This is a genomic window from Streptomyces sp. NPDC090499 (assembly GCF_044769305.1).
Classification (GTDB): domain Bacteria; phylum Actinomycetota; class Actinomycetes; order Streptomycetales; family Streptomycetaceae; genus Streptomyces.
Genome location: NZ_JBIVXP010000025.1, coordinates 55,580 through 112,885, shown reverse-complemented (window position 1 = coordinate 112,885; position 57,306 = coordinate 55,580). Strand labels below are relative to the sequence as shown.

Here is a 57,306-nt window from a genome sequence, read left to right as displayed (position 1 = left end):
TGTCCACCGTCCGGGCCTTCCCGGTGTAGAAGGGGTGGCTCTCGGACGAGATCTCCACGTCGACCACCGGGTAGGTCTCGCCGTCGTCCCACTCGATGGTCTGGTCGCTGGTCGCGGTGGACCGGGTCAGGAAGGCGTATCCGGCGGCGCGGTCGCGGAAGACCACGGGGTGGTAGTCGGGGTGCTTGTCCTGCTGCATGGCGGCTCCTCGAAGGACGGGGCGGGCGGGCAGGGGCGGGCGGGGTCAGCCGTAGGCGGTGTCCTCGTCGACGATGTGCATCGCGGCCTCCTCCGCGGAGGCCCCGGCGCCGTCGATGCCGATGTCGGTCGCGACGAGGCCGTTCTCGTCGTCCTCGTGCGCCCCCTCGTTCGGGGCCACGAGCCGGCCGGAGCGCAGGTCGCCCACCTCGTTGTCCAGGAGTTCGCCGTCGCTGCCCTGGCAGTCGCCGATGCCGTCGCCGTCGGGGACGGGCGGGTCGGGCAGCTCCTCGGCGAGCCGCTGCTCCAGGGTCTCGCCCCGGTGGCGCTCCGCCGCGGTCACCCCGGTGTGCTCCACCGCCCACGGCCGCTCGGGCGGGGACCAGCCGCGGTCCAGGGGATCGCTGACGCCGTCGGACTCCAGCGTGTCCTCCACGTCGAGCAGCCCCGTGTCCTCACGGATCTCGGATCCGTCGGGCTGGTAGACGTCGTCCCCCCATCCGTCGGCGGTGGTCACGGCTACCTCCAGGGAGTGAGGACGCGGTCCGTACGGCGGGCCGCCGGCATCCCGGTCAGGGGGCGCGTGCGCCGAGAACCGGACGGTTCCCGGCCGGCCCCCGAACCGGTGCCGCTCTCCACCCTTCCACCCCTGCTCGCACCCGCGCAACGGCACGCAGGCACTGCGGGCGCAACCAGCGGATTCGGACCGCTCGTCCAGGGACGGCGCGCAGGCCCGTGCGGGGCGTGCATATGAGCCGTCACACCATGTGATGTGTGTATTAGCGTGCCCGGCAACGGACACGTGATCGGAGCCGCCCCCGTATGACCCCCGAAGAACCCCGGCACCTGCTCGTGCACGCCCGGGGCAAGCCGTCGCCGCTGTACGAGCCGGAGGACTCCCGGGCCGCCCCGGACGACGCCGAGGCCTTCACCCGCGACGTCCCGCTCGACGACGACCGGCTGGCCCTGCCCGCGGAGTTGGCGGACGCCCTGCGCTCCTGGACACTGTCCCGGCCCACAGAGGGCTTCGCCTCCCGTCCCGGCCTGCGCCGGCACGCCGCACAGGGGCTCGCGCTCGCCCGGCGGCTGGCCCGGCACCTGGGCCCGTCGTGGGCGGTCCGGTACCGGGACGAGGCCCGCCGCTCGGCGAAGTGGCTGTGCTGGGGCTGCGACCGCCTCCACTGGGAACGCGACAGCCACGGCACGCCGCCGCACCCGCTCGACATCACGGTCGAGGGGGAGTTCAAGTACGGTCCGCTGCGTTCCGACGGGTTCGGGGACTTCTTCCCCGACGACCCGGCCGCGGCGCTGGACCTGTCCGAGGGCCTCGTCGCCGATCTGTACACGTGGGCGAAGAACATCGACGACACCCTGAACCTGTACCTGCGGGACCGGGAGGACGGCAGGTACGACGGCCGGTGGCAAGAGCTCTTCCACACCGGTGAGGCACTGGCGCAACGCCTCGCCCACGAGCTGGGACCGTCCAGGACGGTGACCTACAAGGGTCTGGCCAACGGCGGCCTGTCCGCCATCACGTGGGTCGGCTGGCGGGGTGACCAGCGGCTGTAGGCGGAGGCCGTCGGGTACCCGACGGCCTCCGCCGGGTACATATCCGCCGGGACCACGAGGGGAAGGGCGGACGCATGAGGCGGGTGCTGCGACCGGGCGCCCGGTGCCCCCGGCTGCGTTTCGACGGCTGGATCGCGGGCCTCGGCACCGCCTCCGGCACCCGTGTCGTGCTCGGCCACTGGCCCCGGTCGCCGTTCGGCCCGTTCAGCGACGTGATGCTGGAACGGGAGGACGGGGAGCGGCTGCTGCTGGCTCCGACCCGGCGGACGGCCGAGTTCGTCAGCGGCACCTACCGCTTTGACGCGGTACACGTCGTAGCGGTCGACGTCGCCGTCCGCGCGGACACCTGGACCGTCACGGCCGGACCGCTCCGGCTGCGCTTCACCACCGGGCGCCGCACGCTCCTCGGCCACCTGCTGCGCGCCGTCCCCGGCCCGCTCGCCGGCCGCCCGGCCTGGTCCGCGATCACCGACGTGGCCGCCCGCGTGCTGCTGCCCGGGGTACGCACCCGCGGCACCGCGGGCAACGGCCGCAGGGAGTGGTACGGCGCGCGGGATCTGCTCGCGATCCGTGCACTGTCGGGCTCCTACGACGGTGCGGACCTGGGCGCGCTCGCCCCCGTCGCACCTCCCGTGCGGTTCGGGTTCGGCTCGGTCCCGTGCCGCCCCGCCCTCACCCGGGTCACCACGACGGTCGAGGTCGAGCGCTCCCTTCCGCGCGCCGGGGCGTCCGGGGCGGCGGCGCTCGGCGGGCCGCCCCGGTCACACGGTGCGGTCCGGGAGGACCTCTCCGGCCCGTCGTAGTGCCTCCTGGTGGCCGAAGAGCCCGGGGAGTCCTCCGGTGTGGACGAAGACGGTGCGGTCACCCGGGCGGATGTCCCCCTCGCGTACGGCCGCGACGAGACCGGCCATGGCCCGCCCGGTGTAGACGGGATCCAGGACGAGCCCCTCGGTCCGGGCGGCGAGCAGGACCGCCTCCGTCACCGGCTCGGTGAGGCGGGAGTAGCCGGCCCCGACCTGGTCGAGCCGCAGCCGTGGCCGCCGAGGGGCGGGGGAGGGCGCGTACAGCTCCGTCAGCAGCAGGTCGAGCGTGTGTCCCGGATCCGCCACGGCCCCGCAGTGCACGCCCAGGACGCGGTCCTCGCCCAGGGCACGCACCAGCCCGGCCATCGTGCCACCGCTGCCCAGCGCGACCACGGCGGTGGCCAGGTCGGGAGCCTGCGCGAGGAGCTCGTGCCCGCCGTCGACGTAACCGAGGGCCCCGACGGGACTCGATCCGCCGAAGGGGATGAGCGCCGGAGCCGCGTTCCGCTCGCGCAGTTCCGCGACGACACGGTCGAGGACGGCGGCGAGTCCGGCCCCGTCCACCGCGCCGGCCCACACGATCCGTGCGCCGAGGAGGGCGTCGAGCGCCAGGTTGCCCGCGGCCGTGCCGGTGGGCTCGCCCGCGAGGACGAGCACCACGTCCATGCCGAGCCGGGCTCCGGCCGCCGCGGTGAGGCGGGCGTGGTTGCTCTGCGGGGCCCCGCTGGTGACCAGGGTCCGCGCACCCTCGGCGAGGGCCTGTCCGCAGGTCCACTCGAGCTTGCGCACCTTGTTTCCGCCGCCGCCGAGCCCGATCAGGTCGTCCCGTTTGATCCACAGGTCGTCCGGCCCCAGTCCCAGCGCCCGTGCCAGCCGGGGTGCGGGTTCGAGCGGTGTCGGCCAGGAGGCCAGGGTGACCTTGCGGTGCTCCTCGCGTGACGTGCCCATGCGACAACCCCTTCGTCTCCGTGCCCGCGTGCCGGTCCCGGTGCACCCCATGATCGCGCCGGGGAGTGCCGCGGCCGGCATCGGCATAGGCACGGGTATCGGCCTTGCGTCACCGTGCCCGGGGCGCCCCGTGGACCCGTCACCCGTGCCACGACCGCCACAGCGCGGCGTAGGCGCCATCGGCAGCCACCAGCGTGTCGTGGCTGCCGAGTTCGCTGATCCGGCCGTTCTCGACCACGGCGATGACGTCCGCGTCGTGGGCGGTGTGCAGCCGGTGCGCGATGGCGACCACCGTGCGGCCGTCCAGGACCCGGGCCAGGGACCGCTCCAGGTGGCGGGCCGCGCGCGGATCCAGGAGCGAGGTCGCCTCGTCCAGGACCAGCGTGTGCGGGTCGGCCAGCACCAGCCGGGCCAGCGCGATCTGCTGCGCCTGCGCCGGGGTCAGGCCGAGCCCGCCGGAGCCGACCTCGGTGTCCAGGCCCTCCTCCAGGGCCCGTGCCCAGCCGTCCGCGTCGACCGCCCCGAGCGCCGCCCACAGCTCGGCGTCCGCCGCGTCGGTCCGGGCGAGCAGCAGGTTGTCGCGCAGCGAGCCCACGAAGACGTGGTGCTCCTGGTTGACGAGGGCGACGTGGGAACGGACCCGCTCGGCCGTCATCCGGGAGAGTTCCGCGCCGCCCAGGGTGATCCGGCCGTCCCGGGGCGCGTAGATCCCGGCGAGCAGCCGGCCGAGCGTCGACTTGCCCGCGCCGGAGGGGCCGACCAGGGCCAGCCGGGTGCCGGGCGCCACCTCCAGGGAGACCTGGTGCAGCACGTCGACGCCCTGGAGGTAGCCGAAGCGGACCTCGTCCGCGTGCACCTCCCGGCCGGCCGGCGCCAGCGCCGCGTCCCCGGCGTCCGGCTCGATGTCCCGGACGCCGACCAGCCGGGCCAGCGACACCTGGGCGACCTGGACCTCGTCGTACCAGCGCAGGATCAGGTTCACCGGATCGACGAGCATCTGGGCGATGAGCGCGCCCGTGGTGAGCTGGCCGACGTCGATCCAGCCCTTCAGGACGAAGACGCCGCCGATCATCAGCACCGAGCCGAGGATCGTGATGTGGGTGGCGTTGACGGCCGGGAACAGCACCGACCGCAGCCACAGGGTGTAGCGCTCCCACGCCGTCCACTCCTTGACCCGGCGCTCGGACAGGGCGATGCGGCGGGCGGCGAGCCGGTGCGCCTCGATGGTGTGCCCGGCGTCCACGGACTCCGCGAGGGCGGCGGCCACGGACGCGTACCCGGCGGCCTCGGAGCGGTAGCCGGAGGGCGCCCGCCGGAAGTACCAGCGGCAGACGACCACCAGGAGCGGCAGGGCGAGCAGCACGGTGGCGGCCAGCGGGGGAGCCGTGACCGTGAGCCCGCCGATCAGCAGCACGACCCAGACCACGCCGATCGACAGCTGCGGCACCGCCTCCCGCATGGCGTTGGCGAGCCGGTCGATGTCCGTGGTGATCCGGGACAGCAGGTCGCCCGTGCCCGCCCGCTCCAGGACGCCCGGCGGCAGCCCGACCGACCGGACCAGGAAGTCCTCGCGCAGATCGGCCAGCATCCGCTCGCCGAGCACGGCACCCCGCAGCCGCACCTCCCGCACGAAGACGGACTGCACGGCGAGCGCGAGCACGAACAGGCCGATGGTCAGGCCCAGATGGAGTTCGCGGGCGCCGTCGGAGACCCGCTCGACGAGCCCGCCCAGCAGGTAGGGGCCGGCCATGGAGGCGACCACGGCCACCGTGTTGACCGCGATCAGGAGGACGAAGGCCCGGCGGTGCCGGCGGAACAGTTCGGCCACGTAGGCCCGTACGGTCGCGGTGGCGCCGACGGGCAGGGTGGTGGCCGTCGTCGGGGCTGCCGGGTCGTACGCCGGCGGTGCGACGCCGATCATGCGCTCTCCTCGATCTCTTCCAGCGCCCTGCGGCCTCGCAGCGCGCCTCCGCTCTCGTCCGCCCTGCCTCGCGGCGCGGCTTCGGCCTCGCCTGTCCTGCCGCGCAGCGCGGATGCGTTCTCCTCGGGTGCCGCGCCCCGCAGCGCGGCCTCCTCGTCCGTCTCACGTGTCACCACCGCCCGGTACCGCCGCTCGGTGCGCACCAGTTCGCGGTGCACGCCGACCGCGGCGACCTCGCCCTCGTGGACGAGGACCACCCGGTCGGCCCGGTCGAGGAGCAGCGGCGACGAGGTGAACACGACGGTCGTGCGGCCGGACCGCAGCGCGCGGACGCCCTCCGCGATCCGGGCCTCGGTGTGCGAGTCGACCGCGGAGGTCGGTTCGTCGAGGACGAGCACCCCGGGGTCGGTGATCAGAGACCGGGCCAGCGCGAGCCGCTGGCGCTGCCCGCCGGACAGCGACCGGCCCCGCTCGGTGATCCGGGTGTCCAGCGGGTCGGCGACGTCCAGCGAGCCCTGGACCAGGGCCTCCAGGACGTCGTCGCACTGGGCGGCGGCCAGCGCGTCACGGGCCCGCACGGCCCCGGAGGCCGGTACGTCGAGCAGCTCGCGCAGCGAACCGGACAGCAGTACCGGGTCCTTGTCCTGGACGAGCACCGCGGTGCGGGCGGCCTCCAGGGACAGTTCGTCGAGCGGTACGCCGCCGAGCAGCACCGAGGTGCCGGCGTCGGCGGGGTGGCCGCCGAGCCGTTCGGCGAGGCGTCCGGCCGCGTCGGGGTCGCCGCAGACCACGGCGGTCAGCCGGCCCGCGGGTGCGAGCAGGCCGGTGGCCGGGTCGTACAGGTCGCCCTCCGGCACCGTGTCCGCATGCGAACCGCCGGTGTCCGTGGCCCGCTCCAGGGAGAGCACCCGGGCCGCCCGTTTCGCCGAGGGGCGGGAGAACGAGTAGGCCATGGCGATCTCGGTGAAGTGCTGCAACGGGTAGTTGAGGATCATGACCGCGCTGTAGACGGTGACCAGTTCGCCGACGGTGACGCGGCCCTGCCGGGCCAGGTGGACGCCGTGCCAGACGACCGCGATCAGCAGCAGTCCGGGCAGCAGCACCTGGATCGCGGAGATCAGCGACCACATCCGGGCGCTGCGCACGGCGGCGTGCCGTACCTCCTGGGAGGCGCGGCGGTAGCGGTCGAGGAAGAGGTCCTCGCCGCCGATGCCGCGCAGCACCCGCAGTCCCGCGACGGTGTCGGAGGCCAGCTCGGTGGCCCGGCCGGCCTTGGCGCGCTGGAGGTCGGCGCGCCGGGTGGCCCGGGGCAGCAGCGGCAGCACGGACAGCGCGACCAGCGGCAGCCCGGCGGCGACGACCCAGCCGAGGGCCGGCTGGTAGAGGACCAGGGAGACGCCGACCACGACGACCGTCAGCGCGGCGGCGGTGAACCGGGAGACCGCCTCGACGAACCAGCCGATCTTCTCGACGTCGCCGGTGGAGACGGCCACCACCTCACCGGCCGCCACCCGCCGGGTCAGCGCGGACCCCAGCAGGGCGGCCTTGCGGGCGAGCAGTTGCTGGACCCGGGCGGCCGCGGTGATCCAGTTGGTGACGGCGGCCCGGTGCAGGAAGGTGTCGCCGACGGCGATCGCCGTGCCGCACAGCACCAGCAGACCACCCGTCAGGGCCAGCCGGGTGCCGGAGCGGTCGACCACGGCCTGGACGGCGAGGCCCACGCAGAATGGGAGCGCGGAGACGGACACGAAGTGCAGCAGCCCCCAGGCCAGTGCCTTGAGCTGACCGCCCAGCTGGTTCCGCCCCAGCCACCACAGGAACCGGGGGCCCGAACGCGCGTCCGGCACGCCTGGATCGGAATACGGAAGATCTTGAATCTGCATGGCGTCCCAGCGGTTCGGGTCGGGGGAGGTGGCGACAAGCCGTGAAAGGTTCGCGTCGGAGCGTCGTCGAAATCAAACGGTTTTCCGCGCCGACGGTCGAAATCCGCTGCCTTCAGGCCAGGGCTTGCCGTCCCGAACGCGCTGAATGACATGAAATTCAATTAATTGACCGGTATGTGATGCCAGGATGACCGGGTGCAGATCAAGAGTGTCCGGCGGACGACCGTCGTGGCGGCGGTGATCGGGGCCTTCCTGGTGACCCTGAGCGCCTGCGAGGTGGCACCGGGCGGTGGTTCGAAGAACGGCCTGCCGGGGCCGCACGCCAGAGCACCGAGAGATCCGAGAGTCCCGAGAGTCCCGAGAGTCCCGAAGGCCTCAGGAGTCCTGCCGGCCCCGCGGGCAGCTGCGGCGGGCCCGGACTGGCGGCAGCCGGACGGGTCCGTGCCCGTCGGGGATCCGGGCCGGCTGCCGGGAGTCGGCGGGTTGCTGCGGGCGGCGATCCCCGCGGACACCCGCCAGGTCGTCGCCGTGTACGGCGAGGGCGCGGACTCGGCCGACTCCACGGTCGTGCTGTACACCCGGGAGGACCGCGGCTGGCAACCGGCCGGCAGCTGGCCCGCCCACAACGGGCGGTCCGGCTGGACCACCGACCACCACGCGGGTGACGGACGCAGCCCGGTCGGCGTGTTCACCGTCACCGACGCCGGCGGTGTGCTCCCCGACCCGGGCACCCGGCTCTCCTACGCCCAGGGCCGGGACCTCTACGCACCCCCGCACTACTGGAGCCCGGCGTACCGGCACGACTTCGACTACGTCATCGCCATCGACTACAACCGCCTGCGGGGCACCCCGCCGCACGACACCACCCGCCCCCTGGGCGCCGCCCGGGGCGGCGCCATCTGGCTGCACCTCGACCACGGCAGCGGCACCTCGGCCTGCATCGGCCTGCCCAGGGAGGCCATGGAGTACCTGCTGCGCACCCTCGACCCGGCCCGTGACCCCGTCGTGGTGATGGGGGACAGGCCGAGTCTGCTGTCCTGAGCGGGGCCGGTGAGGTCCGCGGTCCGGCGGCGGTCACCGGCCGTCCGGGACGGCCTCGCTCCCGGCCGGGCCCGCCGTGCCGTCGGCGTGCGAGTCCAGCACGTCCACGTCGTCCGCCCGGACGTAGGCCAGCCGGTGACCGAACTGGATCTCGTAGTACCGCTCCTGACCCACCACCACGGGCTGGGGCGTGGCGGAGATGGTGGACCGTTCGACGTAGGAGCCGCCCAGGTCGGACTGCGTCACGTACCGCTGGCCCGCCCGCAGGCTGTACGGCAGCGGAGCCTCGTCCTCCTCCTCCATCCCGTCCGGGTAGGCCTCCTCCTCCGGGAGGGCCCGCCCGAACACCGGGATCTCGTCCAGGCCCTCCTTCGGCGTCACCATGCGGCCGCTCGCACCGACGGCCGTCGGGTGCACCGCGGGATTCCTGAACCACGCCTTGTTGCCCTGGTACCAGATCGCCGTCCACTCGCCCCTGCGGTCGGCCACGGCGAAGGTCTGGCCGGTGGAGGCCCGCGATCCCAGGTCGCTCACGTCCTCCGTGGACGGGTCGCCGTCCGGCCTGCGGCCCGGGTCCTGGATCAGCGGAGCGTTCTCGTCCGGCCGGGTGTACAGGCGCACGGCGCTGGAGCCGTGCGGCAGGCACCGCTTGCCGTCGCCCTCGCACCCCGTGTACCGCGGTTTGTGGGTGGCGTAGTCCGGCAGGATCATCACCATGGGGCTGTCCGGTCCGGCGGTGGCCTTCAGCGGTGCGCCGAGGAGGTCGAAGTAGTGCCGCCAGTCCCAGAACGGCCCGGGGTCCTCGTGCATGTCGGGGATGCTGTCACCGGTCGGGGACGGCACGTTGTCGTGGCCGAAGATGTGCTGCCGGTCCATCGGGACGTCGTACTTCTTGGCCAGGTAGCGCACCAGCCGGGCCGAGGACCGGTACATCTGCTCCGTGTACCAGGTCCCGGGGTGGGCGAGGAAACCCTCGTGCTCGATGCCGATCGAGCGGGCGTTCACGAACTGGCTGCCGGAGTGCCAGGCCTCGTCCTTGGTCCTGACGTGCTGGGTGATGTGGCCGTCGCTGGAGCGGATCGAGTAGTGCCAGGACGCCTCGGTCGGGTCCTGCACGGTCTTGAACATGTTCGGCAGCGTCGACTCGGTGTCATGGATGACGATGTACTCGATCCGCTGGTCCCGGGGCCGGTCGGCGAGGTCGTGGTTGCCGTAGTCGCCGTCCTCGTCGATCTCCTCGTAGGGCGCGGCGAGCCAGTCGCACGCCAGGTCGGCCGGGCACTCGACCTCCTTCGGCCGCTTGGGGGCCTGCGGGCCGGGGTGCGGACTGACGCCGGGGGTGGCGGGGAGGGTGACCTCCTGTCCCTCGGCGGTGGTGCGGTGCGCGCCCCGGCGGATCAGACCGAAGACGTCGTTGGCGTACGTCCTCGCCGACGTGATGTCACGGGTACCGGGGAAACGTTCCACCGCCTGCCACCAGTCGTCCGGGTCGGCGCTGAGCGGCTTTCCGAGACGCCGTTGGGCGGCGGCCAGCAGCGCCGCGCCGCCGCGTACGTTGGCGACGGCGTCCGTCCGCAGCTGTTTGGCGGGGACCTTGATCAGCCGCGCGGCGCGTTCCAGGTCGGCGGGGCGCACGGCGTGGCCGCCCGCGGCGGACGCCGTGCCGGTGAGCGGGTCGGCCCGGCCGCCGTCCGCCGCCGGCGCGCCCGGTGCGGGTGACCGGTCCGGGGTGCGGGCAAGGGTGCCGTCCACCAGGTGCATCGGGCCGTAGCCCCCGGCGATGCTCGGGGCGCCGGGGTGGGTGTCCCAGCGCGACTGCATGTAGGACACGCCCATCAGCACGCTGCGCGGTACGTGGAATTCCCTTGCGGCGTCGGTGAAGGCGTGTTGCAGACGCTGGTCCTCCGAGTCGTCGGTGCCGGACACCGGGAGGATCAGCAGCGGTGGCAGCAGCGCGGCCGTCGCGATCAGGCAGGCCGTCAGGGTGCACGTCCGGAGGGCGCTGGGCCCGCGTGGAGCGTCAGTTCTTCTCATACCAGAGGGTCTCCAACCGCTTGCTGAGGGTCTCCAAGCACGCTCGTCGCAACCAGGGCAAGGGGGTTGCCCTTCACGTCACCCCTCGTACGTTTCCGTGCCCGGCGCGACCCGGCGCGCCGAGCGTCGACCGGGTGGCCCAGCGCTCCGGCAGAGGCCACCCGGTCGGCGGGCAACGGCCCGGCGGCCACGGCCGGCCGCGCGGCGCGCGGGGTCAGTCCTCGACGGGGTCCACCCGCCAGTCGGGATGCCCCGGCATCGGCGGCGTGTCGGGCCCGTACAGCCAAGGCGTCAGAAACGGCGTCAGATCCTCGCCCGCGACCCGGGAGGCGAGCGCGACGAAGTCCTTCGTACCTGCCGCGCGCCCCCGGTACCGGGTCACCCAGGTGTGTTCGATCCGGTCGAACGTCGCGTCACCGACCTTCTCCCGCAGGGCATACAGCACCAGCGCCGCGCCGTCGTAACGCATCACCTTGAACAGCGTCGGCTCCGTGGGCTCCGCCGGGGCGCCGTCGTCGTGGCGCCACTGGTCGTAGTGCTCGTACGCCGCCCGCATGGCGTCCTCCATGTCGACGCCGCCGTGCTCGGCGGAGTACAGCCGTTCGTAGAAACGGGCATGACCCTCGCTCAGCCACAGGTCGGACCAGCGTCTGACGGCCACGCTGTCGCCCGTCCAATGGTGTGTCAGCTCGTGCACCAGATTGCGCTCGGCGTCGACCCGGTCGCCCAGCAGGTCGTTCTTCGGTACGAGGGACAGCGACTGCGTCTCCAGCGCCACCGGCAGCTCGGTGTCTCCCACCAGCACGCCGTAGCGGCGGAACGGGTACGGGCCGAGCCGCTGTTCCAGCCAGGCGAGGTGCTCCGGGGTGAGCGAGCGTTCGGCCTCGGTGTCCGCGACCAGGTCGTCCGGCACCACGTCCCGCACGGCCAGCCCGCCCGGCCCCCGGCCGGCGACGAACGTGAACTTCCCGATCGCCAGCTGGACCAGCTGCGCCGCGATGGGATCCTCGGAGTCGTACGTCCACTGCATCCGCCCGTCGGGCTGCCGGACGCGTTCGACGAGCCGGCCGTTGGCCACCGCGCTGACATCCGGCGGGGTGGTGATCCGGAACGTCATGGGGGCCCGCAGGCTGGGATGGTCGTCGACCGGGAAGACCATCTTGGCGCCGTCCGGCTGAGCGCAGATCAGCGTGCCGTCGGGGGTGGGCACCCAGCCGTACTCGCGGATCGCGTCGCTCCGCTGCCGTCGCTGGGTCGGGTCGGCCGTGTAGGCGACGTGGACCGTGAACGTGCTGCCGCGCGGGATCGGCCGCGCGGGCGTGACGACGAGTTCGTCGCCGTCGCGCACGGCGCCGGCCGGCGCGCCGTCGACGGTGACCCGGTGCAGCGTGTTGCCCGCGAAGTCCAGGTCGAAGCGGGACAGGGCCTGGGTGGCGGTGGCGCTGATGGTGGTACCGGCCGGGAACGGCGTCCGGGGGGCCCGCCAGTCGAGGTCGAGCGTGTAACGGCGGACGGTGTAGCCGCCGTTGCCGTCCAGCGGCATGAGCGGGTCGCCGATGCCGGGTGCGCCGGGGGCGGGGGCGGCGCCGGACGAGGCCGCCGAGGCGCCGGGGGCGGCGGAGCCGTGGCCCCGGTGCGGGACGCCGCCCGAACAGCCGGTGCCGGTGAGGGCGACGGCGCCGGTGAGGGCGAGGGCGGCGCGCAGGGCGCGAGCGGTCGTGATCTCCATGGCAGCACTGTGGCAGCCTCATCCGCTTATAGCACTATTTGCGGCAATGGTGTGCACCCGGCCGGGCCGGGTGGCCGAACGGCCCCTGTCCGTCGCCCCCACCGTTGCGGCCGGCCGCCAACTCCCCGTAGAACACCGGCCATGAGAAGACGGATCGTCATGTCCATGCTCGCGGGGGCGACCCTCCTGGCGAGCGCGCTCCTCGGTACCGGAGCGCCCGCCGTCCGTGCCGCCGACGTCCCGGCCGAGTTCGGCACCGACTGGCACGACCCGGTGACCGCGGCTCCGCCGGTCTCCGTGCCCAAGGGCGCCAGGTCCTGCCAAGTCACCCTGGCCGAGGCCCAGTTCCGCGACTTCACGCCGTACCGGGGAACGTACACGCCCCCGCGGGGCTGCGGCGACCGCTGGAGCAGGGTCGTGCTGCGCCTGGACGGGAAGGTGAAGGGCCGTCAGTACGACCGCCTGGGCTACCTGCACGTCGGCGGGATCGAGGTACTGCGCACCTCCACCCCCGAGCCCTCGCCGGACGGCATCGAGTGGCACGTGGAGAAGGACGTCACCCGCTACAGCGACACCTTCCGCTCCACGCAGGACGTCGAGATGCTCATCGGCAACGTTGTCGACGACACCTACACCGGGGTCATCGACGTCAGGGCCACCCTCACCTTCTACGCGGGACGTCCCGAGGCCTCGGTACCCGACAAGGTGCTCACCCTGGCCGACGACGGCACCACCCTCACCACCCCCCGCAACAGCGAACGCGTCGTCGCCGAGGTGTACGCCACCGGATCCGGCGGCGGCTGCGAGGAGTTCTGGTACCTGACCGTGGCCGACCCGGCGCCGTACTCCTGCAAGGCGGACAAGGGGCCCTACCGGGAGGTGCAGATCAAGGTCGACGGCCGGCCGGCCGGGATCGCCGCGCCGTTCCCGAACGTGTGGACGGGCGGCTGGTCCAACCCGTTCCTCTGGTACGTCGTGCCGGGCCCGCGCGCCTTCGACGTCAAGCCCATCGAATACGACCTGACGCCGTTCGCGGGGATCCTCGACGACGGCCGCCCGCACCAGGTCGAGGTCTCCGTCGCCGGCGTGCCCGCGGGCCAGGCCGGCTGGAGCGCCCCCGTGAACGTGCTGGTCTGGCAGGACGCGCACCGGGCCCAGCTCACCGGAGCGCTCACCGGGGCCACGGCCTCCGAGCCCGTCAACTCCTCCGTGTACACGCCCGGTTCGGGGGAGTACCGGGTCGACACCGACGCCGGGCACCGGCTCACCGTCTCCGGATACGTCGACACCTCGCACGGCCGGGTGACCACCACTGTCAGCCGCACACTGGCCAACACCTCCGTGCACCGTTGGAACGACGGCGAGACGACGGACGCGCTCGACGCGACCTGGACGGACGACCAGAGCGTCACGGTCCGGGCGGACGGTGTGCCCCGGACGACCCGCACCGACCGGACGTACACCATGGGCGGCGCCACCGTCATCGGCACCGACGACCGGCTGCGCACCGAACTCACTCTCGGCGACCGGGCGGCGGTCAGCCGGTCCGGCGGCGGCTGGTCACGGCTCGACGACACCTACCGCGGGGACGCGACCTACACCCTGAACGTGCCGCGCGACCAGCGGCACGCGGTCGGCACGTCGAGCGAGCGCTATCGGCTGTACGGCTCGGACGGCTGCTACGACCGCTCGCTGGCCACCGAACAGGGGGTGCTGACGGTCGATCGCAGGCGCTGCTGAGCGGGGCCGTCGAGCCGGGTGGTGCGTGACGCGTCACCCGGCGCGCTTTTTACACGGCTGTGACACGGCGGTCTCGAACGGGATCAAGAACACCTCCAGAGTGATCGGCACGGAAATCGCTTTCCGTATCGCAGAAGTCCCGCTCGGCTTCGGCGAGTCGATCCCCCCACCAGGAGTGCCCGTGCCGCTGTCCCCGCCGTCCCTGTCGCGTCGCGTCGCACGCACACTGCGTACCTCTCTCTTCGCGCAGGTCGCCTGCGCGCTCGTGCTCGGCATCGTCGTCGGGCGGCTGTGGCCCGGGTTCGCCTCGGACCTTCAGCCGCTCGGCGACGGTTTCACCCGGCTCATCAAGACGATCATCTCGCCGCTGGTGTTCTGCGTGGTCGTCACCGGCATCGCCAAGGCCGGTGACCTGAAGGCCTTCGGGCGGATCGGGCTCAAGGCGCTGATCTGGTTCGAGGTGGCCAGTACGCTGGCGCTCGTCATCGGACTCGTGGCCGCCAACGTCGTCCAGCCCGGTGCCGGGATGCACGTCGATCCGGCCACGCTGAGCGCCAAGGCGGTCGACGCGAAGACGGGCGGCGGCTCGCTGCCCACGACGACCGGGTTCGTCCTCGACGCGCTGCCCACCAGTTTCATAGGCGCCTTCGCCGAGAACTCCCTGCTGCAGGTGCTCGTCCTGGCCTGCCTGGTGGGCGCGGCGCTGCTCCACCTCGGGACCACCAAGGTGCCGCAGGTGCTGCCGGCCGTCGAGCAGGCCCAGGAGATCATCTTCGCGATCGTCGGCTTCGTGATGCGCCTCGCCCCGATCGCCGTCTTCGGCGCGATGGCCGTCCTGATCGGCCAGTACGGCCTCGGTGTCATCGAGACCTACGCCAAGCTGATCGTCCTCTGCTACGCGGCCGCCGCGCTCTTCGTCGCCCTGCTCGCACTCGCCCTGAAGGCCCTCACCGGGCTCAGCCTCTGGAGGTTCGTCCGCTACATCCGCGAGGAGCTGCTGCTCGCGCTGGGCACCGCCTCCACGGAGTCCGTGCTGCCGCGCGTGATGCAGAAGCTGCGCAGGGCCGGTGCCCGGGACGACGCGGTGGGCCTGGTGCTGCCCACCGGCTACTCCTTCAACCTGGACGGCGCCTCGCTCTACCTCTCCATCGGCACCCTGTTCATCGCCCAGGCCGTGGGCGTCGACCTGAGCCTCGGTCAGCAGATCACCGTGGTCCTGGTGCTGATGCTCACCAGCAAGGGCATGGCCGGCATCCCCGGTTCGGCCTTCCTCGCCCTGTCCGCGACCGCCTCCTCGCTCGGGGCGATCCCGGCCGGTGCCGTCGCCCTGCTGCTCGGCGTGGACCGCATCATGGACTCGATGCGCGTCGTCACCAACCTGCTCGGCAACTGCGTGGCCGTCTTCGCGGTCTCCCGCTGGGAGGGTGCGCTGGACGTGGAGCGGGCGAAGCGGGTGCTGGGCGGTGAGGCCGCGGTCGTGGCGGAGGAGCCGGCCGAGGAGTTGGTGCCCGAGGGCTGAGACCGTACGGCGAAGCGGCTCCCCTCACCGACCGGGAGCCGCTTCGCCGTGCCTCAGCAGTGCTTCGCCGCCACCGGGCCGTCGACCAGCGTGTCCAGGAGTCCGGCCAGCATCTCGCGCTGCTCCGGCGAGAGCGGGGCCAGGATCTCCGCGGCCGCCGACCGCCGTGCCGCCCGCAGCTCGCGCAGGGTCTCGTGCCCCTCGTCCGTGATCTCGATCCGGGTCACCCGGCGGTTCGTCGGATCGGGCACCCGGCACACCTTCCCGCTCGCCTCCAGGCCGTCGACCAGCGTCGTCACCGCACGCGGCACCACCTCCAGGCGCTCGGCGAGGTCGGCCATGCGCGGGGGCGCCTCGTAGTGCGCGAGCGTGCGCAGCAGTCGAGACTGGGCGGGGGTGACGCCCAGATCGCGCGCCGCGAGATGGCGCTTCTGGATGCGCCACACCCGGCGGGTGAGGCGCAGCAACTGCTCGGCGAGCGGGCCGTCGGGGTCGGGGGTGCTCATGCGGGAATAATAACAGGACTCTGTTCATTGTGAGCATAGGTAACAGTGAGCTATGCTCCGTGAGTCCGTACACAACACACCCATCCGTAGGAGCCATGCCCCGAGACGAGATCAACTGGACCCCTGACGCCACCTCGGCCGGACAGCCCCGCCAGGTGCGCCGCATCCTCAGGCTCTTCCGCCCCTACCGCGGCCGGCTCGCGATCGTCGGCCTGCTGGTCGGCGCCGCCTCGCTGGTCTCGGTCGCCACCCCGTTCCTGCTCAAGGCGACCCTCGACACCGCGATCCCGCAGGGCCGCACCGGACTGCTCAGCCTGCTGACGCTGGGCATGATCCTCAGTGCCGTCCTCACCAGTGTCTTCGGCGTCCTGCAGACGCTGATATCCACCACCGTCGGCCAGCGCGTCATGCACGACCTGCGCACCGCCGTCTACGGCCGGCTGCAGCGCATGTCGCTCGCCTTCTTCACCCGCACCCGTACCGGCGAGGTGCAGTCCCGCATCGCCAACGACATCGGCGGGATGCAGGCCACCGTCACCTCGACGGCCACCTCCCTGGTCTCCAACCTGACCAGCGTCGTCGCCACCGTCGTCGCGATGCTCGCCCTCGACTGGCGGCTCACCATCGTCTCGATGGTCCTGCTCCCGCTCTTCGTGTGGATCAGCCGCCGGGTCGGCAACGAGCGCAAGAAGATCACCACCGAGCGCCAGAAGCAGATGGCCGCGATGGCCGCGACGGTCACCGAGTCCCTCTCGGTCAGCGGCATCCTGCTCGGCCGCACCATGGGCCGCGCCGACTCGCTCACCGCCTCCTTCGCCGACGAGTCCGAGCAACTGGTCGACCTCGAAGTCCGGTCGAACATGGCAGGGCGCTGGCGGATGGCCGTGATCACCATCGTGATGGCCGCGATGCCCGCCGTCATCTACTGGACCGCAGGCATGGCCCTCCAGCTGGGCGGCCCGCAGATCTCGCTCGGCACCATCGTCGCCTTCGTCTCCCTCCAGCAGGGCCTGTTCCGCCCCGCCGTGAGCCTGCTGGCGACCGGCGTCCAGATCCAGACCTCCCTCGCCCTCTTCCAGCGCATCTTCGAGTACCTCGACCTGCCCATCGACATCACCGAGCGCGACGAGCCGGTCCACCTCGACCGCGTGAAGGGCGAGGTCCGCTTCGAGAAGGTCGAGTTCCGGTACGACAGGCACGACGACAAGGCGGCTCCCGTCCTCGACGGCATCGACATCACCGTCCCGGCCGGCACCGGCCTGGCCGTCGTCGGCCCCACCGGCGCCGGCAAGTCCACCCTCGGCTACCTGGTGCCCCGGCTCTACGACGTCACCGGCGGCCGGGTCACCCTGGACGGCGTCGACATCCGCGACCTCGACTTCGACACCCTCGCCCGCGCGGTCGGGGTGGTCTCCCAGGAGACGTACCTCTTCCACGCCTCGGTCGCCGACAACCTGCGCTTCGCCAAGCCGGACGCCACCGACGAGGAGCTGCACGCGGCGGCCCGCGCGGCCCAGATACACGACCACATCGCCGGGCTGCCCGACGGCTACGACACCGTCGTCGGCGAACGCGGGCACCGCTTCTCGGGTGGCGAGAAGCAGCGTCTGGCCATCGCCCGCACCATCCTGCGCGACCCGCCGGTCCTCATCCTGGACGAGGCGACCAGTGCCCTGGACACCCGCACCGAACACGCGGTCCAGGACGCCATCGACGCCCTGTCGGCCAACCGGACGACCATCACCATCGCCCACCGGCTCTCCACGGTCCAGGGCGCCGACCAGATCGTCGTCCTCGACTCCGGGCAGGTGGCCGAACGCGGCACGCACCAGGAGCTGCTGGAACTCGACGGCCGGTACGCGGCACTGGTGCGCCGGGACGCCCGCCTGGAGACGGCGGGGGAGCAGCCGGCACCGGAGCAGCCCGGAACCGGCGAGCCGGCCCAGCGGGAGACGGCCCTGCACCCGGTGCGCGGGCGGGGCACCCGGGGACGCAGGCACGCGACACCGCCGGCAGGCTGAAGCCGAGGGGTGGTGCCGACGGGTGGTGCCGACGAGCGGCGCTGACAGGTGGTGCCGACGGGTGGTGCCGACCGGCCGTGGTCGCCCCCGCCCGGCCGGTCGCCTCATGTCGGCCGGCCCCCTGCGTCGGCCCGCCGGAGCTGACAAACGGCAGCCGACAAATCGCAGCCGACAAGCTGAAGATATGCCGGGTTTGTGGCGTTGTGCGAGCTAACGTGCCCGCATGCAGACGAACACTCCGTCACGGACCCCGGGCCGGCGGACCCGCGCCGGCCGTGGCGCCTCGACGCGCGGCAAGTCGGTCCGGTTGACCCGCCGGGGCAGGCTCGTCCTCGTCGTGACCGGCGCCGTCGTCGCCGGTGCCGCCGTGGCGGTGCCCCTGCTGTCCCTGGCCGGCCTCACGGCCGGACCCGCCACCCTGGTCATTCCGGAGGGCTGGCGCGCGTCCCAGGTCTACGACGCCGTCGACAAGGCCCTCGCCCTCCCGTCCGGAAGCACCAGGAACTCCGTCGGCACCGCGGGCCTGAAGCTCCCCGGCGAGGCAGGCGGCAACCCGGAGGGCTATCTCTTCCCGGCCACCTACCCCCTGGACAAGGACGCGACTCCGCAGTCGGTGCTGCGGTTCATGGTCGACACCGCCAACCAGCGGTTCGGCTGGGCGCCCGTCGCGGCCGGCGCGCAGCGCGACGCGATGAACGTCTACCAGGCGGTGACCATCGCCAGCATCGCCCAGGCCGAGGCCGCCGACAAGGCCGACATGGGAAAGGTGGCGCGCGTCGTCCTCAACCGGCTGCAGCGGGGCATGCCGCTCCAGATGGACTCCACCCTGAACTACGCCCTCAACCGCAGCACCCTCAACACCACGGTGAACGACACCCGTGTCGAGAACCCGTACAACTCCTACCAGCGCATGGGCCTGCCGCCCACCCCGATCGACAACCCGGGCACGGACGCGATGCGTGCCGCGCTCAACCCGCCGCCGGGCAACTGGCTGTACTTCGTCACGGTCAAGCCGGGGGACACGCGGTTCACCGCCGACTTCGCCGAGCACCAGCGCAACGTCGCCGACTTCAACGCCGAGCAGAAGGCCAGGACCCAGCGGTCGCCGCAGGTGTCGCTGCCGCCGCGGTGAGCGGCCGGTGCGTCACGCGGCGACCGGCTCCCCGGCCAGCAGCCGCCTGATGTCCCGCACGGCCTCGCGCCCCGCGCGGTTGGCGCCGATGGTGCTAGCGGACGGGCCGTAGCCGACGAGGTGGACGCGCGGGTCGGCGACCGCGCGGGTCCCCTCGACCCTGATCCCGCCGCCCGGCTCGCGCAGCCGCAGCGGGGTCAGATGGTCCAGGGCCGCCCGGAAACCGGTGGCCCACAGGATGACGTCCGCGTCGACGTGCCGTCCGTCGCGCCACGCCACCCCGTCGGGCGTGACGCGGTCGAACATCGGCTGCCGGTCCAGGACCCCGTCCTTCAGGCCCTGCCGGATCGCGTCGTTCAGCGGGAGCCCGGTGACCGAGACCACGCTCCGCGGCGGCAGCCCCTGCCGTACCCGCTCCTCCACCAGCGCCACCGCGGTCCGGCCCGCGCCCTCGTCGAAAGGGCCCTCGCGGAAGACCGGGGGGCGCCGGGTGACCCAGGTCGTGGCGGCCGCGTACGGGGCGAGTTCCAGCAGGTGCTGGGTGCCGGAGGCGCCGCCGCCGACGACCACGACCCGTTTCCCGGCGAACTCCTCGGGCCCGGCGTACTGCGCGGTGTGCAACTGGCGTCCGCGGAAGGTCTCCTGGCCCGGGTAGTGCGGCCAGAACGGCCGGTCCCAGGTGCCGGTGGCGTTGATCAGCGCACGTGTCGACCAGTCGCCGTGGTCGGTCTCCACGAGCAGCCGCCCGCCCGCGCCCTCGCGCACCGCGCGGACGTCGACCGGCCGCCGCACCCGCAGGCCGAAGGTGCGCTCGTAGTCGGCGAAGTACTCCCCGATGACGTCCGCGGACGGCCGTGCCGGGTCCGCCCCGGTCAGCTCCATGCCCGGGAGCGCGTGCATCCCGTGCACCTTGCCGTAGGTCAGGGACGGCCACCGGAACTGCCAGGCGCCGCCGGGCGCGGGGGAGTGGTCGAGCACCACGAAGTCGCGGTCCGGCTCGAAGCCGGTGCGCCGCAGGTGGTAGGCGCTGGACAGGCCCGCCTGACCGGCGCCGATGACGACTGCCTCGACCTCACGCGTTTCGTTCACGCTTCTACCAACAGCGCGGGTGGCCGTGGATCTTCCCGGCCCGGCTGCCCGTCGTCCCCTCCGGCGCATGGGCCAGGATGGGGGCATGTCGGATGCCTTCACCACACGAGAGCTCGATGTCGCCACCGGTAGCCGGGAGCGGGTCGTCGACCTGACCGGCGACTGCGAGGCCTTCCTCCGCGAGGCCGCCGCCGGCCGCGACGGACTGCTGAACATCTTCGTCCCGCACGCGACGGCCGGAGTCGCGGTCCTGGAGACCGGTGCCGGCAGCGACGACGACCTGCTCGCCGCCCTGCACACCCTGCTCCCCGCCGACGACCGCTGGCAGCACCGGCACGGCAGCCCCGGCCACGGCCGCGACCACGTCCTCCCGGCGATCGTCCCCCCGCACGCCACCCTTCCGGTGATCAACGGCCGCCTGGCCCTGGGTACCTGGCAGTCGGTGTGCCTGGTCGACACGAACCGGGACAATCCGCAGCGAAAGGTTCGTGTCACGTTCCTGGCGGGCTCCTGACTCACCGGCTCGCCGATGAGGTGATGCGGACGGCTCCGGCGCTGAGGGTCCGGGCGACGGACCGGCGGGCCGCCAAGCCGGCCGGCAGTGTCGTCGGACGGTCAGGACGCCGCGTCGAGCAGGTCGACGGCGCTCTGCTGGCGGGCGGCGTCCACCTGGTCAAGTGGTCCGTACCAGCGCAGGCCGTACTGGTCGAGGGCGTTGCGGTCGCTCGCGTGGGCGCGGTCGGCCTGGCGTTTGAGATAGGCGGTGTAAGGGTGGTCGGGCAGCACCGAGTTGAGCTTGCCGAGGCCGCGTACGTCGGCGCCCTTGAAGGACGGGCCGTCGGCTCCGCAGTCGCCGCTCTCGCACGGATCGCGCAGGATGCCGTCCGAGGTGTGGAGCACGGAGGTCGTGGTGGCGGCGTCGGCGATCTGCCGTGCGCTGGTGAGAAGTTGGCCGTCACCCGTGGCCCGGTACAGCTCGGCGAGCGCGCCGAGGAGCACGCCCTGGTTGTACGACCAGACGGCCTGCCCGTTGTTGCCGCAGGTGGACAGGTCGATGCCGTCGTTGACCAGGTGCGAGCCGTTGACCATGCCGGTGCCCTGGAACCAGGTCCAGCCGGCCCGGGCCCGGCCGAGATACGTCGTGTCGCCCGGGACGCGGTTGTGGAGGGCTGCGTTGAGCTGGATGTAGAGGGAGTTGGCGATCGCGTTCTTGTACGTCCGCGCCGTGCTCCACCACACTCCGCCGCCGCAGGTGGAGTCCCAGTAGGCGGCCATGTGGTCGGCGTCCGCGCGGGCCGTTTCCAGGTAGCGGCTGTCGCCGGTCAGGTCGTAGGCGGCGATCCAGGCGAGGCCCCACCAGCCGGTGTCGTCGATGTAGTCGTTGCGGAACTGCCCGCCCTGCGCGTTGACGTTGAGGTCGTAGGTGCGGGCGATCGCGTAGCGGTAGCTGCCCATGCCCGTCACGCGGATGTTGTCGATGACGGCGGTCAGGGCGTTGGCCGAGTTCCACCAGCCGGTGGTGTCGAACAGGCCGGTGCCGTAGTCGTAGAAGGTCATCAGGCCGGTGGCCGCCGCGGTGCGCGGCTCGCCCGCGTTCCAGGTGGTGCGGGCCCAGGGGGTGCACGCGATCTCGGCGCGGTCCCCGGCCTTTCCGCAGGCGCGCAGCGCACCGACGCCGAGGTTGTTCCAGTCGTCGACGTTGTACATGAGGGTGCGCCAGCCGCGCTGCCCGGTGGGCACGGTGGTGTCGCCGAGCTTGCTGCCCGAGCTCCAGGTGCGGCCGCCGTCGAAGGAGCGGTCGAGCCACACCTCGTCGCCCGGGTTGCCGTTGTCGATGGAGGCCCAGCCCATCGCGTCGGAGTCGTCGAAGTGCAGGACGATCGACCGTGCGTAGATGCTCGCCGTGACCGGGGTGCGGTCGCCCGGGGAGAGCGCGGGGTCCCGGGCGTCGCAGTACTTGTTGCAGACGGCCGCCGCCGCGCCGGTGTCGGCCGCGGCTGCCGGGGGTGTGAGGGGGACGAGGGCGGTGAAGAGTGCCGGAGCGAGTGCCGCCGCCAGTCGGCGAAGGGGGCGGCTGCTCGGTCTGCGCACGGAGGGCATGGGGACCTCCCTGCTTCGGGGACGGATGTGAGAGCGCTCTCGGAACGTAGGGAAGGGAAGGGGAGGCGTCAATGTCGTGCACGGGTACGGTTGTTGCGCTCAGGTCCGTACCAATGTGCACTCAGGTCTGCACTAAAGGGCACCCGCCAGCACCTCTGCGGCGGCCACCCCGGAGGCGGCCGTGGCGCCGTGCGTGAAGATCTGGGCGGCGGAGGGGACGACGGTGCCCGGCAGGCCCATCTCCACGACGATCGCGTCGGGCCGGGCGGCGACGAGTTCCGTGAGGGCCTGCGCCATCCACGTGTGCCGGGCGGCGTCGCGCACCACCACGACCAGGGGCCGTCCCGCGGCGGGGGCGAGCGCCCGCGTCTCCAGCGTGCCGGCGCGGGACAGCAGTTCCTCGCGGCCCACCCGGACCGACGTCGTCCCCGGCAGCCGTTCGCCCAGCGGGGCGGCCACGCCCCAGGGGGTCTCCTTGCCGATGGCCAGGTTGGTGGTGGGCACCAGTTCGACCACGTGCGGCGCGTTGACCAGGGGCAGGGTGTGCCGGACGGCTCCGGTCAGCCGGATGGCGCGGCGGGCCGCCGTGAAGCCGATGCCGTCGGCGTCCCAGACGGCGGCGCCGGCCGGGTTCAGCCCCGCCGACCAGGCCGCGAACTCGCGGACGCGAAGGCTCGCCTCGGCGAGCCGCTCCTCCGGCAGGCCGCCCGCCAGGACGGCGTCCGTGAGGGCGTTCACGAGCAGGGCGGCGGTGGCCTCGTCGGCGTTCTCGCCGCCGACGCAGACGGCGTCGGCACCGGCGGCGACGGCTCGGACCGTGGCCCCGCCGATCCCGTACCGGCCGGTCACGGCGCCCATCTCGATGGCGTCGGTGACGATGATGCCGTCGAACCCGAGCTCCTGGCGCAGCAGTTCCTCCAGGATGCGGCGGCTCAGCGTGGCGGGCAGCTCGGGGTCGTAGGCGGGGACCAGCAGATGGCCGCTCATCACCGCACGGACGCCCGCGTCGAGGGCGGCCCGGAACGGCGGCAGGGCCTGCTCGGCGATCCGGTCGCGGTCGGCCTCGTAGACGGGCAGTCCGTGGTGGGAGTCGACGGCCACGTCGCCGTGGCCGGGGAAGTGCTTGGCGCAGGCGGCGACTCCGGCCGACTGGAGTCCGCGGATCCAGGCGCCGGTGTGCCGTGCCACCACCTTGGCGTCGACGCCGAAGGACCTGACCCCGATGATCGGGTTGTCGGGGTTGGAGTTCACGTCCGCACTCGGCGCGTAGTCGAGGCTCACCCCGGCCGTGCGCAGCTGCCGGCCCAGGTCGGCGGCGACGGCCTCGGTGAGTTCGGTGTCGTCGACGGTTCCGAGTGCGAAGTTTCCCGGCCGGGTGGAGCCGGTCGCCGACTCGATCCGGGTGACATCACCGGCCTCCTCGTCGATCGCGATGATCAACTCGGGGTTCTCCGCGCGTAGTTGCCCGGTGAGGCGGGCGACCTGGTCGGGCGTGACGATGTTGCGGGAGAAGAGCACGACCGATGCCAGCCCGTCCCCGATCTCGCGCAGCACCCAGTCGGGGGCCTCGGTGCCCACGAATCCCGGCTGCAGGACGGAGCGCGCCAGTCGTCGCAACTCCTGGCTGTGCTTGCTGGAGACCATGGCGTACGCCCTCCTGTTGGTACAGACCAATGCGTCTCCGTCAGGCTAACGGCACGTGTCAAGGGGGCCCGGGGTGTGCCCTGTTGGCGCAACGCGCCCTCAACTGGGGTGTTTGACAGGATGAGTTGGTCTAGTCCAAGTTGGAGGCACGCGAGTTCGAAGAGGGGCTGGTGTGGCCCGTGGTGCAGTGACCCTGCAGGCACGGTCCCCGCCCCTCACGCCGCGCAGTTGGCGACCCGGACGGGCCGCCGGTACCTGATATCGAGGTGTGGAGCACCGCATGCCCACGACTGACCGTTATCTCCATCGAGCCCCCTCGGACATCCCCTACTTCAGCTCGGACGGCGAGACCTACCTCGCCCAGACACCCCTGCGGGACCTGGCCAAGAGCCGCCCGCTGCGAGTCCTCTCCGAGGAGGACCTCGCCCACTGGCAGACGTACGGCTACGTGGTGGTCAAGCAGGCCATCCCCACCGCCGCGGCCCGCGAACTGCTCGACTTCGCCTGGGAGTTCCAGGGACTGGACCCCGAACGCCCGGACACCTGGTACGAGGAGCGCGAGTACCGCTCCGACCTCGACCGGGACCTGCACATCTACGGCTTCGTCGAGGCCTACCACCACCAGCTCATCTGGGACAGCCGGCAGACCCGCCGGGTCTACGACGCCTTCGTCGACGTCTGGGACTGCGAAGAGCTCTGGGTGACCCTCGACCGGCTCAACCTGAACCCGCCCAACATCAGGAACCGCGACCGGGCCCTGATCCCGGGCACCGCCGAGGGCTTCGACATCGAACTGCACTGGGACGTCGACACCACGCTCGGCGTGCTGCCGCAACGGGTCCAGGGGATCATCGCCCTCACCGACACCAGGCCGGAACTGGGCGGCTTCCAGTGCTGCCCCGAACTGTTCAAACGCTTCGACCAGTGGAAGGCGTTCCAGCCGGCGGACCGCGACCCGATCCGGCCCCGGATCGACCGCACCGAGTTCCCCGTGGTGCGCCCGCAGCTCGAAGCCGGCGACCTGCTGATCTTCAACGGCCTGCTGGCGCACGGCGTGGCCCCCAACACCTCCGAGCAGACGGTGCGCGCGGTCCAGTACCTGTCGATGATGCCGGCGCTGGAGTCCCACGACACGCTCAGGCGCGCCCGGGTCGAGTCCTGGCGCACCCTCGCCACGCCCGACTGGAACCCGACACTGCTGGGCGACGCCGCGCGCCACGAGTCCCTGCGGTACGGCAGGGCCACGCTCGACGACCTCGGGGCCAGGCTGCTGGGCCTCACGTCCTGGACCGGGGCGGACCTCGACGGTGCGGAGCGGCCGGCCGGAGAAGAGACATGCGCCGAATCTGCCTGACCCTGCCGACCAACAGGCCCTGCGCGGCGACGATCACGGCCCTGGCCGAGGAAGCGGCCTACGCCGTCCGGCACTTCGACGCCGAGGTGCACCTCCTGATCCTTGACTCCTGCGCGGCACCGGCCTTCGCCGAACACGCCGAGACCGTGCGCCGGATACCCGACGATCCGCGGATCGTCGTCCACCATCTCGACGAGGCACGGCAGCGGGACTTCCTGCGGACCGTGATCGACCGGTCCGCGGCCACGAAGCCCGACCTGCTGCTGGACCTGATGCTTCCCGACGGCGTCTCCTACGGCGCCTGCACCAACCGCGCCTTCCTCCTGGCCGCCGCACTCGGCTGCGAGTCCGTGCACCGCAGGGACTCCGACAGCCACTACCAGCTCGCGGACGGTGAGCCCGTCTTCCCCGTCCACCACGAACTGCTCTCGCTCGGCAGCCGCGCGGCCGACGCCGCCCGCCACGTCACCCGGACCGCACTCGCCGCCGACCGCATGGACCGGCGGGTGGCGATGGTCGGCAGCTCCTTCGTCGGCGAACTGTCCGTGGACATCGGCGAGATACTCCGGATCGACCCGGACGTCTACCACGACATGGTCGGCCTGTGGGCGCCCCCGCACTGGACGCCCGAGCAGAAGTCGGAACTCGTCGAGGAGTCCTTCCGGGGCGCGGGCACGGACGCCTTCACCACCGACGACTCCACCCTGACCGTGGTCGACCCCATGCGCGTGGACATGTGCAACATCGCCTTCCACGGCGTGCACGAACACGTGCCCCTGCCACCCGCGACCGACACGATCGGCAGCGACTACTTCCTGATCCACCTGGTCCACGACGCCGCGCTGCCCGGCGTCCTGCACAACCGGAACATCGTCAACTTCTACACCGGCGAACGCCGGACCGACTCCGGGTTCGTCGCGTACCAGCTGCGCTTCGTCAAGTTCCTGCTGTCGATGCTCTACTTCAACTCCGTCTACGACCGGATGGGCCGGGCGGGCGAGTCACTGCTCGACGGGCAGGGGCAGGTGCGCGCGTCCGTCGTGGCCCGGCTCGCCAGGGACAGCGCGGGGCTCGACCGGAGCGAGAACGTGCACCGCCTTGACGTCCTCGACACCGCGTACCGGAAACTCGGCGGCCGGTACGCCGGGTTCGCCGACCTGCTGGCCGGGCGACGCGACCGACTCCTGGACGAAGCGCGCGGCGACATCGAGGACTTCGCCCTGCTCACGGAGGCGTGGGAGCCGCTGGTCGGTGCGGCCCGCCGCACTTCCGTGCCCCGGACACCCGGGCCGCAGCGGTGACGGCGGCCACGGCCCGTGCCTCCGCGCCGCTGCTCGCCGCACTGGCGGGCGCCACCGAGGACGGGATCTTCTTCGATCTGGCCGGAATCCGGCGCGGCTACGCCACCCTGCGGCGTGAACTGCCCGGCGTCGACATCCGGTTCGCCCTGAAGTCCTGCCCGGTGGACGAGGTGCTCGGCTGCCTCGCGGCCGAGGGCGCCGGGGTCGACGGGGCGAGCCCGCACGAACTGGAGCAGGCGCTGCGCGCGGGCGTGCCGGCCGGCCGGACCCACTACGGCAACACCGTCAAGTCCGACCGGGACATCGCCGAGGCCCACCGGCTCGGCGTCCGGGACTTCGCCACCGACAGCATCGAGGACCTGGCGGCCGTCGCGGCCCACGCCCCGGGAGCCCGGGTGTTCTGCCGGCTGGCCACCAGCGGCGACGGCGCGCTGTGGGGACTGAGCAACAAGTTCGGCTGCTCGCCCGCCGACGCGGTGCGCATCCTGGCGGCGGCCAGGGGGATGGGCCTGACACCCTCCGGCCTGTCCGTGCACGTCGGCTCCCAGCAGATGACGGCCGACGCCTGGCACAACGCCGTCGAGTGCCTGGCGGACGTCCTGACCGTCCTGGGCCGCCGCGGCATCGTCCTGGACCACGTCAACCTCGGCGGCGGGCTGCCGGCCCTGGGCTACCTCGACCGGCACGGCCTCCCCCTGGAACCGCCGCTGGACAAGATCTTCGCCGTCATCCGGGAGGGGATGCGCCACCTCAGGAAGGTCCACGGCGAGCACCTCTCGTTCGTCATGGAACCGGGCCGCCACCTCGTCGCCGACCACGGGGCCATCCGCGCCCACGTGGCCCGCTTGTCCGAACGGCGCCGGCCGGACGGCGAGCGGCAGCACTGGCTCTACCTGAGCTGCGGCAAGTTCAACGGCCTCTACGAGATGGACGCGCTCCAGTACCCGCTCGTCTTCCCCACCCACCCCGACGCCGGGCCCGGGGACGTCCCCGCCGTCCTGGCCGGGCCCACCTGCGACAGCGACGACGCCTACCCCCGGGGTCACGCCCTCGTGCACGTCCCCCGGGACCTGGCCTCCGGCGACCCGGTGTGGGTGCTCTCCAGCGGCGCCTACGCGATCAGCTACACGACCCAGGGCTTCAACGGCTTCGCCCCGCTCCCGTACACCTGTGTCGGCGGAGGACACCCGTGAGCGGCGACGGAGTACGCATACGGCACATCGCCGACGCCGACTGGGACGCCATCACCGCGATGGAGGCCCGCGCCTACGCGGAACTCGGCCTCTCGGAGGGGCGTGCCGCCCTGCGGTCCAGGGCGGACGCCTCGCCGGAGACCTGTTTCGTCCTCGACGTCGGCTCCGAGCCGGCCGGATACGTGCTGGCACTGCCGTATCCGGTGCTCGGATACCCGGACCTCGAACGGCCGGAGGAACCCGCTGCCGGCCCCCCGCACCCGCCACGCAACCTGCATCTGCACGACATCGTCGTCACGGAGCGGCAGCGCGGCAGGGGACTGGGACAGCGTCTCCTGACCCACCTCACCCGAACCGCCGGTGCCCGCGGGTTCGAACGGATCTCGCTGATCGCCGTCGGCCGCAGCGAGCCCTTCTGGTCGACCCGCGGGTTCACCGCCCACCCGGGGATCGCCCCCGGCGGATACGGCGCGAACGCCGTCTACATGTCCCGCCCGAACACCCCGGGCGCGCACCTCCGGGACGAACACGTCCCGGGCGACGGCCGAGCCGACGAAGCGAGTTGATGCGCGTGTTCCCTGTCCGTGACCCCTTCCAGCGCAGCCAGGTGGCGATCGCCGCACTGTTCTGCGCCCTCGGCTTCCAGTACGCCACCTGGGCGTCCAGGATCCCCGCCATCAAGGCCGACCTCGGGCTGACCGCCGCCGAGGTGGGAGTACTGCTGATGGCGGCCGGTATCGGCGCCGTCGCGTCGTTCCCCCTGGTGCCGCTGCTCATGAAACGGCTCGGCTCGGCACGGCTGGCACTGCTGTCGGCCCTCTGCCTGACCCTGCTGCTCCTGGCCCTCGCGCTCGCCCCGGACTATCCGGTCGCCCTGCTGGTCATGGTCGCCGACGGCGTGTTCGTCGGGTGCCTGAACGTGGCCATGAACGCACAGGGAACGGCCCTGGAGACCCGGTACACCCGCAACACCATGGCCCGACTGCACGCGACGTTCAGCGCCGGCTCCCTGCTCGCCGCGCTGCTCGCCTCCGGCATGAACGCGGCCACCTCCTCCGTCGCGGCGCACTTCGGCGTGGCCGCGGTCGTCCTCGTCCTGCTGGCGGCCCTGGCCCGTACCGGTCTGCTCCAGGACGAGGCACCCGCGGCGGAGCAGGAGACGGAGGGCGCGAAGGAGCGCAGGAGCCGGGCCGGATGGACCCTGCCGTCGCGGGTCACGCTCTGGATGTGCTGTGCCATGGCGTTCGGCACGGTGACCGAGGGCGCCATGAACGACTGGTCCGCCCTCTACCTGAGGGAAGTCGCCAAGGCCACCGCCGAGTTGGCGCCGATGGGCATCGCCGTGTTCTCCGGCATGATGGTCCTGGCCCGCCTCTTCGCGGACGGCTGGCGCAGCCGCTGGGGCGACGGCCGTGTCGTGCTGTTCGGCAGCGCCCTGGCCGCCGCCGGGCTTGCCTTCGCCCTGCTGACCGGGGGAGTGGTGGCGGCGCTCATCGGGTTCGCCTGCGTCGGACTGGGCTGTGCCGCCGTGACCCCGTGCGTCTACGTCGCCGCGGCCAAACAGGGCTCTGAGGCGCTGGCCCTGGTCGCGGCCATGGGCACCACGGGCCTGCTGGCCGGACCGCCGCTCATCGGTTTCGTCGCGGGTTCGAGCAGCCTGGTGTGGGGCCTCGCACTCGTCGCCGCGGCGGCCGTCGTGGTGTCCCTGTGCAGTACGCGCATCCAGTGGACACCGGTGAGCGGCTGACCGCGCGGCGGGCGGCCGGGCCGGTCACTCCGGTTTGCGCCACACCGAGATGTGCTTGCTGGCCTCCTGGGTGAACGGCGAACCGTCCCAGTCGGCCACCCGGCGCTCCAGCGCGAGGCCCGCGATCCGGGCCATCAGGTCCAGTTCCGCAGGCCACGCGTACCGGTGCCGGGAGGCGTCCCTGCGGTAGCGGCCGTCCGCGCCGTCGCGGGTGAGGTGGTGCGAGACGAGGATCTGCTCGACCAGGTCGAAGGTGTCGAAGCCGAGGTGCCCCACGGAGACGTCGAACGGCACCGCGGCCTGGCCCGGCGGCAGCATCCGCAGCGGCGGCACCCCCAGTTCGATCACGAACCGGCCACCGGGCCGCAGATGCCGGGCCGCGTTGCGGAAGCACTCGACCTGCTCGTCCTGGGTGAGCAGGTTCGAGATCGTGTTGTAGACGAGATAGACCAGCGCGAACTCACCGGGCACGGTGGCCGTGGCCATGTCCCCGACCACGACCGGCAGGGTCTCCTCGTCGGCCTTCCGCCGCAGGACCGCCACCATGTGCTCGGAGAACTCGATGCCCGCCACCGGCACCCCGCGCGCCCGCAGCGGGACACCGACCCGTCCGGTGCCGACGGCGAACTCCAGCGCCCGCCCGCCTGCGGCGAGTTCGGCCAGGAAGTCGACGGTCGGGCCGAGCACCGCGGCCGAGGACATCGCGGTCTCCTCGCCGTCGTAGCGGTCGGCTTCGGCCCTGCCCCACAGCTCACTGGTCGTCACGGGCGGCCACTGTGCCGGGCGGCCGACGGCGCTGTCCACCGGATTTCCCGGCCGTCGGCCGCCTTCCGGACCGGGCCGGACCGGGCGCCGGAACCAGCCCCAGCCGCTGCGCGTGCAGGACGGTGCCGAGGCGGTCGCGGGTGCCGAGCTTGCGGTAGATGTTCTCGACGTGCTTGTGCACCGTGCGCACCGAGATACCCAGCCGACGGCCGATCGCGTCGGCGGTCAGGGCGTCGGTGAGCAGGAGGAGGACGGCGAGCTCGCGGGGCGTCAGCGCGCACTCCGCCGCACTCTCCTCAGCCGCACCGGCCGGCGCCGAGGACCGCCGCCACTGCTCCAGGAGCTTGCGCTGCTGCTCGACGGCGGCCAGCACCGGCTGTGCGCGCTCGGCGATCCGCAGGTGGTCGTCGGTGAAGTCCGCACCGGAGCGGTAGACCAGGCAGCCCGTGATCGGAGCGACGGTGCCGGGCAGCGGGAGCGCCAGTACCTGGTTGAGGTCCAGGCCGTCGCCGAGCACCCGCGCGGTCTCGCTCACCGGCCAGGCCCGGCCGGCCAGCCGACGGGCCGTCACCGGCGCACGGCCGATGCCGGCCGCGTAGTGGTGGGCGAAGGGGTAGCCGGAGCGCAGCAACCCCAGCGCCTCGTCGCCGAGCCGGCCCAACGCGTCGGCGGCGGCGGGCGACAGGCCGAGCGTGCCCTCGCCCTCGCTCCAGTCGTCCAGCTTGTAGATCAGCGTCTCCCCGCCGCACAGGCCGGTCACGGCGTCGGCCAGCAGTGGCCAGAGCCGCTCGGGCTCGCGTTCGTTGAGCGCGGCCACGGCCAGTTCGGTGAGGCGTTCATAGGCCCTGTCCAGCCCGTGTACCACTTGTTCCTCTCCACTCGTGCCCCTACGCAGTTCTACGCATACCCAGGCGACGGCCGGGTGCCGCATGCTTCAACCGGGCACCGCCACCGGATGGGACGACTCCGGTCACGCGGGCCGCCGGCACGGGGGAGCGGCGGCCCGCTTCCGGTCGTCGCCGTGCCCGGTCAGCCGCCCCAGGCGGCCGTACAGAGCACCCGGTCGACCTCGTCCGTGTAGCGCGCCGCGGTCAGCCAGGCCCGCGCGAAGCGGCCGGTGTCCGCCGGAAGGAGACGGCCGAAGGCGTCGCGCGAGCGTTCCGCGGCCGCGGCGAGCAACTCGTCGAGGATATCGCCGGCCGTGCCCAGACCGTGCCGGTGCAGCCGGCGCGCGTCGGCCGCGGAGCCACCCGGGAAGGCCAGCATGCGCCGCCCGCCCGAAGCCGCCTGCCCGATCCGACGGCCCAGCAGGTGCAGGGGCGCCTCGTCGGGCGTGCCCGCCCCGTGGACCGGCGCGGCCGGTGCGGCGGACGGCGACGCCGAAGCCGGCAGGTCCGCGTGCTGAAGCCGGTCCAGCCCCACGTCGACCCGGCTCCCGGGACGCATGGGGTGCTCCGTCGCGAGGAGTTGGGCACGGGCGTGCGGGGCCGCGGCGAGGCGTGCGATCACCCGCAGCCGGCTGCCCCGCGCGGCGGCCAGCAGCCGCAGGTTGTCCCGGTGCGGCAGCGCCGGATGGTCGTGCGCCGCCGTCAGCCGCAGCGGCACCCCGCCGCAGTCGGCCAGCAGGCAGTCGCCCGCCGCCTCGCGCACCGCGCCGACCGACGTCACCTCCAGGAAGAGCAGATCGTGGCCGCCGCCCAGGGCCCGCCCGACCTGCTCGGCCACCGGCACCGCCCACAACCGGTCCAGCGGCTCGGCTCGCCACCCGACCCCGGACGCGCGCACCGCCCGCACCCCCGCGCCGGCGCCCAGCCGCCCGGTCGGCGACACGGTCGCCCCCGACACCGCGAGCCCCGCCCGCGCCAGCTCGCGGTGGGTGAGCGCCGTGTCCCCGATGCGTACGGCCCGGTCGGCGGCGCCCACCGCCCGGCCGGTGCCGCCCGGCGCCACGTCCGAGACCGTGTACAGCCGCCCCTCGGCGTCGGCGGTCCAGGTGACGGCCCCCGCGTAGCCGCTCGCGGTGAGCACCGGCTCCGAGAACAGGCCGTACAGCCGCAGCGAACCGTCCGGTGCGTACGGCTGCCGTACCGTGCCGCGCAGCCCGGCCAGCTCGGCCCCGGCGGCATGCGGCACCCGGTGGGCCACGAACAGGGCCTCCGACACGGCGCCGACGAGTTCGGCGAGCCGGAACGCCGGGTCGGCCGCGCGGGCCGCGCGCACCGCCGTGACCACGGAGACCGCGGCCGCGGCCGCCCGGGGCAGACCCGCGAGGCGCGCGGTGTGCGCGGCCCGCAGCAACTCGGCCTGGAGCACGGCACCGGAGCCGTCCGTACCGGCGTCGAGCACGGCGGCCACCGCGTCGAAAACGGCGTGGGAGGCGACGAGTTGCGGGGGCGTCGCCGACTCGTCGGGGGCCGGGATCTCCCGGGCACCCGCGAGGGGCGCCGGCTGCCCGGCGGCCCCAGTGGCCCCCGTGCCCGCGGTACCGTGCGAGCCTTCTGCGCTCCCCGTGGCCCCCGTGCTCCCCGTGTTCGCGGAGGCGTCCGCCACCGGTGCCGCCGAAGCCGCCGCCGCGCGGTGCAGGCAGTCCGGGGCCAGCAGGCAGCCGCAGCGGACGTCGGTGACGTCGGCCACGACGCCCCCGGGGGCGTGCAGTTCGAGCTCGGAGCCCTCGTCGTCGACGGTGACGCGCACGGTGTCGCCGTCGCGCACGACCGGCCGGTCCGCCAGCTTGGCGATGCCCGCGTCCAGCCGCTTGCGCAACCGGGGTGAGAGGGCCGCGACCAGCTCGGCCGTCACGGCCGGGGCGACGGCGGGCAGCTCCCGTTCCGTACTCATGCGATCTTCTCCCCTACCCAGCGGGCGAGTTCGAGCGGACTGAGGGCGGCGACCGGCATCCCGGCGCCGACCAGCTGCCCCGCGATGCCGGTGGAGTAGCGGGGCCGCCCCGAGTCGTCCAGGCTCGCGCAGCCCAGGACCTGACAGCCCGCCCCGACCAGCGCCCTGACCTCGGCGAGCAGTCCGCCGACCGGATAGCCCTCCTCGAAGTCGCTCACCACCACCACGAGCGTGCGGGACGGCACGGTGACCAGCTCGCGGGCGTGCCGCAGCCCGGCCGCGATATGGGTGCCGCCGCCGACGCTCACCTCCAGGAGCAGCGACAACGGGTCGTCGACGTGCCCGGTGAGGTCGACGACCTCGGTGGAGAACGCGAGGAAGTGCGTGGACAGGGTCGGCACCCCGGCCAGCACCGAGGCGGTCAGCGCCGCCCAGATCGTCGACGCCTCCATGGACCCGGACACGTCCGTGACCAGGATCAGCCGCCAGTCGGCGGCGCGCCGGGCCCGGGTCCGGAAGACCGGGCGCTCCGGGATCACCCGGACCGTGCCGTCGGCCGCCCGGCGGGCGGTCGCCAGGTTGGCCCGCAGGGTGCGCGGCAGGTCGAGGCCGCCGCCCGGCCGCCGGCTCGGCCGCGGCAGGACGCTTCCGTGCAGCGCGGGGCGCAGCCGGGTCGCCAGCTCCCGGGTCAGCGCGTCCACCAGACGCCGGACCAGCGGGCGCAGCGCGGCGAGCCGCGCCTCGGGCAGTCCTCCCGCGTGCCGCAGCACCGACCGCAGCAGGTCCACCGAGGGCCGCACGCTGTCCGGGTCCAGCTCGGCCAGCACGTCCTGCCGTCCCGATGCGGCCGCCGCCAGCACCTCCTCCCGGACGCCCGGACCGAACAGCACCGTCAGCTCCTCCGACCACTCCCGCACCCCGGGGTACGACGCCTCGCGCCCGCCGCCCGTGCCGCCGAAGCCGCCCCGGCTGCCCTCGCCGTGTCCGCAGCCGTACAGCTCGTCGAGGGCGGTCGCCAAGGCACGGGCCGGCTTCGGGAGCCGGTCGGCGCGGCGGCCGAGCAGCAGACGCCAGCGGTCGGCGGCGGCCAGCCGACGCTCCGGCGGGACCGCCGCGGCCGGGGCCGGTTCGGCCTCGCGATCCGTCCGTGGCGGCGGCAGCAGGCCGAGCACGCGGAGGGTCTCGCGAGCGACGAGGTCCGCGCGGGTCCAGGTGGCCAGCGCGGCCGGGTCGACCGTTCCGGTGTCGGCCACCCGGCCGACGCCCAGCCGTTCCTCGACCACGGACAGCAGACGCTCCCGGTCGGCCGGGCTCAGGGTGTCGAAACCGCCGCGCAGGGCCGGCAGCCGGTCCAGGAAGTCCTGGTCGGACAGCTCCGACACCCGCTCGGCCAGAGGTTCCAGCACCGGAACGGCCGCCGCGGGCAACCGTCCGGCCGCCGTCAGCAACCCCGTCAGCCGCACGGTGAGCGCGGACCGCGACCCTGCGTCGACCGCCCCGTCCACCCAGGAGGCCACCCGGTCGCCGAACGCGCCCGGATCCTCCTGGCCGAGCAGTACGCGGACGGCTCCGGCGGCGCCCCGCATCAACGGGGAGCCGTCGGTGGCCAGCCGGGCCAGGGCGTCGGCGAGCCGGATGCCGCCCGACAGGTCGGCGCGGTGCGCGAGTTCGAGCAGGGCGCGGGCGTCGGCCGGGTCCTCGGAACCGGTCAGGCCGTCGACCTGGCGGACCGCGGCCGCCGTCAGCAGCTCCGTCACCGCGACGGACCTGGCCGTACGGTCCCCGTCCCCGTCCGCGTTCGCGTCCCCGTTCGCATCCGCATCCGCGTCCCCGTCTGCGTCACCGTCACCGTCACGGTCCGCCTCCCCGTCCCCGTCTGCGTCACCGTCACGGTCCGCGTCCCTGTCCCCGTCTGCGTCCGGACCGGCGATGTGTCCGGTCCGCAGCCGGTCCAACAGGGCCAGACCCGACAGGAGTTCGGGCAGCGTACCGGCCTCCGGGAGCACCTCGGCGGTGTCGTCGAGCCGCTCCTCGACGAGACCGGGCAGGCCGCAGAGCGCCGCCTGCTCCAGGCCGTCGAGCACCTGCGCCGCCGTCGGCCCACCCGCGTCCCGCTCCCGGCGGCTCCGCTCGCGCAGCAGGCCCTCGGCCGCCTGGCCGAGGGTGACCCCGCGGACCCCGGCCGCCGTCAGCATCGCGGCGGTCGCCGGGGTCCAGCGCACCTCCCAGCGCGAGGTGAGCGGGTCGGCCCCGCCGGTCCCGGTCACCGCCCTGGCTTCGGCGTACGGCACGGAGCACAACGCCAGGCGGCGCAGCAGCAGTTCGCGGCGCCGGTCGAGGTCCGAGCGGAGGGGATCGAGCCGCAGGTCCCGGGCGGCGGACCCGGTCTCCGCCGGACCGGGCAGGCCGAGCGCGGCGAGTTCGGCCTCGACGGCGGGGCCGAGACCGCTGCGGGGTGCCTTCGGCGCGGGACGGCCGACGCGGGTGCCGACCAGGACGTTCTCCATCGCCCTGGCGACGGCTCGGCCCCGGCCGTACGGCTCGCCCTGCGCCAGTACGGTCTGGACGGCCTCGACCAACTCGCCGCGGCCCGCGGCGGGGAGGTTGCGGAGGCGGGCGAGGTCTCCGGCGAGGCGGGTGATCTCGCGGGCGTCGGCGGGGCCCGAGGGGTGGCCGAGACCACGGAGTTCGGCGCAGATGCGGACGGCCGCGCTGGTCAGGGCATGCTCCAGAGCGAGGGGGTCTCCTGCTGCCGCCAGGACCATGTGCTGCCACTCGGGGTCGCGGATGCCGGCCGGGTAGCCGGAGCGCTCGTCCAGGAGGGCGTAGGTGTAGGGGATGAGGGAGGTGGTCCATTCGGGTGCGGGCCGGTGGGGGCCGGTCGCGCCCACGCGGCGGTAGCCGCACATCACATACGGTGCCGCGCCCCTGACGGGGCGTACCAGTGCCGGCGTGTGGAAGGCGCCGACCACCACGGCAGCCCGTTCGCCGTTCGCCGTCGCCTCGGCCAGCCGGGACCGCATCCACTCCTCCCGCCGCAGATCCACCTCCGACACGGCCGACTCCGCCCGCAGCGCCCACCCCGTCAGCAGTGCGGCCCGCCGGAGAGCCTCCGGTGTCGAACCGGGCGCGACCGCCTCGACCAGCCGGTCCCAGAGGTCGTCGCCAGGCCGGCCGGAGAGCTGGGAACGCAGGGTGTCCGACAGCCGGCCCGGCCCCTGGGCGGCGCGCTCTCCGCCCCGCCACCCCCGATCCGCGAGCGGCAGATCGCAGGCGACCACCGGCACCCCGCTCCGCCCGGCCCACCGCACCGCCGCCAGTTCGGGGGAGAAGTCGGCGAACGGGTAGAACGCCGGGCCCCCGCTGCCGTCGGCCGGTGCCGCGGCGAGGGCGACCGGGGCCCGGGTCTCCTCGTGGGCCAGCCACGGCAGCCACTCCTGCAGCTCCGCGGGCAGTTCGACGAGCAGTACGTCGGGGTTCGCCGCGTCCAGCAGGGCCGGGACGGCGGCGGCCAGGGACGGCGCGTGGTGCCGTACCCCGATCAGGTACGGCCCCGCCGGGTCGGTGAGCGCGGCGAGGGCCGCCTCGGGGGAGTCGGGCACCGGGTCACGCCTCCAGGACCGCGCGCAGGTCCCACAGCGTGCGCCAGGTCGCCGAGCCCTGTTCCGCCCGCCGCCGCACCGGACCGTCCCAGTAGCCGCGCAGCCGGGCCGCGTCGGCGGGGTCGTCCTTGCGTACGACGCCGAGCAGATGGCCCGGGAGCAGGCCGAGGACGTCGCGGTCACCGGGGAAGTAGGCCGCCGCCAGGGCCAGCGCGCCGGCCACCGACACCGCCTCCGCGGTGCTCATCACGGTGGACGGGCGCTCCACCTCCCAGCCCTCCGCCGACCGTCCCTCACGCAGGTCGCGGAACGCGGTGACCAGGGCCTCCAGGACCGCGTCGTCGACCTGGAAGGGCGCCCCGGCGCGCTCCACCGACGTCCGGGCCTGCCCGCGTACCAGCGCGGTCTCGGCGTCGAGGTCCGCGATCGGGCCCACGGTCTCGAAGTTGAAGCGCCGCTTGAGCGCGGCGGACATCTCGGAGACGCCCCGGTCCCGCAGGTTGGCCGTGGCGATCAGGGTGAAACCGGGGGCGGCATGCGCCAACGCGTCGTCCGTACCCGCCAGTTCGGGCACCGCGATGCGCCGCTCGGACAGCAGCGAGACCAGGGAGTCCTGTACCTCGGGAAGGCAGCGGGTGACCTCCTCCACGCGGGCGACGGCACCCCGGGACATCGCGGTGAGGACCGGCGAGGGCACGAGCGCCTGGCGGCTCGGCCCCTGGGCGAGCAACAGGGCGTAGTTCCAGCCGTACTTGAGCTGGTCCTCCGTCGTGCCCGCGGTGCCCTGCACGACCAGGCCGCTGGTGCCGCACACCGCGGCCGACAGCAGCTCGGACAGCATCGACTTGGCGGTGCCGGGCTCGCCGACCAGCAGCAGCCCGCGCTCACCGGCGAGGGTCACCACGCAGCGCTCGACGAGGGCCCGGTCGCCGACGAACTTGCCCTCCACGACCAGCCGGCGCGGCACCCCCTCCGGCGCCTCGGCGTCGTCGGGCAGCCGCAGCGCCCGGCCGCCGCTGCCCATGACGAAGGTGACGACGGCCCGGGGGGTGAGCCGCCAGGCGGGCGGCCGCGGACCGGCGTCGTGCGCGGCGAGGAAGGCCAGTTCGGTGGCGTACCGGTCCTCGGGCGGGACGATCTGGCGCAGGGGCGCGGTGCTGGCGGTCATCGGCGGTGGTCCTCCGGGGCGGTGCGGGCGGTGGTGCGGATCGGGGTCATCGGCGGCGGCCTGCGCGGCCGGCCCGGGTGGTCAGCTGCTCGTACGCGGGGGCGTCCCCGGTGCGCACGCGCTCCCAGGCACGCGCGAACAGCTCCGGCACCGGGACCAGCGGGAGGGTCCGGTGGCCGTCGGAGACGGGGTAGAGGGCTTCCTTCCAGGTCTCCGACGGCAGGGCCGGAGTCCTGAGTTCGCGCCAGCCGCCGGGCAGGAAGAGGGTGCGGCCGGCCCGCGGGCGCTTCGCCTCGACGACCAGGCCGGTCGCCGCCAGTTCGGCGCGCGCCTTCCTGAGCCGGGCGGGCTTCCAGCCGGTCCAGCGCGCGCAGTTGCGGTCGGTGGGGTCGGGCAGCGCCAGCAACTGGAGGTAGAGCGCCGCGGCATCCGCGCCGAGACCGCGCGCCTCGGCGGCCTCCGTGACCAGGGCGGGCACGGAGACCGTGGGGTCCTGGGCGTGACCGGCCGGGCCGTCGGCCGCGACGGCACGGGCGAGATCGTCGCCGAGGAGCGTGCGGACGGCCCGCAGCCGGGACGAACGCCCCTCACCGAGCAGCCCTTCCAGCAGTCCGAAGACGGGGTCGTCGGCCCCGTTCAGCGCGCCCGGCCGGAGCAGCACGTGCTCCGTGTCCGCGTACCAGGGGCGCAGCACCAGCGTGTCACCGGCCCTCGTCAGCCCGTGCGCGTCGCCGCCGCCGGTCTCGGGCAGGCCGAAGACCTTGCGCAGCTGCACGCAGGTCGGGCCGCCCTTCTCGGTCCACTCCAGATCCAGGTCGAGCAGCAGCTCGGGATCGGCCAGCCGCCGGCGCACCGCACCGAGCCCGTCCGGCAGCCCGGCCCGCAGCGGATGCCCGTACGGCAGCACGTACGCCAGCGCGGCCAGGCTCTCCACGGCCCCCGCCAGCGTGTACGAGCCGGGCACCGCCGCCGGGTCGACGGGTGCGAAGTCGCCGTCCTTGTCCGGCCGGAACACCGTGGTGCGGGCGAGCCAGGGGGTGCGCGCGGGGTTGAGCACCGCCTCGGCATGACCGGCCGCCACGCCGGCGAGATCGGAGCTCAGGTCCTCCGGCAGACGCACCAGGGTGCCGAGGCGCTCGGCCCACAGCCGGCCCGCGGCCGCCGTGTCGGGGCCGGTCGTCCACAGCTCGCCGGGGTCGTCCGGCAGCAGCGCGGCGAGGAGCGCCCGCTGCTCGTCCTGGCCCAGGGAGTTCAGCAGCTGTGCGCCGAAGGCCCGCTGTCCGGGCTTCAGACCGACGGCGGCGAGCCCCTCGGCGACGGGTGCGTGCGGGTGCCCGGCCAGCAGCACGGCGGCCTGGAGGGGGCCGAGGGCGCCGTTCGTCGCGGTGACCAGCGCCTCCGGGGCCGAGGGCCGCCAGGGTGCGGGACCCCTCTCCCGGACCAGCCGGGTCAGTTCGGCCAGCCGGTCCGTCGGGATCCCGGTGGTGTACCGCGTCTCCCGGACCAGCGTGAAGTGCCCGACGGCACCGAACGCCCCGGACGGGTCGTGGTCCAGCGCCAGCCACTCGACCGCCCCGGACTGGACGTCGACGCTCTGGCAGCCGAGCACCACCACCGTACGCCCGTCCCGGCGGAGCACCTGGCCCACCCGCTGCTGCTTGTCGTGCGGCTCGCTCAGCACGACCTCGCGCAGCGTGCTCCCGAGCCCGGGGAGCGGCCCCTCGGTCAGCGCCTCGAACAGCAGGAGCAGCGGCTCGCGTTGTGTGTCGGTGAGGGCGGGCGATGCGGCGCGGTAGGCGAGGGGCCGCAGGGCGCCCAGGACGGGCGGCCACACCGCGCCGATGGTGGGAATGGTGTGTTCGTCGCTCTGCCAGCCCGATCCGATGGTGGTGAGCCGCTCGGATTCCGGCAGCGGCCTGCCGTCGGCGGGCTTGCCGGACAGCACGTGGTTGACCGCGCGGATCTGACGGAGCGTGGCCCAGCCGCCGTGCCACGCGCTCTGCAGGGACACGACTCCGGCCGTGGCGTCGTGCAGTGTCCGGTCGCCACCGTGGTCCGGGGAGTAGTCGGCGAACATGCCCTCGGTCCGCTGCCGGGGCTGCCGCGGCCGCTCCTGCGCGGGCCTGGCCAGGGACGCGGCCGCCTCGGCGATCCGCAGCGCGGCGAGGACCAGGGAGGCGACACCGGTCAGCAGCCGCCGGTCGGTCAGCGCGGGCAGCGTCCGTGCCAACGCGGTCACGGCGGCCTCGTCCGTACTCGGCACCGCGGCCCTGGCCCGTTCGTCCTTCCCGGCCTCGGCGAGCGCCTGCTGCCGTTCGTCCAGCGCGGTCGCCGTCGCCCGCATCAGCGCCCCGGCCGAGTCGTCGGTCAGGGCGCGCAGCACGCCCGACCCGCGTTCGTCACGCGGGCGCAGCGCGTGCCAGAACGCGACCGGCGGCACCAGCCGGGTACCGGCCGCGTACGCCCCGCCGGACTCACCGAAGGACACCCGCCCGAGCTCGGTGCCGTCGCCCGCGTGCAGGGCGACGCTCTGGTACATCTGGGCGGCGACCGGCTCGGCCCCGCCGGGCAGCCGCAGGGCTCCCAGCGGCACCCCCGGCACCCGGCCGTTGCGGGCCGCCCGCAGGGTCGCCGTCCGCCCGTCGGGCGTACCCGCGGTCGTCCGTGCCTCCGCTCCCTCGCCCTCGGTGCGCACCCAGCGCCCGAGGACCGTGCCGTCGGTGCCGAACGGGCTGTGCTCAAGGCCGGGTTGCAGCGGCAGCACCTCGCAGGAGCCGTGCAGCAGCGAGGCGTCCTCGCGGACGGCCGACGCCAGCAGCGCGGGCAGCGAGGCCCGCCCGTGCTCGCCGGTCGCCGGGTCGTACTCCAGCCACAGCGACTGCCGGCCCTGCCTGCCCTGACGCCAGTACGTGGCGCCGTCGCCCATGACCGGGCGGCTCGGCGGCAGGACGGTGTCCCCGGCGTGCAGGGTGCGGCCGCCCGTGGCCCGGCCGCCGGCGGGCAGCGGGATCGAGGCGTTGGCCGCGTCCATGGCGGACCACCAGTGGGGGATCTGCTCCCCGCCGAGCGGGAACACCTCCGCCGGGCGGTTCGACCAGTAGCCGTGCTGCTTCGCGCCGTCCCGCCACATCACCAGCAACTCGCCGTCGGTGTACCGGAGCCGAGGGCGCTGCCAGCGGTCCAGGCCGGCGGGCAGCCGCAGGCCGTGGTCGAGCAGGATCCCGTCGGGGCCGACGACGACCGCCCGGTGACCGCGCAGCAGGATCAGCGCGGGCCACGCCTCCGTCACCGACAGCGTGCTGTCCCGGTCGTTGCGCACCTCTGCGTCGAGCAGGTCCAGCGCCTCGTCCAGCGCGGGCCAGCCCAGTTCGTCCAGGATCCCGGCGCGTAGCGTACGGCCGAGAACGGGGACGATGTCGTACCCGGTGAGCCGGCCCACCGCCCCGGGGCTCTCCTGTACCACCGCCCGGAAGGGCCGGAGCCGCTCCAGCCCCGCGTCGACGCCGGGCAGTCCGGCCGTGGCGGCGAACTCCGTGGTGGCCTCCTGCAGCCACTCGCGCAGCACGTCGCCGAGCACCGGATGCGCGGCCACCGTGGGCAGGACCGCGGGCCCCTGCCCACGGCCGAGGCCCTCGACGGCCTCGAACAGCACCGTGCGGTAACGGGACTCGGCGGCCACGGCCTTCAGGTCCCGCTGTCCGGGCCGCTTGTCGCGCAGCCAGAGGGCCAGCGGCAGATGCACCTGCGTGTCCGCGTCGGGCACGGCCAGCGCGATGCCCTCCGCCACGCACAGGTCCAGCAGATCGAGGTCCGCCCCCGCCTGCCAGCGTCCGGTGAACAGGTCGACGGGGCGGGCACCCGCCCGCAGCCGGGGCGCCATCCGCTCGGCCAGCGCCAGCGTCACGGGGGAGCGGTGCGAGTACGCCGCCCCGTGCTTGCGGTGCTGGGCCCACCGGCCGAGCCAGTCCGCCGCGTCGACCTCCCCGCCGCCGTCCTCGGTGAGCAGCAGGTCGGCCCCGCACTCCGCCAGCAGCGCCAGCCAGAACTCGTCGTCCTCCACCTCCCGGCCGAGACCGGCCGGCATGATCTCCAGCAGCCGTACCCGGATGGCGGGCCGCCGCTCGGCGAGGACCGGCAGCACGCTCCGGTAGGCGTTCCAGAAAGAGGCGGGCGCTCGTACGGCGGCCGGGGACGCGAGCAGGTCGGCGACCAGTGCGCACTCCTCGGTGACCCGGTCGAGCCCGGCCGCCTTGATCAGCCCGCGTGCGTCCTGCGGCAGCGAGGCGTACGGCGGCATGCCGGCCGCGCACCGCTCCACCGTCAGCTGCCGGAACTGCGCCCAGGCGGTGGCCGGTTCGAGCCGGCGCGCGAGGTCCTTCACGTATTCCTTCAGCGCCTTTACGGTGAGCGCCCCGGCGAAGGCGAACTCCAGGAACACCGCCCGCTGCCGTTCCTCGTCCACGGCCAGCGCGTGCACCCGCTCGGCCTCGCGGGCCTTGCCGAAGAAGGCGCCCGCGTAGGTCGTGTTCTCGTGCTGGAGGAAGATCCGGGCGGCCTGCTCGTAGTAGGTCGGCAGGAAGTGCGGGACCGCGCGGCCCAGCCGCTCGCCGAGCGCCTCGAAGCCTTCCTTCGCGTTGCCCGGCTTCGACTTGGCCTGCCGGGCCAGCCGCTCCACGTCCTTGACCAGGGCGAGGGCGTGATGGCCGTTGGCCGGGTCGTGCACCAGCGCCCAGGCCGGGAAGCCCAGGGTCTCCCGGCGCACCTGGCCGACCTCGGGTGCCTCCGGCTCCCGGGCCAGCCCGAGGAACTCCAGGGCCAGGTCCTCGGCCTCACCGAGGGTCCCCGGCACCAGCCGCACCACCGTCCGCCCGTCCAGGGCGGGGTGCGTGTACGAGCGTGCCGTCAGGACGTCGGCGTCCTCCCGCGCGCTCGTGCCGGGGGGCAGGATCGCGCCGGCGTCGAGCAGCGCGGCCGTGGTGTCGTCGTACGTGGTCATGCCGCCCGCTCCTCGTCCTCGATGTCCCGCCCGGCGTACAGCGCCGCCGCCATCCGCATGCCCTCCGACCAGGCGACCGGGCCGACCTGACCCAGCCTCAGCGTGCGGCCCGCGGGATCGGTCCACGCCAGCGGGCCGGTCTCGGTCTCGAAGTAGCTGTCGTAGTCGCCGATCCAGACCCGGGCCTCGACCCCGCGGCCCTCCTCCAGCACCGAGCACACCGCGTATCCGCCGCGCACGCGGTACCCCAGCTGCGTGGCCCTGCCGTGCAGGAACCGCAGCTCCTTGAAGACCCCGCCCGCGTACTCCTCGACCTGGGTGCCCTCGGCGTCGAGCGCGGCCGGGCGGTGCCAGACCTCGCGGAAGAGCTGCTGGGCCCTCTGCTCGACGCCGAGTTCGACGGCGAACTCCCGCAGCTCTTCCAGGTCTTCGAGGAGGACCGGGTGCGGCAGCCGGACCAGTTCGGGTGCGATGCGCACGGTGTCGCCGTCGAGGTCGACCAGGCCGAGCCCGCGTTCGGCGTCGGCGTCCCGCAGGAACCCGGCGACCTCGCCGTCGGCGCCGGTGACCACCAGGTCGCGCAGTGCCGCCTGCCAGGCGGGGTCCGGCCAGACCCGCGCAAGGACGGGGAGCGGCACCGGAAGCGAGCGGGTCAGCCACCGCTCCACGTCGGTCAGGCACTGCCGTTCGTGCCGCTCCAGCCACTCGGCGAGCTGCCGCAGCCCCAGCACGGCCGGATCGTCCGCCAGCTTTGCGGGCACGGACTTCAGCCGCCGCCCCGCCGCGTTGCGGCAGACCACCTTCCCGTCGTCCAGGGCCACCTCGTAGTCCCCGGCCGTCACCCACCCCATGCGTGCCTCCCCGCACCGCAGTGATCAAGTGATGGCGACTGTAGGGGAGGCCACTGACAACGCCCGTCGCGGGCTGTGCCCGAATGGGGAAACCGCAGCTCAGCGGAGGTGGCAGGGGCCCGCGCAGGCGCGCGCCGAGACGGAGGCGGAGGCCGGTTGAGGGGATCGGGGCGGGGAGTTGGAAGGCCGTGGCGGGTGGCGGGTGGCTGCACGGCGGGACGGGGGGACCGCCGGGCCGGGGACCGCTGGACCGGTGCACGGGCGCGGTCGGTACGGCAACGGCCCCGGTGCAGGCGGAGGTGCCTGGACCGGGGCCGTGGAGAGTCGCGGCGGGAGTGGCCTCAGCCCTGCCCCGACTCCTTCTCCCGCTTCAGGTTCTTCAGCCGCACGCTCTCCTTGCGGACCTCGGCCTGCGTGGCGCGCTCCTTGGCCAGCCACTCGGGCAGCTCGCGCTTGAGCTCCTCGATCTGCTCGGTGGTGAGCGGTTCCGTCACCCCGCCGCGCGCCAGCCCCGCGATGGAAACGCCCAGCTTGGCCGCGACCACCGGACGCGGGTGCGGCCCGTTGGCCTGCAGCTCGCGCAGCCACTCGGACGGATTCGCCTGGAGCTCGGTCAGCTCGGCGCGCGAGACGACGCCCTCCTGGAAGGCGGCCGGTGTGGCGGGCAGGTACACGCCCAGCTTCTTGGCCGCGGTCGCGGGCTTCATCGTCTGGGCGGTCTGGTGCGAACTCATGAGGTCAAGGGTATCGGCCGGGCGCGCGGGCCCCGACCACGGCCGAGGGCGCCGGCCCTTGGACCGCCGCCGGAGGGCAGCCCGCCGCGGTCGCTGCCGGGAACTGTCCGTGGCCGGTGCCGGGCGGCCGGCCGCGGCCGGTTAACCTGGGCTGGTGACAGGCTCGGAGGAAACACCGTCGTTCCGGCTCGCGTACGTCCCCGGCGTGACGCCCGCCAAGTGGGTTCGGATCTGGCACGAGCGCCGGCCCGGCACCCCCCTCACCCTCCTCCAGGTGTCCGCCGCCGAGGCGTCCGCCGTGCTGCGCGCGGGCGACGCGGATGCAGGTCTCGTACGGCTCCCGGTCGACCGTACGTTCTTCAGCGCGATCCCCCTCTACACCGAGACCACGGTGGTCGTCGTGCCCCGGGACCACGTGATCACGGCGGCCGAGGAGGTCACCGTCGCCGACCTCGCCGACGAGGTCCTCTGCCACCCCCTCGACGACGTCTTCGACTGGGACGCCCCGCCCGGCGAGCCGGCCTTCGAGCGCCCCGCGACCACCGAGGACGCGGTGGAACTGGTCGCCGCCGGGGTCGGTCTCCTGGTCGTCCCGCAGTCCCTGGCCCGCCTGTACCACCGCCGGGACCTCACCTACCGGCCGCTCACCGACGGACCGGAGTCGACCGTCGCCCTGTCCTGGCCCGAGGAGGCCACCACGGACCTGGTCGACGACTTCATCGGCATCGTCCGCGGCCGCACCGTCAACAGCACCCGTGGCCGCCAGACCGCACCGGCCTCGAAGACGGCGCAGGCCGCGCCGGAGAAGGCCAAGCGCTCGCAGAAGCCGGCCGCCGCGGCCAAGGCGACGCCGGGCGCCCGCACCGCACGCGCGCGTGCCGCCGGCGCGAAGTCCGCCAAGCCCGCGAAGCGCGGCAAGCCCCGCCGCCGCTCGTAGCCGCGGCCGGGCGGCCCCACCCTGCCTCATCCTGCCTCGCACCCGCTCCCGGTCTGCTCCCGCGCGCCCCGATCGCTTTCCGTGATCCGGGGTCCGCGCAGTGTCACGATGCCTGCGGACATCCCGGACATCCACCGCTGGAGGCGCCCGTGAGCCCGCAAGCAGCCCCGGACGAAGTCGTCGACCCCCGCGCGTCGTCCGCGTTCCTCGTCGACCAGTCGCTCGGCTACCTCTTCCCGGCCGCCCTGCGCGCCGCCGCGGTCGTCGGGGTGGCCGACCACCTGGCCGACGGACCGCGCACCCCGGCCGAGCTGGCCGAGGCCACCCGCACGGACCCGCGCAACCTCCACCGCGTGCTCCGGCTGCTCGCCACGCGCGGCGTCTTCGAGGAGGACGCCCGCGGCCGCTTCCGGCTCACCGCACTCGGCGACGCGCTGCGCACCGACGCACCCTGTTCGGCGCGACCGGCCGTACTGATGAACACCGACCGCAGCATGTGGCTGCCCGTCGCCGACCTGAGCCGCTGCGTCAGCGAGGGGACCTCCGCCTTCGAGCACCTCTTCGGGCTGCCGTTCTTCGACTACTTCGGGCAGGACGAGGACACCGCCGACGTCTTCCACTGCGGCATGGCCGCGATGTCCGACGCCGAGAACGGGCCCATCGCCGCCGCCTGCGACTTCCCGCCCACCGGGACGGTCGTCGACGTCGGCGGCGGCCACGGCGGACTGCTGCTGGCCGTGCTCGGCCGCCACCCCGGTCTGCACGGCGTCCTGTACGACCGTCCGCACGTGGTGGCCGGACACCGGCTGGACACGCCCGGGACCGCCGGACGCTGGTCCGTGGAGTCCGGCGACTTCTTCACCCGCGTGCCGGACGGCGACGTCCTCGTGCTCAAGCGGATCACGCACGACTGGGAGGACGACCGGTGCGTGACCCTCCTGGACCGCTGCCGTGCCGCGCTGGCGCCGGGCGGGCGGATCCTGGTCGTCGACGCGGTGGTCCCGCCGGGCAACGCACCCCATCAGGCCAAGGCACTCGACCTGCTGCTCATGGCGTGCCTGGTGGGCCGGGAACGCACCGAGGCGGAGTTCGCGACCCTGTTCGAGTCCGCCGGCCTGAAGCTGTCGCGGGTCGTGCCGACGCCGACGGTGCTCTCGGTGGTGGAGGCGGTGGCGGCCTGAGCGTTCCGTCGGAAAGCAGGGGGACCCACCCTCCCGGTCGGGCAGGTTGGGTCCCCCTCCCGGTCAGGCAGCGTGGGTCCGCCCTCCCGGTCAGGGAGTCAGGCTCTCGGCCTCCGGCATCCCCTGCGCTTCCGGCTTCTCCGGCTCCTTCGCCCGTTCCCCCAGATCGGCCACCGCCAGGCCCAGCGCCACCAGGATGAACCCCACGGAGGTGAGCAGACCCAGCTGCAGCGCCTCGGAGGCCGGGCCGTGGTGCGCGAGGTGGGCGAAGTACACCGAGCCCACCACCGCGATACCGGCCGCCGAGCCGACGCGCTGGCCGGTCTGCAGCACCCCGCCGGCCGCGCCGGCCCGCTGCACCGGGATCCGGGTCAGGGTGAGCGTGGTGTTGGGGGAGACCGTGATGCCGGAGCCGATGCCGCCGATGAACATCGGCACCGCGGCGGCCCACCCGAAGCTCTCCATCGGCATCAGCCGCACCACCGCGATGATGCCGATCAGCCCCACCGCCACCGCGGTGAGACCGAGGACGACCACCTTGCGTCCGTGGCGCACCACCAGCCGGCCGCCCAGGGCGGCACCGATCGCCGAGGCGACCGCGAACGGCAGCACCGCGACCCCGGCCGCCAGGGCGCTGTACCCCGCCGCGTTCTGCAGGAAGAGGGCGAGGACGAAGAAGACCGTGGTGAAACCCGCGAAGTAGGACAGGCTGATCAGCGCGCCGAGGGTGAAGGACCGCATCGAGAACAGGTTCAGATCGAGCAGGGGCGCCCGTCCGAGCCGGCCCTGGCGCCGCTCCCACACCCAGAACAGGCCGAGCAGCACCCCGCCCAGCGGCAGCAGCGCCCACTTGTCCCGTCCGGTCCACTGCTGCTCCTGCACCAGCGGCAGCATCAGCGCGAGCACGCCGCTGCCGAGGAGGAGCACCCCGAGCGGGTCGAAGCGCTCCCGCCGGTCCGCCGACGCCGGATACCGGGGCAGCAGCCGCAGGCCCGCGGCGAACGCGGCGACACCGATGGGCAGGTTGACGAAGAACACCCAGCGCCAGCCGTCGTCGGTGCCCACGGCGTCGATGATCACACCGCCGGCCAGCGGGCCGACCGCCGTCGAGACCCCGATGACGCTGCCGAGCAGCCCGAAGGCCTTGGCGCGTTCGGAGCCCCGGAACATCTGCTGGATCAGCCCCGAGGTCTGCGGCGCGACCATGCCCGCCGCCGCGCCCTGGATCAGCCGGAACACCACCAGCCGGTCGGGACTCGCCGCGAGCCCGCAGGCCGCCGAGGCCACCGTGAACACGGCGAGCCCGATCAGGAAGGCCTGGCGCCGTCCGCGCATGTCACCGAGCCGGCCCGCCGGGACGAGCGCCAGCCCGAAGGTCAGCGCGTACCCGGAGACCACCCAGGACTGGGCGGCCTCCGTGGCGCCCAGTCCGCGCTCCATCGAGGGCAGCGCCACGTTGACGATCGAGGTGTCGAGCAGCGAGATGAAGCCGGCTGCGAGACAGACCCCGAGCGCCTTCCACCGCCGGTTGTCGGTGGCCGGCTGCTGCGGCTTTGAGCAGGTCGTGGTCATGTGGCCACGCTATGCAGGCATTCCGGGCATCGCACGACCGGCGGAGCGAACGGATGGCCGAACTGCTCCTTCCGGGTGGCAGCCCGCTCGCCCGCGCCGACTCAGCCCGCCGCCTCCCGTGCCAGGGCGCGTACGACGGCCGGGTTGCGGCCGACCGGACCGACAGGCTGGTGGAACAGGGCCGGGCCTGTACCGACGGACTCCGACGCCGACGTCGATGCCGTCGATGCGGTCTCCGCTCGGCCGGCTGAGCGGCGCGGTTGACCGGCCGGGCCGTCACCGGGACCGGGCCCGCCGAGCCAGCAGGTCGTAGGCCGAGCGGGCGGTGAACTCCGCCTGTCCGCCGCGCAGCAGCACGTCGGCCGTGGCGAACTCGGGGGCGTCGGACTGCGCGGCGACGTACGGGATCGCGATGCAGCGCATCCCGGCGGCGTGCGCCGCCGCCGCGCCCGGCGCCGCGTCCTCCAGGACCACGCACTGGGCCGGGGCGGCCCCGAGACGGCGGGCCGCCTCCAGGAACACGTCGGGGGCGGGCTTGCCGTGCGCCACCTCGTCGGCCGAGACGGTCGTGCGCAGCGAGGTGTCCAGTCCCGTGCCGGCCAGGACCGCCTCGATCGCCTCGGGGGAGGAGCCGGAGGCCACCGCCGTCGGGACGCCTCCGGCCGCCAGCAGTTCCACGATCTTCCGCATCTCCGGGTACACGCGCGTGCGGGTCCGGGCCAGCTCCAGATAGTGCCGGTTCGTCTCCGCGAGCAACTCGGCCACCGGTGGCCGCAGTCCGTGGCGGTCGCGCAGCAGGGTCACCGTCTCCAGCGTGCTGATGCCGACGAACCTCTCGTGCTCCGCCCAGGTGAAGTCCGTGACGCCGTGCCCGGCCAGCATCTGCCGCGTCGCCTCGTAGTAGTTCGGCTCGCTGTCCACCAGTGTTCCGTCGAGGTCGAAGATGACCGCGAGGTTGCCGAGATCGCTCATGGGAACAGGATGCCGTTCCGTGCGGGCGGCCCGGCCGACGGGCTCCACCAGCACCGCCGTGGGAGGTCCGGGCGCCGTCGGCGACGATCTCCGCACCGGTGGTCCGGCTTCATCCAGGAGATCCTCGTGGCGAACGCCCTCCTCCCGCAGATCGCGATCCCCGCCGTTCGCGCCCGTTCGGCGGCCGTCGCCACCTCGACCCGATGCAGGACGTGGCGGAACCGCTGTCGTTCGACGACGGCGTCCACCACCGGTTCCTGCCGAAGATCAAGGACGCGGTCGGCCCCAACGGCATCCTCTCGCCGGGCCGTTACGGCGTGTGGCCCGGCGGTTCGGGTGCCGATGCGCGGGCCGAACGGCCGTAGCCAGAGCCCCTAGAGCCCCAGCCGGGACGACAGGTCGGCGGTGGTGGTGCCGAAGGTCTCGAGGATCCTCACCTCGCCGCCGGCCAGGTCGAAGATCCCGTGGTCGGTGTAGACCCGGCTCACGCAGGCCCGCCCGGTGAGGGGGTAGGTGCAGGCCGGCACGAGCTTGGGGGAGCCGTTCTTGGCGAAGAGCGTCATCATCACGTAGACGTCCTTGGCGCCGATCGCCAGGTCCATCGCACCGCCGACGGCCGGGATGTCGTCGGGGCGGCCGGTGTGCCAGTTGGCCAGGTCCCCGTTGAAGGCGACCTGGTAGGCGCCCAGCACGCACACGTCGAGATGGCCGCCGCGCATCATCGCGAAGGAGTCGGCGTGGTGGAAGTACGACGCGCCCGGCAGCTCCGTCACCGGCACCTTGCCGGCGTTGGTCAGGTCCGGGTCGATCTCGTCGCCGACGGCGGCGCGGCCCATGTTGAGCATGCCGTTCTCGGTGTGCAGGACGACGCCGGAGCCCTCGGGCAGATGGTCGGCGACCTTGGTCGGGTGGCCGATGCCGAGATTGACGTAGGAACCGGCCGGGATGTCGCGGGCGACGACGGCGGCGAGCTCGTCGGGGGTGAGTGCCATCAGCGGGCTCCCTGGGAGGTGTACCGGCGGGGCTCGACCCGCACGATCCGGTCGACGTAGATACCCGGTGTCACGACGGCCTCGGGGTCGAGGGAGCCGACCGGCACGACCTCGGCGACCTGGACGATCGTCAGGGCAGCGGCCGTGGCCATGACGGGACCGAAGTTGCGGGCGGTTTTGCGGTAGACCAGGTTGCCCATCGTGTCGGCGCGGTGGGCGCCGACGAGGGCGACGTCGCCCTTGATCGGGTACTCCAGCACGTGCTCGCGCCCGTCGATGGTGCGGACCTCCTTGCCCTCGGCCAGCGGGGTGCCCACCGCCGTCGGGCAGTAGAACGCGCCGATGCCCGCACCGGCCGCGCGCAGCCGCTCGGCCAGGTTGCCCTGCGGGACGACCTCCAGCTCGACCTTTCCGGCGCGGTAGAGCTCGTCGAAGACGTAGGAGTCGCTCTGCCGCGGGAAGGAGCAGACCACCTTCCGCACCCGCCCGGCCTTGAGCAGCGCCGCCAGGCCGACCTCCCCGTTGCCCGCGTTGTTGCTGACGACCGTCAGGTCCTTCGCGCCCTGCCGGATGAGCCCGTCGACGAGGTCGAAGGGCATGCCGGCGAGCCCGAAACCGCCCACCAGGACGGTGCTGCCGTCCTCGATCCCGGCCACCGCCGCGTCCACGGTCTCCAGCACCTCGGCCCGGCTCATCGGACGGCCTCCCTGTTCTCCAGCACCTCGGCGCGGCTCATCGCCCCACCTCCACGTTCTCCAGCACGACGGCCAGCGCCTGGCCGACCCCGATGCAGATCGCCGCCACGCCGTACCGCTCGCCCCGTTCGGCCAGCACCTTCGTGAGCGTGCCGAGGAGGCGGGCGCCGGATGCGCCGAGGGGGTGGCCGATCGCGATGGCGCCGCCCTTGGTGTTCACGATGCCGGGGTCGATGCCCCAGGCGTCCACGCAGGCGAGGGACTGCACCGCGAACGCCTCGTTGAGCTCCACCGCGCCGACCTGGTCCCAGCCGATGCCGGCCCGCGCGAGCGCGCGCTCGGCGGCCTCGACCGGGGCGAACCCGAAGGCCTGCGGCTCCAGCGCGGAGGCGCCCCGGCCCGCGATCCTGGCGAGCGGCGCCACGCCGATGGCGTCCGCCGCCGCCTCGGAGCCCAGCAGCACGGCGGAGGCGCCGTCGTTGAGCGGCGACGAGTTGCCGGCGGTGATCGTGCCGTCCCCGCGGAACGACGGCTTCAGCGCCGCCAGCTTCTCCATGGTCGAGCCGGCCCGGATGCCCTCGTCGCGGGCGAGGTCCACCCCGGCGACGGGCGTGACGAGGTCGTCGTAGAAGCCCTTGTCCCAGGCCTCGGCGGCCAGCAGGTGGGAGCGGACGGAGAACTCGTCCTGCCGCTCGCGGGGGATGCCGAACCGCTCCCGCAGCTGCTCGTTGCACTCGCCCAGCGAGACCGTCCACTCCGCCGGCATCCGGGGGTTCACCAGTCGCCAGCCCAGCGTGGTGGAGACCGCGGTGACGTTGCCGGCGGGGAACGCCCGGTCGGGCTTGGGGAGCACCCACGGCGCCCGGGTCATCGACTCCACCCCGCCGACCAGGACGACGTCGGCGTCGCCCACCTCGATGGTCCGCGACCCGATGATGGCGGCGTCGAGCGAGGAGCCGCACAGCCGGTTCACCGTCGTTGCGGGCACGGAGACGGGGAGCCCGGCGAGCAGGGCGGCCATCCGGCCGACGTTGCGGTTGTCCTCGCCCGCCTGGTTGGCGTTGCCCCACACGACCTCCCCGATCGCGGCGGGGTCGAGACCGGGAGTCTTCGCGAGCACTCCGTTGATCGCGGACGCCGCGAGGTCGTCGGGGCGGACACCGGCGAGGGCGCCGTTGAACCGTCCGAACGGTGTGCGGGCGGCGGCATAGACGTAAGCAGTCATACCGACCACGCTAAGCACGGTCCTTGATACGGTGAAGTATCGATATCCGACCCAATTGAGATGCCGAAAGTCTTAATCGTGGACCTGCGTCACCTCAGGTACTTCGTCGCCGTCGCCGAGGAGCGGCACTTCGGCCGTGCCGCCGACCGGCTCCACATGGCGCAGCCGCCGCTCTCCCAGGCGATCCGTCAGCTGGAGTCCGAGCTGGGGGTCGAGCTCCTGCACCGCACCACGCGCCGGGTCGACCTCACCGACGCCGGCGCCGCCTACCTGGCCCGTGCCCGCGCGATCCTCGCCGGCGTGGACGAGGCCGCGCACGAGGCCCGTCGGGTCGCGGCGGGGGCGGTCGGCCACCTCGCGATCGGCTGCGTCGGCTCGGCGACCTACAGCCTGCTTCCCGCGCTGTCCCGCCGGCTCGCGACCGAGCTGCCCGGCGTGGACTTCGCCTTCCGCGGCGAGCTGCTGGTGCCCGACCAGATCGAGGCACTCCGGTCGGGCGGGATCGACATCGCGCTGCTGCGGCCTCCGGTCGCCGACCTGTCGCTCACGGTCACGGCGCTGCGGCGCGACCGGCTGGTGGTCGCGCTGCCCGCCGACCACCGGCTGGCGCGGCGGCAGCAGGTCCGGGTGGCGGATCTGGGACGCTGCGACCTCATCGTCCACTCCGCCGACCGGCGCTCGGTCATGTACGGCGTGGTGCTCGGGCTGCTCCGGGACGCCGGCATCGATCCGCACATCCGGCACGAGGTCGGCGAGACCTCCACCCTGGTCACCCTGGTGGCCGGCGGGCTCGGGGTCGCGGTCGTGCCCGAGCCGGTGACCGCGCTCGCGCTGGCGGGCGTCGTCTACCGGCCGCTGGTCGGCCCCGCCGCCACCGTCGACCTGTCGGTCGCGTACCGGTCCGACCGGACGGAGCCGCACCTGCGCCGGACGGTCGAGGTCGTCCGCAGGATGTTCTGAGCCGGGCCGACCGGACCTGCGGTTCCCGCGACGCGGCATCGAGGCCCGGTTCATCGCCTTCTTCGAGTGACGGGCCGTCGCCCGATGCCGTACCGGCCCTCGCCCCCTTCGACCCGACGGTTCTACGCTGAGGACCATGCACCCGGCTCCCGCAGCAGCGCCCCGCCCGGCGCACGCGTTCTCGACGGCACATGTGCCGTCGGCGGACCGACTGCGGGCCTGGGAGGAGCACAACGCCGCCGCCCTGATCGCCCTGAAGTGCCGCACACCAGAGGGTGAGGACTTCCGCGCACGCGAGGACAACCTGCAGCTCGGACAGGTTCACCTGGCTCGCGTGCGCACCACGGCACACATGGTCGAGCGCCCGGCCGACCTCATCGAAAGCCGGCCCACGGGTTCCGTCGCGGTCTACCTGTCCCTGCGCGGGGACTCGGTCTTCGAGCAGGCGGGCAGACGGCAGATCCTCCGCGCCGGTGACCTGCTGGCCTGTGACGCGGACGGTCACTTCGCCCGGGGCTTCGGGAACGGGCTGGAGGAGCTGGCGGTACGAGTGGACCGCCACCTGCTCTCGGGCGCGGCCGGCGCCCCCGCGCCCGGCGAACCGCTCATCGTCCGCGGCGGCGAGACGAACCCGTACGGCCGCGCGATCGCCCGCCTCGTCGGACGCGCGGTCGGGGTGGAGAACGCGACGCGCCCCGACGAGCAGGCGCTCGTGGACCTGGTGTCCGCGCTCGTGAGCGCCGGCGCCACCCGCCCGCAGGTCGTCCACCGTGCGCTCGCCTGCGCCCACATCGAGGAACGACTGCGTGATCCACGCCTGTCGGCACCCGAGGTCGCCGACGCGATCGGCATCAGCGTCCGGCAGCTCACCCGCGTCTTCGCGGACGTGGGAACGACGTTTCCGCGCTACGTGCTCGGACGGCGCCTCGAACTCGCCCACGGGCTGCTGACCGGACCGGCCGCCGCCGTGTCGAACACGGCGACGGTGGCGGCCCAGTGCGGATTCACCTCGGCCCCGCACTTCTCGCAGACCTTCCACGCCCGCTTCGGCGTCACCGCCGGCGAGGTCCGCCGCACGGCCGCGCGCCGCGCCTGAGAGCCGACGCGCACGGCCGCGCGCCGCGCCTGAGAGCGAACGCGCAGGGCCGCGAGATGCGACCGGGCAGACCCGAAACGGGACCGACACCGCCGCGACATACGGATTTCGGCCCTCCTGCCCCCCATCCCGCGAAGTGGGGCCGGGACCGCGGGCACTCTGCCTTCAGAACACCGCGAGCAGAAGGCGAGACCTCACATGCCCGACTTCAACGACGGTCAGCGAGTGACCGAGCTGCCGGCATCGTCGCAGGTGGAGACGGATGTCCTGATCGTCGGTTCCGGTCCGGCCGGCGCCTCCGCGGCACTGTTCCTGTCGGCTCTGGGGATCGACAACATTGTGATCACCAAGTACCGGTGGACCGCGAACACCCCCCGGGCGCACATCACCAACCAGCGGGCCATGGAGATCTTCCGCGACATGGGCATCGAGGACCAGGTGCTGGCCGACGCCACCGCCCACGACCTCGTCGGCGACACCGTCTTCTGCACCTCCATAGCGGGCGAGGAGATCGGCCGCATCCACACCTGGGGCACCCGGCCGGACCGGGAGGCGGACTACCGGCTGGCGTCCCCCTGCCTCACCGTCGACATCCCGCAGACCTACCTCGAACCCATCCTGGTCAAGAACGCCACCGTGCGCGGGACCCAGACCCGCTTCTCCACCGAGTACGTCTCGCACACGCAGGACGAAGCGGGCGTCACGGTCCAGGTGCGCGACCGGCTCACCGGCCACGAGTACGACATCCGGGCGAAGTACCTGATCGGCGCCGACGGCGCCCGGTCGCGGGTCGCCGAGGACATCGGGCTGCCCTACGAGGGCGCGATGGACATAGCCGGTTCGATGAACATCACGTTCAAGGCCGACATCGAGTCCTACGTCGGCCACCGGCCCTCCGTCCTGTACTGGGTGATCCAGCCGGGCGCCAACGTCGGCGGCATCGGCGCCGGCCTGGTCCGGATGGTCCGCCCCTGGAACGAGTGGCTCATCGTGTGGGGCTACGACATCGACTCCGAGCCCCCGGTGGTCGACGAGGCCGAGGCGATCCGCATCGTGCGGCAGCTGCTGGGGACTCCGGAACTCGAAGTGGAGATCACCGGCACCAGCCTCTGGGGCAACAACGAGATGTACGCGACCCACCTGCAGAAGGGCCGGGTCTTCTGCGCGGGCGACGCGATCCACCGGCACCCGCCGAGCAACGGCCTGGGCTCGAACACCAGCATCCAGGACTCCTACAACCTGGCCTGGAAGCTCGCGGCCGTGCTGCGCGGGCAGGCGGCCCCCTCGCTGCTGGAGACGTACTCGGCGGAGCGGGCGCCGGTGGCCCGGCGGATCGTCACGCGGGCCAACAGGTCCAGCCGCGAGTTCGCCGACATCTTCGAGGCCCTCGGCGTCCTCGGCGCGAAGGACGAGGCGGAGATGCAGGCCCGCATCGAGGAGCGGAAGGCCAACACCCCCGAGGGCGCCGCCAAGCGGGCCGCGCTCGTGGCGGCGATGGAGACCAAGAACTACGAGTTCAACGCCCACGGAGTCGAACTCGGCCAGTTCTACGAGTCCACCGCCGTGGTCTCCGACGGCACCCGCCCCGCCCCGAGCCGGGACGAGGACCTCTACTACTCCATGTCGACCAGCCCCGGCGCCCACCTCCCGCACGCCTGGGTCGGCGACAACGTCACCAAGCTCGCCCTGATGGACCTGGCCCCGTACACCCGCTGGACCCTGATCACGGGCGTCGCCGGCGAGGACTGGGCCGGTGCGGCCGACAAGGTCGCGCAGGACCTCGGGATCCCCCTCGACACCGTGGTGATCGGCCCCGGCCGCGAGGTGACCGACCTCTACTACGACTGGGCAAAGCTCCGGGAGGTCGAGGAGTCCGGTGCGATCCTGGTCCGGCCCGACAAGCACGTCGGCTGGCGGTCGATGAGCCTCGCCGACGACCCGGAGGCGGCGCTGCGCGGCGCCCTCACCCAGATCCTCGGAAAGGCCTGAACCATGCGGTTTGCCCACGAGACGCTCCCGCAGCGGGTCGTCTTCGCCCCGGGTGAGGCCTCGGCCGCGGTGGCGGCCGAGGTGGCCGCGCTGTCGGCGACGAGGGTGATGCTCATCGCCGGTCCGGGGGAGGCGGCGCTCGCCGAGCGGGTCGGCGCGGATCTGCCGGTCGCGGTACGCCACGACGAGGTCGTCATGCACGTGCCGGTCGACGTGGCCGAGCGCGCCAGGAAGGCCGCGACGGAGGGCTCCGTGGACGCGCTGGTGTGCGTCGGCGGCGGCTCCACGACCGGCCTGGCCAAGGCGGTGGCGCTGACGACCGGCCTGCCGATCGTGGCGGTCCCCACCACGTATGCCGGTTCCGAGGCCACGAACGTCTGGGGCCTCACGGAGGGCGAGGTGAAGACCACGGGTGTCGACCCGCGGGTCCTGCCGCGCTCCATCGTCTACGACGCCTCACTCCTGCTGAGCCTGCCGGTGGAGATGTCCGTGGCCAGCGGCCTCAACGCCCTGGCCCACTGCGTCGACTCGATGTGGGCCCCCCGTACCGACCCCATCGACCGGGCCCTGGCCGGCGAGGGCATCCGGGGCCTCGCCCTCGGCCTGCCCGCCGTGGCCGCCGACCCGGCCGGCCTGGAAGGACGCGAACAGACCCTGTACGGCGCCTACCTGGCCGCCGTCGCGTTCGCCTCGGCCGGCTCGGGCATGCACCACAAGATCTGCCATGTGCTCGGCGGGATGTTCAACCTGCCGCACGCCCAGACCCACGCGGTGGTGCTGCCGCACGTACTGGCCTTCAACGCCCCGGCCGCGCCGGAGGCCGAGCGGCGCATCGCGCAGGGCTTCGGCAGCCCGACCGCGGTGGAAGGACTCGCGGCGCTGCGTGCGAGCCTCGACGCGCCGCGCGCGCTGCGCGACTACGGCATGCCCGAGGACGGCATCGCCCGCGCGGTGGCCCCCGTCCTCGCCGCGGTCCCCGCCGACAACCCCACTCCGCTGACCGAGGAGAACCTCACCGCGCTGCTGCGCGCGGCCTGGGAAGGAAGTGACCCCGCATGACCCTCCCGTCCCCCCGTGACGTCTCGCCGGAGCAGACGGCCCGCGAGGAGGAACTGATCGCGCGCGTCCAGGCCTCCTTCGACGCCTGCGAGGACCCCCGCCTCAAGGAGCTGATGCGGGCGGTCGTCAAGCACCTGCACGGCTTCCTGCGCGAGGTCCGCCTCACCGAGGAGGAGTGGACCAAGGGCATCGAGTTCCTCAC

Annotated in this window: 45 protein-coding genes (2 of these 45 only partly in view); 21 read left to right on the top strand and 24 right to left on the bottom strand. The window is 73.6% G+C overall.

All coding sequences use genetic code 11. The features are described 5' to 3' along the window. Positions 1 to 199 carry the 5' portion of a type B 50S ribosomal protein L31 gene (locus ACIQVL_RS46430; protein WP_403436058.1) on the bottom strand. 62 nt of this gene lie to the left of the window's left edge, so 199 of the gene's 261 nt are visible here — the first part of the coding sequence; it begins with the start codon at positions 197 to 199; the stop codon falls past the left edge of the window. A gap of 45 nt (positions 200 to 244) precedes the next feature. Next, entirely contained in the window at positions 245 to 715 is a 471-nt protein-coding gene (locus ACIQVL_RS46425; protein ID WP_403436061.1) for a DUF5709 domain-containing protein, read from the bottom strand. A gap of 305 nt (positions 716 to 1,020) precedes the next feature. Between ACIQVL_RS46425 and ACIQVL_RS46420 the strand changes: the two genes are divergently transcribed. Continuing rightward, positions 1,021 to 1,767, top strand: coding sequence for a hypothetical protein (locus ACIQVL_RS46420; RefSeq protein ID WP_403478589.1), 747 nt, complete (start codon positions 1,021 to 1,023; stop codon positions 1,765 to 1,767). Between the two features lie 74 nt (positions 1,768 to 1,841). After that, complete coding sequence (locus tag ACIQVL_RS46415) at positions 1,842 to 2,570, top strand: hypothetical protein (RefSeq protein ID WP_403478588.1); 729 nt, start codon at positions 1,842 to 1,844, stop codon at positions 2,568 to 2,570. On the opposite strand, the gene ACIQVL_RS46410 is transcribed toward ACIQVL_RS46415, so the two are convergent. From ACIQVL_RS46410 to ACIQVL_RS46400, 3 genes are all read right to left on the bottom strand, one after another. Beyond that, positions 2,529 to 3,518, bottom strand: coding sequence for a D-cysteine desulfhydrase family protein (locus ACIQVL_RS46410; protein ID WP_403436069.1), 990 nt, complete (start codon positions 3,516 to 3,518; stop codon positions 2,529 to 2,531). The two genes, ACIQVL_RS46415 and ACIQVL_RS46410, sit on opposite strands and share 42 nt — an antisense overlap. 139 nt (positions 3,519 to 3,657) lie before the next feature. Then, positions 3,658 to 5,439, bottom strand: a complete 1,782-nt coding sequence (locus ACIQVL_RS46405) for an ABC transporter ATP-binding protein (protein WP_403478587.1) — start codon at positions 5,437 to 5,439, stop codon at positions 3,658 to 3,660. Beyond that, the gene (locus ACIQVL_RS46400) at positions 5,436 to 7,322 is read right to left on the bottom strand and encodes an ABC transporter ATP-binding protein (RefSeq protein ID WP_403478586.1); all 1,887 of its coding nucleotides are present in this window, start codon (positions 7,320 to 7,322) and stop codon (positions 5,436 to 5,438) included. Before ACIQVL_RS46400 ends, ACIQVL_RS46405 begins: the two co-directional genes overlap by 4 nt. 195 nt (positions 7,323 to 7,517) lie before the next feature. Between ACIQVL_RS46400 and ACIQVL_RS46395 the strand changes: the two genes are divergently transcribed. Beyond that, positions 7,518 to 8,363 (top strand): L,D-transpeptidase family protein, encoded by an 846-nt coding sequence (locus ACIQVL_RS46395; RefSeq protein WP_403478585.1) that lies wholly within the window; start codon positions 7,518 to 7,520, stop codon positions 8,361 to 8,363. Positions 8,364 to 8,396: 33 nt separating this feature from the next. On the opposite strand, the gene ACIQVL_RS46390 is transcribed toward ACIQVL_RS46395, so the two are convergent. Together ACIQVL_RS46390 and ACIQVL_RS46385 are read right to left on the bottom strand one after the other, a co-directional pair. After that, the gene (locus ACIQVL_RS46390) at positions 8,397 to 10,397 is read right to left on the bottom strand and encodes an N-acetylmuramoyl-L-alanine amidase (RefSeq protein WP_403478584.1); all 2,001 of its coding nucleotides are present in this window, start codon (positions 10,395 to 10,397) and stop codon (positions 8,397 to 8,399) included. 214 nt (positions 10,398 to 10,611) lie between these two features. Beyond that, positions 10,612 to 12,126 (bottom strand): M1 family metallopeptidase, encoded by a 1,515-nt coding sequence (locus ACIQVL_RS46385; protein WP_403478583.1) that lies wholly within the window; start codon positions 12,124 to 12,126, stop codon positions 10,612 to 10,614. 141 nt (positions 12,127 to 12,267) lie between these two features. On the opposite strand from ACIQVL_RS46385, the gene ACIQVL_RS46380 reads away from it, so the two are divergent. Continuing rightward, on the top strand, positions 12,268 to 13,866 hold the full coding sequence (locus tag ACIQVL_RS46380) for a peptide-N4-asparagine amidase (protein WP_403478582.1): 1,599 nt from the start codon (positions 12,268 to 12,270) through the stop codon (positions 13,864 to 13,866). A 181-nt stretch (positions 13,867 to 14,047) separates the two neighbouring features. Next, positions 14,048 to 15,385 carry a cation:dicarboxylate symporter family transporter gene (locus ACIQVL_RS46375; RefSeq protein WP_403478581.1) on the top strand — a complete coding sequence of 446 codons (1,338 nt, stop codon included), beginning with the start codon at positions 14,048 to 14,050 and terminating at the stop codon, positions 15,383 to 15,385. Between the two features lie 53 nt (positions 15,386 to 15,438). Here ACIQVL_RS46375 and ACIQVL_RS46370 read toward each other — a convergent pair whose 3' ends face one another. Beyond that, positions 15,439 to 15,891 (bottom strand): MarR family transcriptional regulator, encoded by a 453-nt coding sequence (locus ACIQVL_RS46370; RefSeq protein WP_351956092.1) that lies wholly within the window; start codon positions 15,889 to 15,891, stop codon positions 15,439 to 15,441. Positions 15,892 to 15,986: 95 nt separating this feature from the next. Between ACIQVL_RS46370 and ACIQVL_RS46365 the strand changes: the two genes are divergently transcribed. Continuing rightward, positions 15,987 to 17,912, top strand: coding sequence for an ABC transporter ATP-binding protein (locus ACIQVL_RS46365; protein ID WP_403478580.1), 1,926 nt, complete (start codon positions 15,987 to 15,989; stop codon positions 17,910 to 17,912). A gap of 223 nt (positions 17,913 to 18,135) precedes the next feature. Further along, complete coding sequence (mltG, locus tag ACIQVL_RS46360) at positions 18,136 to 19,044, top strand: endolytic transglycosylase MltG (RefSeq protein ID WP_403478579.1); 909 nt, start codon at positions 18,136 to 18,138, stop codon at positions 19,042 to 19,044. Between the two features lie 12 nt (positions 19,045 to 19,056). Here the strand turns inward: mltG and ACIQVL_RS46355 are convergent, their stop codons facing one another. Beyond that, positions 19,057 to 20,133 (bottom strand): NAD(P)-binding domain-containing protein, encoded by a 1,077-nt coding sequence (locus tag ACIQVL_RS46355; protein ID WP_403436096.1) that lies wholly within the window; start codon positions 20,131 to 20,133, stop codon positions 19,057 to 19,059. An 85-nt stretch (positions 20,134 to 20,218) separates the two neighbouring features. Between ACIQVL_RS46355 and ACIQVL_RS46350 the strand changes: the two genes are divergently transcribed. Then, positions 20,219 to 20,647, top strand: coding sequence for a secondary thiamine-phosphate synthase enzyme YjbQ (locus ACIQVL_RS46350; protein ID WP_403478578.1), 429 nt, complete (start codon positions 20,219 to 20,221; stop codon positions 20,645 to 20,647). A gap of 101 nt (positions 20,648 to 20,748) precedes the next feature. Here the strand turns inward: ACIQVL_RS46350 and ACIQVL_RS46345 are convergent, their stop codons facing one another. Together ACIQVL_RS46345 and ACIQVL_RS46340 are read right to left on the bottom strand one after the other, a co-directional pair. Then, entirely contained in the window at positions 20,749 to 22,233 is a 1,485-nt protein-coding gene (locus ACIQVL_RS46345; protein WP_403478577.1) for a glycoside hydrolase family 76 protein, read from the bottom strand. Between the two features lie 132 nt (positions 22,234 to 22,365). After that, positions 22,366 to 23,877, bottom strand: coding sequence for a glycoside hydrolase family 3 protein (locus ACIQVL_RS46340; RefSeq protein WP_403436102.1), 1,512 nt, complete (start codon positions 23,875 to 23,877; stop codon positions 22,366 to 22,368). 280 nt (positions 23,878 to 24,157) lie between these two features. On the opposite strand from ACIQVL_RS46340, the gene ACIQVL_RS46335 reads away from it, so the two are divergent. From ACIQVL_RS46335 to ACIQVL_RS46315, 5 genes are read left to right on the top strand one after another with little or no spacing between them, the layout of a single operon-like run. Next, positions 24,158 to 25,231, top strand: coding sequence for a phytanoyl-CoA dioxygenase family protein (locus ACIQVL_RS46335; protein ID WP_403478576.1), 1,074 nt, complete (start codon positions 24,158 to 24,160; stop codon positions 25,229 to 25,231). After that, a complete protein-coding gene (locus ACIQVL_RS46330) occupies positions 25,213 to 26,532 on the top strand; it encodes a DUF6271 family protein (RefSeq protein ID WP_403478575.1) in 1,320 nt (439 codons plus the stop codon). The genes ACIQVL_RS46335 and ACIQVL_RS46330 overlap by 19 nt, the downstream gene beginning before the upstream one ends. Next, positions 26,529 to 27,725 (top strand): type III PLP-dependent enzyme, encoded by a 1,197-nt coding sequence (locus ACIQVL_RS46325; protein ID WP_403436695.1) that lies wholly within the window; start codon positions 26,529 to 26,531, stop codon positions 27,723 to 27,725. Before ACIQVL_RS46330 ends, ACIQVL_RS46325 begins: the two co-directional genes overlap by 4 nt. Before the next feature lie 59 nt (positions 27,726 to 27,784). Next, positions 27,785 to 28,291 (top strand): GNAT family N-acetyltransferase, encoded by a 507-nt coding sequence (locus ACIQVL_RS46320; protein ID WP_403436696.1) that lies wholly within the window; start codon positions 27,785 to 27,787, stop codon positions 28,289 to 28,291. Further along, a complete protein-coding gene (locus tag ACIQVL_RS46315) occupies positions 28,291 to 29,472 on the top strand; it encodes an MFS transporter (RefSeq protein ID WP_403478574.1) in 1,182 nt (393 codons plus the stop codon). The genes ACIQVL_RS46320 and ACIQVL_RS46315 overlap by 1 nt, the downstream gene beginning before the upstream one ends. A 24-nt stretch (positions 29,473 to 29,496) precedes the next feature. On the opposite strand, the gene ACIQVL_RS46310 is transcribed toward ACIQVL_RS46315, so the two are convergent. The 8 genes from ACIQVL_RS46310 to ACIQVL_RS46275 all read right to left on the bottom strand — a co-directional run bounded on the left by ACIQVL_RS46310 (position 29,497) and on the right by ACIQVL_RS46275 (position 44,426). After that, positions 29,497 to 30,237: a class I SAM-dependent methyltransferase gene (locus tag ACIQVL_RS46310; RefSeq protein ID WP_403436112.1), complete on the bottom strand. Its 741-nt coding sequence runs from the start codon at positions 30,235 to 30,237 to the stop codon at positions 29,497 to 29,499. Continuing rightward, a complete protein-coding gene (locus ACIQVL_RS46305; RefSeq protein WP_403478573.1) occupies positions 30,224 to 31,102 on the bottom strand; it encodes a response regulator transcription factor in 879 nt (292 codons plus the stop codon). Before ACIQVL_RS46305 ends, ACIQVL_RS46310 begins: the two co-directional genes overlap by 14 nt. Before the next feature lie 164 nt (positions 31,103 to 31,266). Next, the gene (locus ACIQVL_RS46300; RefSeq protein WP_403478572.1) at positions 31,267 to 33,075 is read right to left on the bottom strand and encodes a hypothetical protein; all 1,809 of its coding nucleotides are present in this window, start codon (positions 33,073 to 33,075) and stop codon (positions 31,267 to 31,269) included. Next, the gene (locus ACIQVL_RS46295; RefSeq protein ID WP_403478571.1) at positions 33,072 to 36,677 is read right to left on the bottom strand and encodes a DUF5682 family protein; all 3,606 of its coding nucleotides are present in this window, start codon (positions 36,675 to 36,677) and stop codon (positions 33,072 to 33,074) included. Before ACIQVL_RS46295 ends, ACIQVL_RS46300 begins: the two co-directional genes overlap by 4 nt. Before the next feature lie 4 nt (positions 36,678 to 36,681). Then, entirely contained in the window at positions 36,682 to 37,845 is a 1,164-nt protein-coding gene (locus ACIQVL_RS46290) for an AAA family ATPase (protein ID WP_403478570.1), read from the bottom strand. A gap of 46 nt (positions 37,846 to 37,891) precedes the next feature. Beyond that, complete coding sequence (locus ACIQVL_RS46285; RefSeq protein ID WP_403478569.1) at positions 37,892 to 42,841, bottom strand: hypothetical protein; 4,950 nt, start codon at positions 42,839 to 42,841, stop codon at positions 37,892 to 37,894. After that, positions 42,838 to 43,692 (bottom strand): DUF4132 domain-containing protein, encoded by an 855-nt coding sequence (locus ACIQVL_RS46280; protein WP_403478568.1) that lies wholly within the window; start codon positions 43,690 to 43,692, stop codon positions 42,838 to 42,840. Before ACIQVL_RS46280 ends, ACIQVL_RS46285 begins: the two co-directional genes overlap by 4 nt. A 341-nt stretch (positions 43,693 to 44,033) precedes the next feature. Then, a complete protein-coding gene (locus ACIQVL_RS46275) occupies positions 44,034 to 44,426 on the bottom strand; it encodes a DUF5997 family protein (protein WP_403478567.1) in 393 nt (130 codons plus the stop codon). Positions 44,427 to 44,580: 154 nt separating this feature from the next. Here ACIQVL_RS46275 and ACIQVL_RS46270 point away from each other — a divergent pair, with 154 nt between their 5' ends. After that, on the top strand, positions 44,581 to 45,363 hold the full coding sequence (locus tag ACIQVL_RS46270) for a LysR family substrate-binding domain-containing protein (protein WP_403478566.1): 783 nt from the start codon (positions 44,581 to 44,583) through the stop codon (positions 45,361 to 45,363). Positions 45,364 to 45,512: 149 nt separating this feature from the next. Beyond that, positions 45,513 to 46,544, top strand: coding sequence for a methyltransferase (locus ACIQVL_RS46265; protein ID WP_403478565.1), 1,032 nt, complete (start codon positions 45,513 to 45,515; stop codon positions 46,542 to 46,544). A gap of 90 nt (positions 46,545 to 46,634) precedes the next feature. Here ACIQVL_RS46265 and ACIQVL_RS46260 read toward each other — a convergent pair whose 3' ends face one another. Both ACIQVL_RS46260 and ACIQVL_RS46255 read right to left on the bottom strand, forming a co-directional pair. Next, on the bottom strand, positions 46,635 to 48,116 hold the full coding sequence (locus ACIQVL_RS46260; RefSeq protein WP_403436132.1) for an MFS transporter: 1,482 nt from the start codon (positions 48,114 to 48,116) through the stop codon (positions 46,635 to 46,637). 276 nt (positions 48,117 to 48,392) lie between these two features. After that, positions 48,393 to 49,088: an HAD family hydrolase gene (locus ACIQVL_RS46255; RefSeq protein ID WP_403478564.1), complete on the bottom strand. Its 696-nt coding sequence runs from the start codon at positions 49,086 to 49,088 to the stop codon at positions 48,393 to 48,395. A 203-nt stretch (positions 49,089 to 49,291) separates the two neighbouring features. Between ACIQVL_RS46255 and ACIQVL_RS46250 the strand changes: the two genes are divergently transcribed. Next, a complete protein-coding gene (locus ACIQVL_RS46250; protein WP_403478563.1) occupies positions 49,292 to 49,453 on the top strand; it encodes a hypothetical protein in 162 nt (53 codons plus the stop codon). A gap of 9 nt (positions 49,454 to 49,462) precedes the next feature. Here the strand turns inward: ACIQVL_RS46250 and ACIQVL_RS46245 are convergent, their stop codons facing one another. Genes ACIQVL_RS46245 through ACIQVL_RS46235 form a run of 3 tightly spaced genes read right to left on the bottom strand, consistent with a single transcriptional unit; the run spans position 49,463 to position 52,000 of the window. Next, on the bottom strand, positions 49,463 to 50,080 hold the full coding sequence (locus tag ACIQVL_RS46245) for a 3-oxoacid CoA-transferase subunit B (RefSeq protein ID WP_403436142.1): 618 nt from the start codon (positions 50,078 to 50,080) through the stop codon (positions 49,463 to 49,465). Next, positions 50,080 to 50,775 carry a 3-oxoacid CoA-transferase subunit A gene (locus ACIQVL_RS46240; RefSeq protein WP_403436144.1) on the bottom strand — a complete coding sequence of 232 codons (696 nt, stop codon included), beginning with the start codon at positions 50,773 to 50,775 and terminating at the stop codon, positions 50,080 to 50,082. Before ACIQVL_RS46240 ends, ACIQVL_RS46245 begins: the two co-directional genes overlap by 1 nt. 37 nt (positions 50,776 to 50,812) lie before the next feature. Next, positions 50,813 to 52,000, bottom strand: a complete 1,188-nt coding sequence (locus ACIQVL_RS46235; RefSeq protein ID WP_403436146.1) for a thiolase family protein — start codon at positions 51,998 to 52,000, stop codon at positions 50,813 to 50,815. Between the two features lie 78 nt (positions 52,001 to 52,078). On the opposite strand from ACIQVL_RS46235, the gene ACIQVL_RS46230 reads away from it, so the two are divergent. The 5 genes from ACIQVL_RS46230 to ACIQVL_RS46210 all read left to right on the top strand — a co-directional run. Next, positions 52,079 to 52,960, top strand: a complete 882-nt coding sequence (locus ACIQVL_RS46230; RefSeq protein ID WP_403478562.1) for a LysR substrate-binding domain-containing protein — start codon at positions 52,079 to 52,081, stop codon at positions 52,958 to 52,960. Positions 52,961 to 53,096: 136 nt separating this feature from the next. After that, positions 53,097 to 54,056: a helix-turn-helix domain-containing protein gene (locus ACIQVL_RS46225; protein ID WP_403478561.1), complete on the top strand. Its 960-nt coding sequence runs from the start codon at positions 53,097 to 53,099 to the stop codon at positions 54,054 to 54,056. A 198-nt stretch (positions 54,057 to 54,254) separates the two neighbouring features. Next, the gene (locus tag ACIQVL_RS46220; protein ID WP_403478560.1) at positions 54,255 to 56,045 is read left to right on the top strand and encodes an FAD-dependent oxidoreductase; all 1,791 of its coding nucleotides are present in this window, start codon (positions 54,255 to 54,257) and stop codon (positions 56,043 to 56,045) included. Positions 56,046 to 56,048: 3 nt separating this feature from the next. Next, the gene (locus ACIQVL_RS46215) at positions 56,049 to 57,104 is read left to right on the top strand and encodes a maleylacetate reductase (RefSeq protein WP_403478559.1); all 1,056 of its coding nucleotides are present in this window, start codon (positions 56,049 to 56,051) and stop codon (positions 57,102 to 57,104) included. After that, on the top strand, positions 57,101 to 57,306 hold the 5' end (the start) of the coding sequence (locus ACIQVL_RS46210; RefSeq protein WP_403436156.1) for an intradiol ring-cleavage dioxygenase. Its footprint extends 700 nt past the window's final position; only the first 206 of its 906 coding nucleotides appear in the window; its start codon is at positions 57,101 to 57,103; the stop codon falls past the right edge of the window. The genes ACIQVL_RS46215 and ACIQVL_RS46210 overlap by 4 nt, the downstream gene beginning before the upstream one ends.

Excerpts from the sequence above, each read along its gene's own strand:
- ACIQVL_RS46420 (WP_403478589.1), top strand. The coding sequence starts at position 1,021 with ATGACCCCCGAAGAACCCCGGCACCTGCTCGTGCACGCCCGGGGCAAG.
- ACIQVL_RS46405 (WP_403478587.1), bottom strand. The coding sequence starts at position 5,439 with ATGATCGGCGTCGCACCGCCGGCGTACGACCCGGCAGCCCCGACGACG.
- mltG (WP_403478579.1), top strand. The coding sequence starts at position 18,136 with ATGCAGACGAACACTCCGTCACGGACCCCGGGCCGGCGGACCCGCGCC.
- ACIQVL_RS46380 (WP_403478582.1), top strand. The coding sequence starts at position 12,268 with ATGAGAAGACGGATCGTCATGTCCATGCTCGCGGGGGCGACCCTCCTG.
- ACIQVL_RS46340 (WP_403436102.1), bottom strand. The coding sequence starts at position 23,877 with ATGGTCTCCAGCAAGCACAGCCAGGAGTTGCGACGACTGGCGCGCTCC.
- ACIQVL_RS46350 (WP_403478578.1), top strand. The coding sequence starts at position 20,219 with ATGTCGGATGCCTTCACCACACGAGAGCTCGATGTCGCCACCGGTAGC.
- ACIQVL_RS46300 (WP_403478572.1), bottom strand. The coding sequence starts at position 33,075 with ATGAGTACGGAACGGGAGCTGCCCGCCGTCGCCCCGGCCGTGACGGCC.
- ACIQVL_RS46320 (WP_403436696.1), top strand. The coding sequence starts at position 27,785 with ATGGAGGCCCGCGCCTACGCGGAACTCGGCCTCTCGGAGGGGCGTGCC.
- ACIQVL_RS46255 (WP_403478564.1), bottom strand. The coding sequence starts at position 49,088 with ATGAGCGATCTCGGCAACCTCGCGGTCATCTTCGACCTCGACGGAACA.
- ACIQVL_RS46335 (WP_403478576.1), top strand. The coding sequence starts at position 24,158 with ATGCCCACGACTGACCGTTATCTCCATCGAGCCCCCTCGGACATCCCC.
- ACIQVL_RS46275 (WP_403478567.1), bottom strand. The coding sequence starts at position 44,426 with ATGAGTTCGCACCAGACCGCCCAGACGATGAAGCCCGCGACCGCGGCC.
- ACIQVL_RS46415 (WP_403478588.1), top strand. The coding sequence starts at position 1,842 with ATGAGGCGGGTGCTGCGACCGGGCGCCCGGTGCCCCCGGCTGCGTTTC.
- ACIQVL_RS46285 (WP_403478569.1), bottom strand. The coding sequence starts at position 42,841 with ATGACCACGTACGACGACACCACGGCCGCGCTGCTCGACGCCGGCGCG.
- ACIQVL_RS46365 (WP_403478580.1), top strand. The coding sequence starts at position 15,987 with ATGCCCCGAGACGAGATCAACTGGACCCCTGACGCCACCTCGGCCGGA.
- ACIQVL_RS46215 (WP_403478559.1), top strand. The coding sequence starts at position 56,049 with ATGCGGTTTGCCCACGAGACGCTCCCGCAGCGGGTCGTCTTCGCCCCG.
- ACIQVL_RS46290 (WP_403478570.1), bottom strand. The coding sequence starts at position 37,845 with ATGACCGCCAGCACCGCGCCCCTGCGCCAGATCGTCCCGCCCGAGGAC.
- ACIQVL_RS46345 (WP_403478577.1), bottom strand. The coding sequence starts at position 22,233 with ATGCCCTCCGTGCGCAGACCGAGCAGCCGCCCCCTTCGCCGACTGGCG.
- ACIQVL_RS46225 (WP_403478561.1), top strand. The coding sequence starts at position 53,097 with ATGCACCCGGCTCCCGCAGCAGCGCCCCGCCCGGCGCACGCGTTCTCG.
- ACIQVL_RS46315 (WP_403478574.1), top strand. The coding sequence starts at position 28,291 with ATGCGCGTGTTCCCTGTCCGTGACCCCTTCCAGCGCAGCCAGGTGGCG.
- ACIQVL_RS46370 (WP_351956092.1), bottom strand. The coding sequence starts at position 15,891 with ATGAGCACCCCCGACCCCGACGGCCCGCTCGCCGAGCAGTTGCTGCGC.
- ACIQVL_RS46280 (WP_403478568.1), bottom strand. The coding sequence starts at position 43,692 with ATGGGGTGGGTGACGGCCGGGGACTACGAGGTGGCCCTGGACGACGGG.
- ACIQVL_RS46385 (WP_403478583.1), bottom strand. The coding sequence starts at position 12,126 with ATGGAGATCACGACCGCTCGCGCCCTGCGCGCCGCCCTCGCCCTCACC.
- ACIQVL_RS46220 (WP_403478560.1), top strand. The coding sequence starts at position 54,255 with ATGCCCGACTTCAACGACGGTCAGCGAGTGACCGAGCTGCCGGCATCG.
- ACIQVL_RS46245 (WP_403436142.1), bottom strand. The coding sequence starts at position 50,080 with ATGGCACTCACCCCCGACGAGCTCGCCGCCGTCGTCGCCCGCGACATC.
- ACIQVL_RS46235 (WP_403436146.1), bottom strand. The coding sequence starts at position 52,000 with ATGACTGCTTACGTCTATGCCGCCGCCCGCACACCGTTCGGACGGTTC.
- ACIQVL_RS46390 (WP_403478584.1), bottom strand. The coding sequence starts at position 10,397 with ATGAGAAGAACTGACGCTCCACGCGGGCCCAGCGCCCTCCGGACGTGC.
- ACIQVL_RS46240 (WP_403436144.1), bottom strand. The coding sequence starts at position 50,775 with ATGAGCCGGGCCGAGGTGCTGGAGACCGTGGACGCGGCGGTGGCCGGG.
- ACIQVL_RS46410 (WP_403436069.1), bottom strand. The coding sequence starts at position 3,518 with ATGGGCACGTCACGCGAGGAGCACCGCAAGGTCACCCTGGCCTCCTGG.
- ACIQVL_RS46260 (WP_403436132.1), bottom strand. The coding sequence starts at position 48,116 with ATGACCACGACCTGCTCAAAGCCGCAGCAGCCGGCCACCGACAACCGG.
- ACIQVL_RS46330 (WP_403478575.1), top strand. The coding sequence starts at position 25,213 with ATGCGCCGAATCTGCCTGACCCTGCCGACCAACAGGCCCTGCGCGGCG.
- ACIQVL_RS46400 (WP_403478586.1), bottom strand. The coding sequence starts at position 7,322 with ATGCAGATTCAAGATCTTCCGTATTCCGATCCAGGCGTGCCGGACGCG.
- ACIQVL_RS46250 (WP_403478563.1), top strand. The coding sequence starts at position 49,292 with ATGCAGGACGTGGCGGAACCGCTGTCGTTCGACGACGGCGTCCACCAC.